This is a genomic window from Streptomyces sp. LUP30 (assembly GCF_001746365.1).
Taxonomy (GTDB): Bacteria; Actinomycetota; Actinomycetes; order Streptomycetales; family Streptomycetaceae; genus Streptomyces.
The window spans coordinates 1-54861 of record NZ_MJAJ01000052.1; the positions used below are offsets into that span (position 1 = coordinate 1).

The 54861-nt window shown below is 73.1% G+C and carries 56 protein-coding genes and 1 riboswitch (1 of these 57 only partly in view); of the genes, 25 read left to right on the plus strand and 31 right to left on the minus strand.

Annotated elements, in window-relative coordinates:
• Nucleotides 1–1768 (plus strand): helix-turn-helix transcriptional regulator (locus BG482_RS31985; protein WP_256096540.1); only part of this gene is annotated, 1768 nt, incomplete at its 5' end.
• A 75-nt stretch (nt 1769–1843) separates the two neighbouring features.
• Here the strand turns inward: BG482_RS31985 and bioD are convergent.
• From bioD to bioB, 3 genes are read right to left on the minus strand one after another with little or no spacing between them, the layout of a single operon-like run.
• The gene (gene bioD / locus BG482_RS31990) at nt 1844–2566 is read right to left on the minus strand and encodes a dethiobiotin synthase (RefSeq protein ID WP_069772742.1); all 723 of its coding nucleotides are present in this window, start codon (nt 2564–2566) and stop codon (nt 1844–1846) included.
• Nucleotides 2567–2568: 2 nt separating this feature from the next.
• Nucleotides 2569–3858, minus strand: a complete 1290-nt coding sequence (locus BG482_RS31995; RefSeq protein WP_069772693.1) for an adenosylmethionine--8-amino-7-oxononanoate transaminase — start codon at nt 3856–3858, stop codon at nt 2569–2571.
• On the minus strand, nt 3851–5104 hold the full coding sequence (gene bioB, locus BG482_RS32000; RefSeq protein ID WP_069772694.1) for a biotin synthase BioB: 1254 nt from the start codon (nt 5102–5104) through the stop codon (nt 3851–3853). The genes BG482_RS31995 and bioB overlap by 8 nt, the downstream gene beginning before the upstream one ends.
• A 148-nt stretch (nt 5105–5252) precedes the next feature.
• On the opposite strand from bioB, the gene BG482_RS32005 reads away from it, so the two are divergent.
• Nucleotides 5253–6380, plus strand: coding sequence for an 8-amino-7-oxononanoate synthase (locus tag BG482_RS32005; RefSeq protein WP_069772695.1), 1128 nt, complete (start codon nt 5253–5255; stop codon nt 6378–6380).
• A 57-nt stretch (nt 6381–6437) separates the two neighbouring features.
• Here the strand turns inward: BG482_RS32005 and BG482_RS32010 are convergent, their stop codons facing one another.
• The gene (locus BG482_RS32010; RefSeq protein WP_069772696.1) at nt 6438–6686 is read right to left on the minus strand and encodes a DUF397 domain-containing protein; all 249 of its coding nucleotides are present in this window, start codon (nt 6684–6686) and stop codon (nt 6438–6440) included.
• Nucleotides 6687–6695: 9 nt separating this feature from the next.
• Nucleotides 6696–7556 carry a helix-turn-helix transcriptional regulator gene (locus tag BG482_RS32015; RefSeq protein WP_069772697.1) on the minus strand — a complete coding sequence of 287 codons (861 nt, stop codon included), beginning with the start codon at nt 7554–7556 and terminating at the stop codon, nt 6696–6698.
• 213 nt (nt 7557–7769) lie between these two features.
• Between BG482_RS32015 and BG482_RS32020 the strand changes: the two genes are divergently transcribed.
• Complete coding sequence (locus BG482_RS32020; protein WP_069772698.1) at nt 7770–8252, plus strand: ATP-binding protein; 483 nt, start codon at nt 7770–7772, stop codon at nt 8250–8252.
• Nucleotides 8253–8304: 52 nt separating this feature from the next.
• On the opposite strand, the gene BG482_RS32025 is transcribed toward BG482_RS32020, so the two are convergent.
• The 3 genes from BG482_RS32025 to BG482_RS32035 all read right to left on the minus strand — a co-directional run bounded on the left by BG482_RS32025 (nt 8305) and on the right by BG482_RS32035 (nt 10290).
• Nucleotides 8305–8778, minus strand: a complete 474-nt coding sequence (locus BG482_RS32025; RefSeq protein ID WP_069772699.1) for a C40 family peptidase — start codon at nt 8776–8778, stop codon at nt 8305–8307.
• Between the two features lie 3 nt (nt 8779–8781).
• Nucleotides 8782–8972, minus strand: a riboswitch (cyclic di-AMP (ydaO/yuaA leader).
• Between the two features lie 369 nt (nt 8973–9341).
• On the minus strand, nt 9342–9647 hold the full coding sequence (locus tag BG482_RS32030) for a hypothetical protein (protein WP_069772700.1): 306 nt from the start codon (nt 9645–9647) through the stop codon (nt 9342–9344).
• Between the two features lie 7 nt (nt 9648–9654).
• On the minus strand, nt 9655–10290 hold the full coding sequence (locus tag BG482_RS32035) for an ATP-dependent Clp protease proteolytic subunit (protein WP_069772701.1): 636 nt from the start codon (nt 10288–10290) through the stop codon (nt 9655–9657).
• Between the two features lie 71 nt (nt 10291–10361).
• Here BG482_RS32035 and BG482_RS32040 point away from each other — a divergent pair, with 71 nt between their 5' ends.
• From BG482_RS32040 to BG482_RS32075, 8 genes are all read left to right on the plus strand, one after another.
• A complete protein-coding gene (locus BG482_RS32040) occupies nt 10362–10640 on the plus strand; it encodes a type II toxin-antitoxin system Phd/YefM family antitoxin (RefSeq protein ID WP_069772702.1) in 279 nt (92 codons plus the stop codon).
• A gap of 277 nt (nt 10641–10917) precedes the next feature.
• Nucleotides 10918–11220, plus strand: a complete 303-nt coding sequence (locus BG482_RS32045) for an urease subunit gamma (protein WP_028808600.1) — start codon at nt 10918–10920, stop codon at nt 11218–11220.
• A 14-nt stretch (nt 11221–11234) separates the two neighbouring features.
• Nucleotides 11235–11546: an urease subunit beta gene (locus BG482_RS32050; RefSeq protein ID WP_069772703.1), complete on the plus strand. Its 312-nt coding sequence runs from the start codon at nt 11235–11237 to the stop codon at nt 11544–11546.
• On the plus strand, nt 11539–13260 hold the full coding sequence (locus BG482_RS32055) for an urease subunit alpha (RefSeq protein WP_069772704.1): 1722 nt from the start codon (nt 11539–11541) through the stop codon (nt 13258–13260). The genes BG482_RS32050 and BG482_RS32055 overlap by 8 nt, the downstream gene beginning before the upstream one ends.
• Before the next feature lie 24 nt (nt 13261–13284).
• Complete coding sequence (locus tag BG482_RS32060) at nt 13285–13959, plus strand: urease accessory protein UreF (RefSeq protein WP_069772705.1); 675 nt, start codon at nt 13285–13287, stop codon at nt 13957–13959.
• Between the two features lie 165 nt (nt 13960–14124).
• The gene (gene ureG, locus BG482_RS32065; RefSeq protein WP_069772706.1) at nt 14125–14802 is read left to right on the plus strand and encodes an urease accessory protein UreG; all 678 of its coding nucleotides are present in this window, start codon (nt 14125–14127) and stop codon (nt 14800–14802) included.
• Between the two features lies 1 nt (nt 14803).
• Nucleotides 14804–15562 carry an urease accessory protein UreD gene (locus BG482_RS32070; RefSeq protein WP_069772707.1) on the plus strand — a complete coding sequence of 253 codons (759 nt, stop codon included), beginning with the start codon at nt 14804–14806 and terminating at the stop codon, nt 15560–15562.
• A 114-nt stretch (nt 15563–15676) separates the two neighbouring features.
• On the plus strand, nt 15677–17275 hold the full coding sequence (locus tag BG482_RS32075; protein ID WP_069772708.1) for an alpha/beta hydrolase: 1599 nt from the start codon (nt 15677–15679) through the stop codon (nt 17273–17275).
• An 81-nt stretch (nt 17276–17356) separates the two neighbouring features.
• Here the strand turns inward: BG482_RS32075 and BG482_RS32080 are convergent, their stop codons facing one another.
• The 6 genes from BG482_RS32080 to BG482_RS32110 form a co-directional block, all read right to left on the minus strand.
• Nucleotides 17357–18100 (minus strand): 1-acyl-sn-glycerol-3-phosphate acyltransferase, encoded by a 744-nt coding sequence (locus tag BG482_RS32080; RefSeq protein ID WP_069772709.1) that lies wholly within the window; start codon nt 18098–18100, stop codon nt 17357–17359.
• A gap of 139 nt (nt 18101–18239) precedes the next feature.
• Nucleotides 18240–19499, minus strand: a complete 1260-nt coding sequence (locus BG482_RS32085) for a PP2C family protein-serine/threonine phosphatase (protein WP_069772710.1) — start codon at nt 19497–19499, stop codon at nt 18240–18242.
• 90 nt (nt 19500–19589) lie between these two features.
• Nucleotides 19590–22169 carry a SpoIIE family protein phosphatase gene (locus tag BG482_RS45505; protein WP_256096541.1) on the minus strand — a complete coding sequence of 860 codons (2580 nt, stop codon included), beginning with the start codon at nt 22167–22169 and terminating at the stop codon, nt 19590–19592.
• Between the two features lie 110 nt (nt 22170–22279).
• On the minus strand, nt 22280–23509 hold the full coding sequence (gene rocD, locus BG482_RS32100) for an ornithine--oxo-acid transaminase (RefSeq protein WP_069772711.1): 1230 nt from the start codon (nt 23507–23509) through the stop codon (nt 22280–22282).
• A complete protein-coding gene (gene ddaH, locus BG482_RS32105) occupies nt 23506–24318 on the minus strand; it encodes a dimethylargininase (protein WP_069772712.1) in 813 nt (270 codons plus the stop codon). The genes rocD and ddaH overlap by 4 nt, the downstream gene beginning before the upstream one ends.
• 156 nt (nt 24319–24474) lie before the next feature.
• Nucleotides 24475–24960, minus strand: coding sequence for an Lrp/AsnC family transcriptional regulator (locus tag BG482_RS32110; RefSeq protein ID WP_069772743.1), 486 nt, complete (start codon nt 24958–24960; stop codon nt 24475–24477).
• A gap of 79 nt (nt 24961–25039) precedes the next feature.
• Here BG482_RS32110 and BG482_RS32115 point away from each other — a divergent pair, with 79 nt between their 5' ends.
• From BG482_RS32115 to BG482_RS32130, 4 genes are read left to right on the plus strand one after another with little or no spacing between them, the layout of a single operon-like run.
• The gene (locus tag BG482_RS32115; RefSeq protein WP_069772713.1) at nt 25040–25804 is read left to right on the plus strand and encodes a LytTR family DNA-binding domain-containing protein; all 765 of its coding nucleotides are present in this window, start codon (nt 25040–25042) and stop codon (nt 25802–25804) included.
• Nucleotide 25805: 1 nt separating this feature from the next.
• Complete coding sequence (locus BG482_RS32120; RefSeq protein WP_069772714.1) at nt 25806–26204, plus strand: hypothetical protein; 399 nt, start codon at nt 25806–25808, stop codon at nt 26202–26204.
• Nucleotides 26201–27931 (plus strand): cation acetate symporter, encoded by a 1731-nt coding sequence (locus tag BG482_RS32125; RefSeq protein WP_069772715.1) that lies wholly within the window; start codon nt 26201–26203, stop codon nt 27929–27931. The genes BG482_RS32120 and BG482_RS32125 overlap by 4 nt, the downstream gene beginning before the upstream one ends.
• Nucleotides 27928–29133 carry a sensor histidine kinase gene (locus BG482_RS32130; RefSeq protein ID WP_069772716.1) on the plus strand — a complete coding sequence of 402 codons (1206 nt, stop codon included), beginning with the start codon at nt 27928–27930 and terminating at the stop codon, nt 29131–29133. The genes BG482_RS32125 and BG482_RS32130 overlap by 4 nt, the downstream gene beginning before the upstream one ends.
• Here BG482_RS32130 and BG482_RS42975 read toward each other — a convergent pair whose 3' ends face one another.
• The 5 genes from BG482_RS42975 to BG482_RS32150 form a co-directional block, all read right to left on the minus strand.
• A complete protein-coding gene (locus BG482_RS42975; protein WP_107450830.1) occupies nt 29134–29304 on the minus strand; it encodes a hypothetical protein in 171 nt (56 codons plus the stop codon).
• A 61-nt stretch (nt 29305–29365) separates the two neighbouring features.
• A complete protein-coding gene (locus BG482_RS32135) occupies nt 29366–30316 on the minus strand; it encodes a cytochrome c oxidase assembly protein (protein WP_069772717.1) in 951 nt (316 codons plus the stop codon).
• A gap of 114 nt (nt 30317–30430) precedes the next feature.
• Nucleotides 30431–31456 carry a 6-phosphofructokinase gene (locus BG482_RS32140; protein ID WP_069772718.1) on the minus strand — a complete coding sequence of 342 codons (1026 nt, stop codon included), beginning with the start codon at nt 31454–31456 and terminating at the stop codon, nt 30431–30433.
• Between the two features lie 190 nt (nt 31457–31646).
• On the minus strand, nt 31647–32375 hold the full coding sequence (locus tag BG482_RS32145) for a type 1 glutamine amidotransferase (protein ID WP_069772719.1): 729 nt from the start codon (nt 32373–32375) through the stop codon (nt 31647–31649).
• Nucleotides 32376–32397: 22 nt separating this feature from the next.
• On the minus strand, nt 32398–33636 hold the full coding sequence (locus BG482_RS32150) for a MurT ligase domain-containing protein (RefSeq protein ID WP_069772720.1): 1239 nt from the start codon (nt 33634–33636) through the stop codon (nt 32398–32400).
• Between the two features lie 158 nt (nt 33637–33794).
• Here BG482_RS32150 and def point away from each other — a divergent pair, with 158 nt between their 5' ends.
• A complete protein-coding gene (gene def, locus BG482_RS32155; RefSeq protein WP_069772721.1) occupies nt 33795–34334 on the plus strand; it encodes a peptide deformylase in 540 nt (179 codons plus the stop codon).
• Between the two features lie 34 nt (nt 34335–34368).
• Here def and BG482_RS32160 read toward each other — a convergent pair whose 3' ends face one another.
• Complete coding sequence (locus BG482_RS32160) at nt 34369–35010, minus strand: TetR family transcriptional regulator (protein ID WP_069772722.1); 642 nt, start codon at nt 35008–35010, stop codon at nt 34369–34371.
• Nucleotides 35011–35186: 176 nt separating this feature from the next.
• Between BG482_RS32160 and BG482_RS32165 the strand changes: the two genes are divergently transcribed.
• Nucleotides 35187–36413, plus strand: coding sequence for an acyl-CoA dehydrogenase family protein (locus BG482_RS32165; RefSeq protein ID WP_069772723.1), 1227 nt, complete (start codon nt 35187–35189; stop codon nt 36411–36413).
• 80 nt (nt 36414–36493) lie between these two features.
• Here the strand turns inward: BG482_RS32165 and BG482_RS32170 are convergent, their stop codons facing one another.
• The 5 genes from BG482_RS32170 to BG482_RS32190 form a co-directional block, all read right to left on the minus strand.
• Entirely contained in the window at nt 36494–36730 is a 237-nt protein-coding gene (locus BG482_RS32170; protein ID WP_028807142.1) for a DUF6213 family protein, read from the minus strand.
• A 24-nt stretch (nt 36731–36754) separates the two neighbouring features.
• Nucleotides 36755–38140 (minus strand): NADP-dependent succinic semialdehyde dehydrogenase, encoded by a 1386-nt coding sequence (locus BG482_RS32175; RefSeq protein WP_069772724.1) that lies wholly within the window; start codon nt 38138–38140, stop codon nt 36755–36757.
• Between the two features lie 76 nt (nt 38141–38216).
• The gene (locus BG482_RS32180) at nt 38217–38690 is read right to left on the minus strand and encodes an NUDIX domain-containing protein (RefSeq protein WP_069772725.1); all 474 of its coding nucleotides are present in this window, start codon (nt 38688–38690) and stop codon (nt 38217–38219) included.
• Nucleotides 38687–40225 carry an ATP-dependent DNA ligase gene (locus BG482_RS32185; RefSeq protein ID WP_069772726.1) on the minus strand — a complete coding sequence of 513 codons (1539 nt, stop codon included), beginning with the start codon at nt 40223–40225 and terminating at the stop codon, nt 38687–38689. The genes BG482_RS32180 and BG482_RS32185 overlap by 4 nt, the downstream gene beginning before the upstream one ends.
• A gap of 188 nt (nt 40226–40413) precedes the next feature.
• Nucleotides 40414–41430: an NAD(P)/FAD-dependent oxidoreductase gene (locus tag BG482_RS32190; RefSeq protein WP_069772744.1), complete on the minus strand. Its 1017-nt coding sequence runs from the start codon at nt 41428–41430 to the stop codon at nt 40414–40416.
• A 78-nt stretch (nt 41431–41508) separates the two neighbouring features.
• Here BG482_RS32190 and BG482_RS32195 point away from each other — a divergent pair, with 78 nt between their 5' ends.
• From BG482_RS32195 to BG482_RS32220, 6 genes are all read left to right on the plus strand, one after another.
• Entirely contained in the window at nt 41509–42081 is a 573-nt protein-coding gene (locus BG482_RS32195) for a helix-turn-helix domain-containing protein (protein WP_069772727.1), read from the plus strand.
• An 86-nt stretch (nt 42082–42167) separates the two neighbouring features.
• On the plus strand, nt 42168–43139 hold the full coding sequence (locus tag BG482_RS32200) for an NADPH:quinone oxidoreductase family protein (RefSeq protein WP_069772728.1): 972 nt from the start codon (nt 42168–42170) through the stop codon (nt 43137–43139).
• A complete protein-coding gene (locus BG482_RS32205) occupies nt 43136–44320 on the plus strand; it encodes an acyl-CoA dehydrogenase family protein (protein WP_069772729.1) in 1185 nt (394 codons plus the stop codon). The genes BG482_RS32200 and BG482_RS32205 overlap by 4 nt, the downstream gene beginning before the upstream one ends.
• On the plus strand, nt 44299–45408 hold the full coding sequence (locus BG482_RS32210) for an acyl-CoA dehydrogenase family protein (protein ID WP_176741524.1): 1110 nt from the start codon (nt 44299–44301) through the stop codon (nt 45406–45408). Before BG482_RS32205 ends, BG482_RS32210 begins: the two co-directional genes overlap by 22 nt.
• A 172-nt stretch (nt 45409–45580) precedes the next feature.
• A complete protein-coding gene (locus tag BG482_RS32215) occupies nt 45581–46441 on the plus strand; it encodes a phosphatidylinositol-specific phospholipase C/glycerophosphodiester phosphodiesterase family protein (protein ID WP_069772731.1) in 861 nt (286 codons plus the stop codon).
• Nucleotides 46442–46555: 114 nt separating this feature from the next.
• Nucleotides 46556–46750, plus strand: a complete 195-nt coding sequence (locus BG482_RS32220; RefSeq protein ID WP_069772732.1) for a hypothetical protein — start codon at nt 46556–46558, stop codon at nt 46748–46750.
• Nucleotides 46751–46771: 21 nt separating this feature from the next.
• Here the strand turns inward: BG482_RS32220 and BG482_RS32225 are convergent, their stop codons facing one another.
• From BG482_RS32225 to BG482_RS32245, 5 genes are all read right to left on the minus strand, one after another.
• Complete coding sequence (locus tag BG482_RS32225) at nt 46772–48013, minus strand: phosphodiester glycosidase family protein (protein ID WP_069772733.1); 1242 nt, start codon at nt 48011–48013, stop codon at nt 46772–46774.
• Nucleotides 48014–48212: 199 nt separating this feature from the next.
• Nucleotides 48213–48755 carry a GNAT family N-acetyltransferase gene (locus BG482_RS32230; RefSeq protein ID WP_069772734.1) on the minus strand — a complete coding sequence of 181 codons (543 nt, stop codon included), beginning with the start codon at nt 48753–48755 and terminating at the stop codon, nt 48213–48215.
• Nucleotides 48745–49938 carry a bifunctional class I SAM-dependent methyltransferase/NUDIX hydrolase gene (locus BG482_RS45830; protein ID WP_069772735.1) on the minus strand — a complete coding sequence of 398 codons (1194 nt, stop codon included), beginning with the start codon at nt 49936–49938 and terminating at the stop codon, nt 48745–48747. The genes BG482_RS32230 and BG482_RS45830 overlap by 11 nt, the downstream gene beginning before the upstream one ends.
• Before the next feature lie 124 nt (nt 49939–50062).
• Nucleotides 50063–50512: a carboxymuconolactone decarboxylase family protein gene (locus tag BG482_RS32240; protein ID WP_069772736.1), complete on the minus strand. Its 450-nt coding sequence runs from the start codon at nt 50510–50512 to the stop codon at nt 50063–50065.
• A 49-nt stretch (nt 50513–50561) separates the two neighbouring features.
• Entirely contained in the window at nt 50562–51773 is a 1212-nt protein-coding gene (locus BG482_RS32245; protein ID WP_069772737.1) for a globin domain-containing protein, read from the minus strand.
• A 269-nt stretch (nt 51774–52042) separates the two neighbouring features.
• Here BG482_RS32245 and BG482_RS32250 point away from each other — a divergent pair, with 269 nt between their 5' ends.
• Entirely contained in the window at nt 52043–52969 is a 927-nt protein-coding gene (locus BG482_RS32250; RefSeq protein WP_069772745.1) for a UTP--glucose-1-phosphate uridylyltransferase, read from the plus strand.
• A 22-nt stretch (nt 52970–52991) separates the two neighbouring features.
• On the opposite strand, the gene BG482_RS32255 is transcribed toward BG482_RS32250, so the two are convergent.
• The gene (locus BG482_RS32255) at nt 52992–53459 is read right to left on the minus strand and encodes an Rrf2 family transcriptional regulator (protein WP_256096542.1); all 468 of its coding nucleotides are present in this window, start codon (nt 53457–53459) and stop codon (nt 52992–52994) included.
• A gap of 232 nt (nt 53460–53691) precedes the next feature.
• Between BG482_RS32255 and BG482_RS32260 the strand changes: the two genes are divergently transcribed.
• Nucleotides 53692–54861: the 5' portion of an NAD(P)/FAD-dependent oxidoreductase gene (locus tag BG482_RS32260; RefSeq protein ID WP_079142404.1), read on the plus strand. Its footprint extends 36 nt past the window's final position; only the first 1170 of its 1206 coding nucleotides appear in the window; it begins with the start codon at nt 53692–53694; the stop codon falls past the right edge of the window.

Below are 54861 nucleotides of genomic sequence, written 5' to 3' on the forward strand. Positions count from 1 at the left end.
CCCCGGCGAACGGCGCCGTCTCCTCGCCCGTGCGGCAGCCGACGCCTGGCTGGCCGGCGAGAGCGACCGGGCCCGGACCCTGGCCGCCCGCACGGACGCCGACGCCGTCACCGGCGTCCTGGCCCTGCGCACGGGCCACGCGGGGGAGGCGTTCGACGCCCTGCTGGCCGGAGCCGCCCGGGCCGCCGGCCGTCGCCCCGCGCCGACCACCCTCCGCCCGGCCCCCACCACCCTCCACCCGGCCCCCACCGCCCCGACGGCGAACGAGCTCGAGCGCGCGACATGCCCGGAGAGCGTGGCGAGCCCTGAGAGCCCGGAGAGCGGTGAAGGCGTGGTCCGCGGTGGGGGAGGTGCGCCGACCGTTCTCGGCGAGCCGGCGAGGGGTGCGGCGGGGGCCGTCGAGGGCGCCGGGGGGCGGGCCGGCGGCCGTGTCCGCGCCGGCCGGGCCGCCGTCGCTCCGACCGAGTCAGCGGCCCCTCTCCTCGCGTGGGCCGCCGAAGCCGCCGTCTACACCGGTGATCTGCGTCGATGTCGGGAAGCGGTGCTGGCGGCGCGGGAGTCGGGCATCGACCCGCCCGGTGTGCTGGGCGGGCTCGCCGCAGCCGTCGACGCACGGTACGAGGACGCGCGCGACCTGCTGGAGGCGACCGCCGGCCGGTGCGGCCCGGGCGGCGACCCCACTCTGCTCGTCCACGCGGCCGTCGCCGCCCTGATGCTCGGCGACCACACCCGGGCCGCCACCGCCGCCGTCCGGGCGGCGGCCGCCGCCCGCGCCCGGGGCGTCACCGTCCTCGTGTCCCAGGCCATGGAGTTCCGCGCCTACGCCGACTTCTGGACCGGCCGCCCGCACGCAGCCGAGGCCGCCGCCCTGGACGCCCTGCACCAGGCGTACGCCACCGGACAGGACAACGGCGCCTGTCATCTGCAGGCGGCCCTCGCGATGTTCGCCGCCCTCACCGGCGACGACGAGCTGTGCCGGGAGCGGGCCGCGGCCGCCCGCTCGTACGCCCTCGCCCACGGTCTGGGCCTGCCCGCCGCGCTGGCGCAGTGGGCGCTGGCCTTCCTCGACCTCGGCAACGGCCGCTACGCCGCCGCCGCGGCCCGGCTGCGGGCCCTCGCCGCCTCCGGTCCCGGCCACGGCCACCGGGCCGTCCGCCACCTCGCCACCCCGCACTACGTGGAGGCGGCCGCCCGCACCGGCGACACCCGTGTCGCCCGCGCCGCGCACGCCGACTACGACCGCTGGGCCCGCGCCGTGGGCAGCCCCGACGACCTGGCCCTCAGCGCGAGGTGCCGGGCGCTGCTCACCCCCGGCGCCGACGCCCTCCCGCACTACGCCGAGGCCCTCGACCTGCACGCGGGCGGCGACCGCGCCTTCGAACGCGCCCGCACGGAACTGCTGTTCGGCAGTGCGCTGCGCAGACTGCGCCGCCGCACGGAGGCACGCGACCGGCTGCACAGCGCCCTTCAGGCGTTCGAGTCCTTCGACGCCCCGCACTGCGCGGAGGGCGCCCGCGCCGAACTGCGCGCGCTGGGCGCCCCGGCCGCCTCGACGCGCGCGGGCGCCCGACTGACGACGCACCTGACCGCTCAGCAGCTGCTCATCGCCCGCATGGCCGCCGACGGCGCCACCAACCGCGAGATCGCCGCCAGGCTGGCCCTCAGCCCGCGCACCATCGACCATCATCTGCGGGGCGTCTTCACCCGGCTGGGCATCCGCTCCCGCATCGACCTGGTGCGCCTCCTGGCTGACGCCGACGGGCCCTGAGAGCGGCCCGGCGACCACCCGCCCGCAGCCGCCCGGAGGGGCCCCGGCGGCCCGGACGCACCGGAAAGGACGGCCCTAGGCCTCCGAGCCCGCCCGGTTGCGGAAGGCCTCCGCCTCCCACGTCCCGTCCAGCCGCGGAGCCAGCCAACCGCGGGCCGCGACACGGAAGTCGGCGGGTGCCAGCGCTCCCGACCCCGCGGGCAGCGCTCCCAGCAGCGGGGCGCCGGCCACCTCCGGCAGGTCCGTGACGTTGCAACGAGACGCCAGGTCCGGGGAGTCGGGCCAGCTGCCGATGACCACGCCCAGCAACTCCAGCCCCCGGGAACGTAGTTCACGGGCCGTCAGTTCCGTCGTGTTCAGCGTGCCCAGTCCGGCCGAGGCCACGACGAGCACCGGCGCGCGCAGCGACTGCGCCGCGTCGGCCAGCGTGCCGCCCGCCTCGTCGAACCGCACGAGCAATCCGCCCGCCCCCTCGACGAGCACCAGGTCGTGCTCCACGGCCAGCTTCTGCGCCGCCTCCGCCACGTCCTGCGGCCGCACCGGCGGCAGTCCCGCCCGCCGCGCCGCCGTACCGGGCGCCAACGGCTCCGGGTAGCGGGCGAGTTCGGCCGTGGTGAGCGGTCCCGCGAGCCGCGCGACCTCGTCGGCGTCCCCGCGCTCGTCGGGCCGTACGCCGGTCTGGGCGGCCTTCAGCACGGCCACCGACCGGCCCACCGCCAGCGCGGAAGCGGCGACCGCGGCGGTGGTGACGGTCTTGCCGACCTCCGTGCCCGTCCCCGTGATCACCAGGATCGGCATGGTCATCCCTCCCGCGCCGCGGCGCACACCGCGCGCGCGATCCGTGCCACGTCCGCGTCGCCGGTGACGTACGGGGGCATCGTGTAGATCAGGTCGCGGAACGGCCGCAGCCAGACGCCCTCGCGCACGGCGGCGTCCGTGGCGGCCTTCATGTCCACGGCGTGGTCGAGCTGGACGACGCCGACGGCGCCGAGGACGCGGACGTCGCTCACCCCCGGAAGCTCCCGTGCCGGCGCCAGCCCGTCGTGCAGTCCGGTCTCGATGCGCTTCACCTCCGCGAACCAGTCCTGGCCGAGCAGCAGCTCGATCGAGGCGCAGGCCACGGCCGCGGCGAGCGGATTGCCCATGAACGTCGGCCCGTGCGCCAGCACCGGCACCTCGCCCCGTGAGATCCCGTCGGCCACCCGGGAGGTGCACAGGGCCGCCGCCATCGTCAGATAGCCGCCGGTCAGGGCCTTGCCGACGCACATCACGTCCGGTGTCACGGCGGCGTGCTCCGCCGCGAACAGCGCGCCCGTGCGCCCGAAGCCGGTGGCGATCTCGTCGAACACCAGCAGCACGCCGTGCGCGTCGCAGGCCTCGCGCAGGACCCGCAGATACCCAGGGGAGTGGAAGCGCATCCCGCCCGCGCCCTGGACGACCGGCTCCACGACGACCGCGGCCAGTTCGTCGGCGTGCCGCTCGATCGCCGTTCGCAGCGTCTCGGCGTACGCCTCGTCGTACTCGGTCGGCGGTGCGTCGACGAAGACCTGCCGGGGGAGCACACCGGTCCACAGGTCGTGCATCCCGCCGTCCGGGTCGCACACGGACATCGGCTGCCAGGTGTCGCCGTGGTAGCCGCCGCGCCAGGTCAGCAGCCGCTGCTTGCCCGGGCGGCCCAGCGAACGCCAGTACTGCAGGCACATCTTCACCGCGACCTCGACCGACACCGAGCCCGAGTCGGCGAGGAACACATGCTCCAGACCGTCGGGCGACATGTCGACAAGGAGTTTCGCCAGCCGCACGGCGGGCTCATGGGTGAGCCCGCCGAACATCACGTGACTCATCCGCCCCAGCTGCTCGCGCACGGCCTCGTTGAGCACCGGGTGGTTGTAGCCGTGGATCGCCGACCACCAGGACGCCATGCCGTCGACCAGCTCACCCGAGCCGTCCGCCATCCGCAGCCGGACCCCGCTCGCCGACTCCACGACGAGCGGATCGACCCGGCCGGGCATCGGACCGTACGGATGCCACACATGCCGCCGGTCGAGGTCGAGCAGCTCCGGCACGCCGAGCGGCGACGGCTCAGGCATTGGGCGCGAGATCGGTGCCGGCGCCTCGGCGGCGCACGGCGACCAGATCGGTACGGGCCTCGCCTGCCGCCGACGCGACGACCGCCGCAGCGGGGGCGGACGTGGCGGCCGGAGCCGAACCGCAGACGCCGCCGCCCTCGTGCGAGCCGCACCCGGAGCCCTCGTGCGCACCGCATCCGGCGGCCTCCTGCGAGCCGCAGCCGCCGCCCTCGTGCGATGCGCAGCCGGCGCCCGCCGTCGCCGCCCGGTGCTCGGGCAGGGTGACCTGCTCCGCGCCCTCCACCTCGAACCCGGCGTCCGCGATCATCTCCAGGTCGGCCTTGCCGGCCTGGCCCTCGGTGGTGAGGTAGTCGCCGAGGAAGATCGAGTTGGCCAGGTTCAGGGCCAGCGGCTGCATGGTGCGCAGATGCACCTCGCGGCCGCCCGCGATGCGCACCTCGACGTCCGGGCACACGAACCGGACCATGGCCAGGATCCGCAGACAGCGCTGCGGGGTGAGGTTCCACTCCTTGGCCAGCGGGGTGCCCTCCACCGGGATGAGGAAGTTGACCGGGACCGAGTCCGGGTCCAGCTCGCGCAGCGAGTAGACGACGTCCACCAGGTCCTCGTCCGACTCGCCCATGCCGGCGATCAGACCCGAGCAGGCGGACAGGCCCGCCGCGTGCGCCTTGGTGACCGTGTCCACCCGGTCGGCGTAGGTGTGGGTGGTGGTGATGTCCCCGTACGTCGACTCGGACGTGTTGAGGTTGTGGTTGTAGGCGTCGGCTCCCGCGTCACGCAGCCGCTCGGCCTGGCCGTCGGAGAGCAGGCCCAGACAGGCGCACACCTCGACGCCCTCGTTCTGCTCCTTGATGGCCTTGATGGTGCCGGCCACCCGTTCGACGTCCCGGTCCGTAGGGCCGCGTCCGGACGCCACCAGGCAGACGCGCTTGGCGCCGCCCGCGAGGCCGGCCGCCGCTGCCCGGGAGGCCTCGTCGGGCTTGAGCCACGTGTACTTCAGGATCCCGGCCGTGGAGCCGAGCCGCTGCGAACAGTAGGAGCAGTCCTCGGGGCACAGCCCCGACTTCAGGTTGACCAGGTAGTTGAGCTTCACGCGACGCCCGAACCAGTGCCGGCGCACCTTCCCGGCCGCGGCCACCACGTCCAGCACGTCGTCGTCGGAGGTGGCCAGGACGGCCAGAGCTTCCTCGCGGGTCGGCAGTTCGCGCCGAAGCCCCTTGTCCACCAGCGTGTTCAGCAGGTCCATGAGAGCCGATCCTGTCTTACGGACCCGCTCCGGGCCAAGGTAGGGATCGCACAACACACCCGGTTCGACGTGTGGGTATTGCCACACCGAAGTCAGCGATTGCTGCCGCTAGTGTCTGTCCGCTACCTACAAAAGCCCCGGAGGACCCATGGCGTTCGGCTGGATCGACGAACAGGCGGAGCTGCGCCGCCGGGCCGGACTCGTGCGCACGCTTCGGCCCCGTCCGGCCGACTCGCCGCTCCTGGACCTGGCGAGCAACGACTACCTGGGGCTGGCCCGGCACGGCGAGGTCGTGGAGGGCGCCGCCGCGGCGGCGCGGACCTGGGGCGGCGGGGCGACCGGCTCCCGGCTCGTCACCGGCACCACCGAGCTGCACGCCGAGCTGGAACGGGAGCTCGCGGAGCACTGCGGCTTCGAGGCGGCCCTCGTCTTCTCCTCCGGTTACGCGGCCAACCTCGCCGCGGTGACCGCGCTGGCGCCGCACGGTTCGCTGATCGTCTCCGACGCGGGCAACCACGCCTCGCTCATCGACGGGTGCCGCCTGGCCCGCGGCGCCGCCCAGGTCGTCGCGCACGCCGACCCGGACGCCGTCCGCAAGGCGCTCGGCACCCACGACGGGCCCGCCGTGGCGGTCTCCGACACGGTCTTCTCGGTCGACGGCGACGCCGCCCCGCTGGCCGCCCTCGCGGCCGCCTGCCGCGATCACGGTGCGGGCCTGGTGGTGGACGACGCCCATGGGCTCGGCGTGCTCGGGGAGGGCGGACAGGGCGCACCGTACGCGGCGGGGCTGGCGGGCGCGGACGACGTGGTCGTCACGGTCACGCTGTCCAAGTCCCTCGGCAGCCAGGGCGGCGCCGTGCTGGGGCCCGCGCGGGTGATCGAGCACCTGGTGAACGCGGCCCGCACGTTCATCTTCGACACGGGTCTGGCCCCGGCCGCGGTGGGCGCGGCGCTGGCCGCCCTGCGACTGCTGCGGCGGGAGCCGGAGCGCGCGCGGCGCGCGCGTGCGGTGGCGGGCGAACTGTACGCACGCCTGACGACCGCGGGTCTGGAGGCGGTACGCCCCGACGCCGCGGTCGTCTCCGTGCGTGCGCCGTCCCCGGAACAGGCCGTGCGGTGGGCGGCGGACTGCCGCTCGGCAGGTCTGGCCGTGGGGTGCTTCCGTCCTCCCTCCGTGCCCGACGGCATCTCACGACTGAGGCTGACCGCCCGGGCGGACCTCTCCGGGGCGGAGCTCGAACGCGCTGTTCGGGTGATCGGCGAGACACGACCATGAGTCGGCGTGGCATGGCCGTGGGCCGCCGCTGACGGGTGGCCGACTACGTTGTCGCGGTCAGCGGCGGCGCGGTCGGCGCAACGCAGCCGTGAAGCCCGTCCAGCTCTCGGGGGAGAAGAGCAGGGCGGGGCCGGCCGGGTCCTTGGAGTCGCGTACGGCGAGCAGGCCGGCCCAGGGGCCGGAGGCCGGCCGGGCCGTCTCCACGCAGTTGTTGGCTCCCGTGCTGTAGCTGCTGCGCAGCCACCGCGCCTGTGGGAAATGGTAGGAATCGGTACTGGAAGGTACGTTCCGCGGTACTGCGGACATGGTGCCTCCTTACGCGCCGTCGGCAATCGCGGCGATGTAATCCGATGAGTCCCCGGGCGAAAGGGCGTGCGCCCGAAGGGCGTTGAAGGCCTCGGTGTAGGCCTGGAGGTCTTCTTTCCGTTCGAGATAGAGGCTACTCGTCAAGTGGTCGAGAACGACCACATCCAGATCAGAAGTGCGCGAAAACGAGAAGATAACGAAAGGGCCGGTTACCCCGATATGCGCCCCGGCCGAGAACGGCAGAACCTGCAGCCGCACCTGGGGCAGCCGCGCGGCCTCCACGAGCCGGCCGAGCTGGCGCGCCATCACCTCCCGCCCGCCGACCTCACGCCGCAGCACCGCCTCGTCCAGCACCGCGTTGAGCTCCAGCGGCGGCTGCGCGCGCAGCACGTCCTGCCGGGCCATCCGCACCTCCACCAAGGTGTCGAGCTGTTCCTCCTCGACCCCCTCCACGGCCGCGCTGGTCACCGCACGCGCGTACTCGGGCGTCTGCAGCAGACCCGGCACCACGCTCGTCTCCAGCGTGCGCATCGCGCTCGCCTGCGCCTCCAGGCTGATGAAGTCCCGGTACGCGGGCGGCAGCACCCCGCGGTAGGCGTGCCACCAGTGGTCCCGGCCGCCGCCGTCGCCCGCGCCGGCCAGGGCCAGCATCAGGTCCCGCAGGCGCTGATCGCTCACGCCGTAGACGTCGAGGAGTAACCGCACATCGGCCGGTTTCGATCCACTGGTGCCGGTCTCGATGCGGCTCACCTTGGACTGGTGCCAGCCCGCGAGCCGGGCCGCCTCACCACTGGTGAGGCCCGCCTGGGCGCGTAGAGTGCGCAGTTCCGCGCCGAGTTTCCGGCGGCGCACCGCGGGACCGTGCTGCACAGGCTCCTCCTTACTCCCTACGGGCCGACCAAATACGCTCTGCCGTCGCAGAGTTCACCGCATCGGGCGACAGATATATGCACATCTTGGTGGATCGCCACCCGTGACCGACGCGGTAATGGCACTCTGGCGAAGAAGCACCAGTCCGGGACCGTACTCGAACCACACGCACCGTGTCGGACTCCGGTCCCGTGGGAAAGGGACGACGTCGCCATGGCAGATCACCTGGAAGCATCCGTCACTCTGCCGAGCGATCCCGCCTCGGTCTCCACGGCCCGCGGATTCGTCGTCGACACCCTCGCCGAATGGGGTCTGCCGGCGGACACGGAGGCGGCCGACACCGTCCGGCTGATCGTCTCGGAACTCGCCACCAACGCCGTACAGCACACCTTCGGGCAGTCACCCACCTTCACGGTGGGTCTCGTCCTCGACCGTGACGAACATCTGCGCGTCGGTGTCACCGACAGCCACCCGCGCTTCCCCAAACGACTGCCGGCCGCCGTCCAGCAGGACAACGGCCGAGGCATGGTGATCATTCGCTGGCTGACCGCGGAGTGCGGCGGCAAGCTCAGAGTGCGGCCCACCCGGGAGGGCGGCAAGACGGTCACCGTCGAGCTGCCGTGGGCCGTCGCGGCGGCGGAGCCGGTGGCCGGAGCGCTGGCGGTCCCGGCCGAGGGTGAGATCCCGGGGCGATGACGGCGTGTCAGGACGTCGTGTGCCGCCCCGGGAGGCTCAGTGGACCGGCGGCTCAGCGCACCCGGCCGTACCAGACGCTCTTGGTCCAGATCTTCTGCAGTTTCACCACGTCGCCGGTCTTCGGCGAGTGCCAGATCTTGCCCTTACCCGCGTAGATCCCGACGTGGTACACGTTCGACCCCGAGTGGAAGAAGACCAGGTCGCCCGCCTTGCGGCTGGACGCCGAGACGTGCTTGGTCTTGTTGTACTGCTGGGCCGCCGTCCGCGGCAGGCTCTTGCCGGCCTTCTTGTACGAGTACAGCGTGAGCCCCGAGCAGTCGAACCTCTTCGGCCCGGTGGCCCCGTACCGGTACGGGGCGCCCTTCTTGGAGGCTGCGATCTGGAGCGCCTTCGCCGCCGGTGTGGCGGCCGCGGCGTCGGAGGCGAGCCCCGGAACCACGATCGAGCCGCCCACAGCGGCGATGGCGAACGCCGAGGCCGTACCGGCCCGGACCATGAGCGACGGGACACGATTGAGCGCAGTCATGCGCAACCCTTCGTCAGCCGCCTGTGAAGGATGACCTGTCGGATTCGGGCTGGCGAAGTTGCCCGGCCGCGGATGCGGCTTCACCCCAAGGGCTGCTCGGCCCGACGGCTCCTCGCGGAGCCGACCGTGCCGGCGACCCGTCGTGCTTGGGTCCTCCACTCCTGCCGATGCACTTCTGTCGACCGGTCATCCGAGCGGCGGCAGGACTCGGCGTCCGCCCGGACCGCCCCGCCTCTTGTGGCGGGGGCTTGTCGTCAGTCAGGGATCTTGGCTCACCGATGTCCGAAAATCCCAATGGAACCGGGGATTTGTGGGGTTACTCACCACTCACCCGTTCGGGTGAACACTCTGATGGGTGATCAGGTGCCGAGCCACGTCAGAGCCTCCCACCAGCCACGACGCCGCTTGTTCCGCTCGATGAGCGTCCTTTCGCGCAACTTTTCGGTGGGCGGGGGAACGGTAGACGCTGTGCCGAACGGGGGTACGCCTTCTGGGCCGTTTCGTCTCCGGTCCGGTCGTCACGTGCGCACCACGAGCCGTCCGGAGCCCAGGGTGCTCCGCGGTCAACTCTCGGAGAGCGGGGGCAGCGTGACGCGCGCCGTGCGGCGCTCCCCGTCCAGGACGCGCAGCGCCCGCGCGAGCGTCGGCGCGTGCAGCTCGGTCTCGCCCCTCTGGTGCATCAGCGTCAGCGCGTCGCGCAGCGCCGTCGCCTTGGCCACCAGCGCCTGTGCGGCGCGCAGTCCGCGGTAGGTGTCGCCGTGGTGGGCGGGGTTGATGCGGCCGAGCAGGTCGACGACGTCCAGGTAACCGTCGATCAGCTCGGCCTCGGCGCGGGTCAGGGCGGGCAGCGGCGGCAGCTCGGGCACCATCGGCGGCTCACCCCCGGCCCTGGGAGCCGGCGGACGCCTTGCGGCTGGGGATGATCCCGTCCACCAGGCCGTACTCCACGGCCTCCTGGGCGGTCAGGAACAGATCCCGCTCGATGTCCGCGGCGACCTGCTCCGGCGTCCGCCCGGTGTGCCGGGCGAGCATCCCCTCCAGGGCGGCCCGGGTGCGCGCCAGCTCCTCGGCCTGGATGGCCAGGTCGCTCGCCTGTCCCTCGACGGGCTCGGGCAGGACCGGCTGGCGGATCGTCATCCGCGCGCCCGGCAGCGCGAACCGCTTGCCCGGCGCGCCCGCCGCCAGCAGCACCGCGGCGGACGAGTCCGCCCGGCCCGGACAGGTCGTGGACACGTCGCAGGTGACGAAGCGGATCGTGTCGTAGAGCGCCGTCATCGCGCTGAACGAGCCGCCGGGGGAGTTGATGTACAGCGCGATGTCCCGGTCCGGGTCCTTGTGCTCCAGGTACATGAACTGGGCGGTCACGTCGTTGGCCGAGACGTCGTCGATCGGCGTCCCCAGGAAGACGATCCGTTCCTCCAGCAGTTTCGCGTACGGATCCAGCGTCCGATGACCGGAGCTCGTGCGTTCGGTGAACTCGGGCAGGACGTGACGGGCGGACGGTCGGTGCATGGTGCCCCTCCTTCTGCGTCTGGCGCATCTGTAAAAAATGTACAGGACGTACGTGACGTTAGAATGGGGGAATGGCCTACGAGATTCCGGTGACGCAAGCCAGGGCTGAGCTCGCCGACCTGATCAACCGCGTGGTGTACGGCGGTGAGCGCGTGGTCGTGACCCGGCACGGCAAACCCCTCGTCGCCCTCGTCTCCGCCGCCGACCTGGAGCGACTCGACGAACTCGACCAGCCGGCGGAGCAGCCGGTGATCAGTTCGGTCACCGCCGTGCGCGAGGTCGCGTCCGCTCCCCGCGAACAGCACCGGTTCGGCGTCACGGCGGAGTACCGGGGCCCGAACCCCTCCTGACCGCGCCACGGACGCGCTGTATACGGCCCCACCCCCCACGGCGTCCGCGGCGCGTCCCGAGCGCGTCCGGACGGCCTTCCGGGACGTCTCGGGCCGTCACGACGGAAGGTTCCGCCGGAGCGGCGGAGGGCTGGACGAGGGCCGAACGATCACAGCTCGGTTAACTTGCTCGAAATGCGGTCCCACTAGCCTGCCGATCCATGCCACCAGGGGCTTTCCCCCCGTGGCCGCGGCAACCGGGCCCCGCACGGTCCGGAGCGAGGATGTGAGGTGGGACGTGCAACTGACCCCGCACGAGCAGGAGAGGCTGCTGATCCACGTGGCGGCCGACGTCGCCGAGAAACGGCGGGCCCGCGGCCTGAGGCTCAACCACCCGGAGGCGGTGGCCCTGATCACGTCGCACATCCTGGAGGGCGCGCGGGACGGCCGCACCGTCGCCGAGCTCATGTCCTCCGGTCGCAAGCTGCTGACCCGCGACGACGTCATGGAGGGCATCCCCGAGATGATCCACGACGTCCAGGTCGAGGCCACGTTCCCCGACGGCACCAAGCTCGTCACCGTCCACGACCCGATCGTCTGACGGGGGAGGCCGCCGTGATTCCCGGAGAGATCCTCTTCGCCGAGGGCGCGATCGTCTACAACGAGGGCCGGGCGGTCACCCGGCTCACCGTCCTCAACGCCGCCGACCGGCCGGTCCAGGTCGGCTCCCACTACCACTTCGCCGAGGCCAACCCCGGCCTGGAGTTCGACCGCGCGGCCGCCCGCGGCAAACGGCTGAACGTCGCCGCCGGCACCGCCGTGCGCTTCGAGCCCGGGATCCCCGTCGACGTCGAACTCGTCGCCCTCGCCGGGGCCCGTGTCGTGCCCGGCCTGCGCGGGGAGACCGGAGGTGCCCTCGATGCCTGAGATCTCGCGTCCCGCCTACGCCGACCTGTTCGGTCCCACGACCGGCGACCGCATCCGGCTCGCCGACACCGACCTGCTGATCGAGATCGAGGAGGACCGCTGCGGCGGCCCCGGACTCGCCGGCGAGGAGGCGGTCTTCGGCGGCGGCAAGGTCGTCCGCGAGTCGATGGGGCAGTCCCGTGCCACGCGCGCGGAGGGCACGCCCGACACCGTCGTCACGGGGGCCGTGGTCGTCGACCACTGGGGGGTGGTCAAGGCCGACGTCGGCATCCGCGACGGGCGGATCACCGGCATCGGCAAGGCCGGCAACCCCGACACGATGGACGGGGTCCACCCGGACCTGGTGATCGGCCCGGAGACCGAGATCATCGCCGGCAACGGGCGGATCCTGACGGCCGGCGCGGTCGACGCGCACGTCCACTTCATCTGCCCCCAGATCGCGGACGAGGCGCTGTCCTCCGGCGTCACCACCCTGGTCGGCGGCGGCACGGGTCCCGCCGAGGGCTCCAAGGCGACCACCGTGACCCCCGGTCCGTGGCACCTCGCCCGGATGCTGGAGGCGATGGAGCGGTACCCGCTGAACATCGGCTTCCTCGGCAAGGGCAACACCGTCTCGCAGGACGCGATGCTGTCGCAGATCCGGGGCGGGGCGCTGGGCCTGAAGCTGCACGAGGACTGGGGCTCGACCCCGGCCGTCATCGACGCGTCGCTGACCGTCGCCGACCGGACCGGCATCCAGGTGGCCATCCACACGGACACCCTCAACGAGGCCGGGTTCGTGGGCGACACGCTCGCCGCGATCGCCGGACGCGGCATCCACGCCTACCACACCGAGGGCGCGGGGGGCGGGCACGCGCCCGACATCATGACCGTCGTCTCCGAGTCATACGTGCTGCCCAGCTCGACGAACCCGACGCGCCCCTACACGGTGAACACCGCCGAGGAACACCTCGACATGCTGATGGTGTGTCACCACCTCAACCCGGCGGTCCCGGAGGACCTGGCGTTCGCCGAGTCCCGGATCCGGCCCTCCACGATCGGGGCCGAGGACGTCCTGCACGACCTCGGAGCCATTTCGATCATCTCCTCCGACGCCCAGGCCATGGGCCGCGTCGGCGAGGTCATCCTGCGGACCTGGCAGACGGCGCACGTCATGAAGCGCCGCAGGGGCGCGCTGCCGGGCGACGGCCGCGCCGACAACCACCGCGTCCGGCGCTATGTGGCCAAGTACACGATCAACCCCGCGCTCGCCCAGGGCCTGGCCCGCGAGATCGGCTCCGTCGAGAGCGGCAAGCTCGCCGACCTGGTGCTGTGGGAGCCGGCGTTCTTCGGGGTCAAGCCACACCTCGTCCTCAAGGGCGGGCAGATCGCCTACGCCCAGATGGGCGATGCCAACGCCTCCATCCCGACCCCGCAGCCGATCCTGCCGCGTCCGATGTTCGGCGCGATCGGCCGGGCCCCGGCATCGAACTCGTTCAACTTCGTGGCCCCGCTGGCGATCGAGGACGGACTGCCGGAGCGGTTGCAGCTCGGCAAGAAGTTCGTCGCCATCGACTCCACGCGCGGGGTGACCAAGGCGGACATGCGGGAGAACGACGCCCGGCCGCGCGTCCAGGTCGACCCGGACAGCTTCGCCGTGCACATCGACGGCGAGCTCGTCGAGGCGACTCCGGCCGCCGAACTGCCCATGGCCCAGCGTTACTTCCTGTTCTGACTTCCCGGCTCCGAGGACAACGACGTGACAAGGGCAGCACTTCTCGTCCTGGCCGACGGCCGTTTCCCCGCCGGAGGGCACGCGCACTCCGGCGGGGCGGAGGCCGCGGTGAAGGCCGGCCGGATCACCGGCGCGGAGAGCCTGGAGGCCTTCTGCCGGGGGCGGTTGCACACGGCGGGACTGGTCGCCGCGGCGCTGGCCGCAGCGGCGGCCGCCGGGGCGGACCCGGCCCTGCTCGATGCGGCGGCGGACGCCCGGACGCCCTCCCCCGCACTGCGGGCCACGGCCCGCAGACTGGGCCGGCAGCTGATGCGGGCCGCCCGCGCCACCTGGCCGAGCGACGAACTGGACGCCGTGGCGCGGCAGTTCCCCAAGGGCGCGCACCAGCCGGTGGTGCTGGGGCTGACGGCGCGGGCGGCCGGTCTCGGACCGGCGGACGCCGCGTACTGCGCGGTGTACGAGAGCGTGAGCGGACCGGCCACCGCCGTGGTGCGGCTGCTGAGCCTCGACCCCTTCGAGGCGACGGCGGCCCTGGCCCGGCTGGCGCCGGAACTGGACCGGGTGGCCGACCGGGCGGTGACGTCCGCGGCGGCGGTGCCGGCCGAGGGCGTCGACGCGCTGCCCGCCGCGTCCGCGCCGCTGCTGGAGATCGGGGCGGAGGTGCATGCGGCGTGGCAGGTACGGCTGTTCGCCTCGTGAGGCTCCCCGTCCCCGCCGTGCCATCCCGACCCGACCCCGGGGACCTCCCTCCCGGGCCCCCGCCCGGCCCTGGAACGGACCTCCTCGTCACCCTCCCCCCGAGGGGACCGCGGACAGGACCCCGGACGGGCTGAATCGAACCACCCTGGCTGACTAGGAGCCGTTGTGCATCTTGACCACTCCCCGCACGGTCCCGCCGCCGTCAGCGCCGACGCCCGCCGCCCCGACGGCTCGCGCCGCGCCCTGCGCATCGGACTCGGCGGGCCCGTCGGCTCCGGGAAGACGGCCACCGTCGCCGCCCTCTGCCGGGCCCTGCGCGACCAACTGTCCCTGGCCGTCGTCACCAACGACATCTACACCCGCGAGGACGCCGAGTTCCTGCTCCGTGAAGCCGTGCTGCCGCCCGAGCGGATCACGGCCGTGGAGACGGGCGCCTGCCCGCACACCGCCATCCGCGACGACATCTCCGCCAACCTCGAAGCCGTGGAGGATCTGGAGGACGAGGTCGGGCCGCTGGACCTGATCCTCGTCGAGTCCGGCGGGGACAACCTCACCGCCACCTTCTCCAAGGGGCTCGTGGACGCGCAGATCTTCGTCATCGACGTCGCCGGCGGGGACGACATCCCCCGCAAGGGCGGCCCCGGCGTCACCACCGCGGACCTGCTGGTCGTCAACAAGACCGACCTCGCGCCGTACGTCGGCTCCGACCTCGCCCGGATGGCGGCCGACGCGAAGGCCCAGCGGGCCGAACTGCCCGTCGTCTTCCAGTCCTTGCGGAGCGAGAGCGGTGTCGGCGACGTCGCCGCCTGGGTGCGGGCGCGGCTCGCCGCCTGGACGGCGTGACATGGGTGGTGTGCACGCCACCGCCCGGATCGAAGCGCGCGGCGACGGGCGCGGGGGAACCGCGCTGCCCGTCCTGGAGAGCGACGGACCGCTCGCCCTGCGGCGTACCCGGGGGACCGGGGCCGAGGCGCGGGTCATGCTGGTCGGGGCGATGAGCGGCCCTCTCGGCGGTGACCGCTTCGCCGTCGAGGCCGATGTGGGCGGCGGCGCCCGGCTGCGGGTGGGTTCGGCCGCGGCGACCATCGCGCTCCCCGGGCAGACGAAGGACGACGCTCGCTACGAGGTGCGCCTCACCGTCGCCGACGACGGTGAACTGCACTGGCTGCCCGAGCCGTTGATCTCCGCGAAGGGCAGCGACCTGTCCGTCGTCACCCGCGTCGGCCTCGACGCCGGGGCACGGCTCGTGCTGCGTGAGGAGCAGGTGCTCGGACGGGCGGGGGAGGAGCCCGGCCTGCTCCGCAGCCGACTGGCCCTGCGGATCGCCGGCCGGGTCGTCCTGGACCAGGAACTGGCCTGCGGGCCCGGCGCGCCCGGCGGCTGGGACGGCCCCGCCGTGCTCGCGGGGCACCGGGCGGTCGGCCAACTCGTCCTGGCCCGGCCGGAGTTCGCGCAGCGGCCGATGGAGGCCAGGATTCTCGCGGAGCACGCCTGCGTCATGCCGCTGGCCGGGCCCGCCGTCCTGGTCACCGCCGTGGCGCCCGACGGGCTGCGGTTGCGGCGCGCGCTGGACGAGGCGCTCGCCGAGCTGGACAACCGGTGAGCGGTACTTGTCTTTCCGGTTATCGGATTGGCAAAGAAGGTCAACGACACCTTTTCTCAGGCGCCTCACAGCCGCAAGGATCCTCCTGCCGCCATAAACCAGGGGAGTTCCCACTTGAAGGACATACGACCGAACAAGCGCACCGCCGCGCTGGGCTCGGCGGGCGTACTCGTCACCGCGACCCTGATCGCCGGTGCCGTCGCGGCGCCGACGGCCGGCGCGGCCGGCGGCCGTCCGGGCCAGGACCGTGAGGCCCGGGGCGCGGCGATCGCCGCCGAGCGCGCCGCCAAGGCCGGCATCGACTGGCAGGCGTGCTCGGCCGACTGGGGCCTCGAGAAGCCGATCCAGTGCGGCTGGGTCACCGTCCCGCTCGACTACGCCAGGCCGAACGGCAAGAAGATCAAGCTGGCCGTGGACCGCATCGGCAACACGGGCACGGCGAAGGAGCGCCAGGGCGCGCTCGTGTACAACCCCGGCGGGCCCGGCAGCTCCGGTCTGCGCTTCCCGCGCCGCGTCACCACCAAGGCGCCCGTGTGGGCCAACGTGGCCAAGGCCTACGACTTCGTGGGCTTCGACCCGCGCGGCGTCGGCCACTCCGCGCCCATCTCCTGCATCGACCCGCAGGCGTTCGTCAAGGCGCCCAAGGCCGATCCGGTCCCGGGCAGCGAGGCCGACAAGCTCGCCCAGATCAAGCTCGCCCGCGAGTACGCCGACGGCTGCTACGAGCGCAGCGGCGAGATGCTGCCGTACATGACCACGCCGAACACCGTGCGCGACCTGGACGTCATCCGGGCCGCCCTCGGCGAGAAGAAGCTCAACTACCTGGGCGTCTCCTACGGCACCTACATCGGCGCCGTCTACGGCACCCTCTTCCCGGGGCACGTGCGCCGGATGGTCGTCGACAGCGTCGTCAACCCGTCCCGCGAGAAGATCTGGTACGGGGCCAACCTCGACCAGGACGTGGCCTTCGAGGGCCGCTGGAAGGACTGGGAGGACTGGGTCGCCAAGAACGACGCCACCTTCCACCTCGGCGCGACCCGCGCCGCCGTCCAGACCAAGTGGCTCCAGCTGCGCGCCACCGCGAAGAAGAACCCCATCGGCGGCCTGGTCGGTCCGGCGGAGCTGATCTCCTTCTTCCAGAGCGCCCCGTACTACGACTCCTCGTGGGTGCCGGTCGCCACCGTCTTCAGCAAGTACTTCGCGGGAGACACCCAGGCGCTCGTCGACGCGGCCGCGCCGGACATGACCGACACGGCCGGCAACATCACCGCGGAGAACGGCAACGCCGTCTACACGTCCGTGGAGTGCACCGACGCCAAGTGGCCCACCAGCTGGCGGAAGTGGAACGACGACAACACGCGCCTCAACAAGGACTACCCGTTCATGACCTGGGCCAACGCGTGGATGAACCTCCCGTGCGCCTACTGGCCGGTCAAGCAGCAGTCCCCGGTGAACGTCACCACCCACAAGGGGCTGCCGCCGGTGATGATCGTGCAGTCGACCAATGACGCCGCCACCCCGTACGACGGCGCCGTCCAGCTGCACCAGCGCTTCAAGGGCTCGCGTCTGATCACCGAGAAGGGCGCCGGCTCCCACGGCGTGACCGGGCTGGTCAACGCCTGCATCAACCCCCGGGTGGACTCCTACCTCCTCACCGGGAAGCTGGACCGGACGGACGTGACCTGCACGCCGCACGCCACGCCCACGCCGTAGCACCGTCGGCAAGCAGTGAGGGGCGGCCGGATCGATCCGGCCGCCCCTTCGGCGTTCTCGCCCGCGTCCTGTGACGCGCCGTCAACCCCGCGGCGTGCGACGGAACGTGCGGGACCGCTCCGGCTTCGCGGTCTTGAGGGCCTTCGCCTCGGCCTCCTCCGCCTTGGCGACCGCCGCGTACTGGTCCACGTACTCCTGCCCCGACAGCGTGAGGATCGCGTACATGATCTCGTCGGTGATCGCCCGCAGCACCGCCTTCTCGTTCTCCATGCCGAGGTAGCGGGAGAAGTCGAGCGGCTCGCCGAAGCGGATCGCCACCGGGTGCAGGGTCGGGAGCTTCTTGCCGGGCGGCTGCGCCTCGAAGGTGCCGATCATCGCGCAGGGGATCACCGGTGCGCGGGACTTCAGGGCCATCACCGCGACGCCGACCTTGCCCTTGTACAGGCGGCCGTCGTGCGAGCGGGTGCCCTCCGGGTAGATGCCCAGCAACTCGTCCTTGCCGAGCACCCCCAGACCCTCGCGGATCGCCGCCTGACCGGCCTCCTTGCCGGAACGGTCGACCGGGATCTGACCGGCACTGCGGAAGAAGGCGGCGGTCAGTCTCCCCTTGAGGCCCGGACCCGTGAAGTACTCGGCCTTGGCGAGGAAGGTGATGCGGCGTTTGAGGATCGCGGGCATCAGGAAGTGGTCCGAGAACGACAGGTGGTTGCCCGCGATGATGGCGGCCCCCGAGTCCGGCACATGTTCCAGGCCCTCTATGCGCGGCCGGAAGAGCAGCCTCAGCAGCGGCCCCAACACCACGTATTTCAGGAGGTAGTAGAACAAGGGAGTCGCTCCTCGTGTCCGGCGGATCGGCTCGCCGCCGTGTTCCAGCAGGTCAACCGGCATGGCGTGGGCTGTCAGTGTAGGGGCAGGCGACGACGGCCGGAACCGTGCCGATCCGGCCCCCGCCGGGCTGGTCCCGTCACAGCCGTACGACGACGAGAGCCGTGTCGTCGGTGGCGCCGCCGGCCGGCAGGAGCTCCCACAGGACCGCGTCGGCAAGGGACTCGGGGTCGGCGGCGCGATGGCGGGCCAGGGCGTCGGCGAGGCGGTTCAGGCCGGTGTCGATGTCCTCGCGTCGCCGTTCCACCAGTCCGTCGGTGTACAGGGCGAGGGTGGCGCCGTCGTCGTAGGTGGTGCACGCCTGGGGCCGGGCGACCGGGTCGGGGAGGGCGTCGAGCGGCGGGTCGGTGGCCCGGTCGAGGAACTCCACCCGGCCGTCGGCGTGGACGAGCACGGGTGGCGGGTGTCCGGCGCTGCTGTAGGCGATGGTGTGATGGTCGAAGTCGATGAACGTGGTGACCGCGGTGGCCGACTCGGCGCCGTCCACGACGTGCGCGTACCGGCCGAGGACGTTGAGGGCCTCGGCCGGGCCCGCCGCCACCCGGGAGGCGGCGCTCAGCGCGCTGCGCAGCTGGCCCATCACCCCGGCGGCCCCCAGACCGTGTCCGACGACGTCGCCGACGGACACGCCGATGCGGTGGCCGCCGACCAGGTCGACCAGGTCGTACCAGTCCCCGCACACGTTGAGCGCGCCGACCGCCGGCCGGTAGCGCACGGCCGCCCGGTGGTGACCGACCTGACGACGGGCGGGCAGCATCGCCTCCTGCAGCGCGAGCGCCACCTCGCGTTCCCGGGCGTGCGCCAGCCGCAACCGCTCGTTGAGCTCCTGCAGCTCACGGGCCCGGGTGTACAGCTCGGCCTCCAGGACCCGGCCCCGGCTGCCGGCCCCCGCCCCGCTCCCGTGTCCGTCCGCCGCGCGTCCGCCGCGCGCCCGGATCAGCTCGGTGACCTCCTCGACGCGGTGCACCAGCAACACCACCGACCCGTCCGGGCCGTGGACCGGCGCGTTGACCGGGCTCCAGTAGCGCTCGTCCCACTCGCCGGGGCGCTCGGCCGACTCCACGTCGTAGCGCTGCAGCGCCATGGCGTCCCGCTCGCCGCTGGCCAGCACCCGGCGCAGCGAGGCCTCCAGGTTGCGCATGCCGCTCGCGCGCGCGTCGTGCGGGTTGTCGGGGAAGACCTCGAAGACGTGCCGGCCGACCAGCTGCTCGCGACTACGGCCCGTCACCCGAAGGAACTCGGCGTTGGCGTCCGCGTACACCAGCTCGGGCGTCAGCAGGGCCACCATGCCGGGGAGGGCCTGGAACACCGCCGCGTAGTCGATCGCCGTGTCGTTCATGGCTCACGCCCCATCCGCCGGTTTCGCGCCATTTTCTCACGAGTTGCGGCGTATCGGCTCACCGCTCACCTGCCGGACCACGCGCCGGAATCACCCGCCGGGATCGGTGAGCGACTGCTCCGCCCAGATGACCTTGCCCTCGGGGAGGAACCGGGTGCCCCACCGCCGGCTCACCTGGGAGACCAGCAGCAGGCCGCGTCCGCCCTCGTCGGTGGCGCGGGGATGGCGCAGGTGGGGTGCGGTGGCGCCGCCGTCGAAGACCTCGCAGATCAGGGTGCGCTCGCGGATGAGCCGCAGCCGGATCGGCCCGGTCGCGTACCGGATGGCGTTGGTGACCAGCTCGCTGACGACCAGTTCGGTGGTGAACGACAGCTCCGGGAGCCCCCACTCGGCCAGCCGCCGGCTCGCGGTCTTGCGGGCCTCGGCGACCGCCGCCGGCTCGGCGGGCAGCACCCAGTCGGCGACCCGGTCCGCACTCAGCCGGCGGGTGCGGGCCATCAGCAGGGCGACGTCGTCGTGGGGGCGGGCCGGCACGAGGGCGTCGATCACGGTCCGGCAGCGCAGGTCGAGGGCGCCCGCGGACTGTTCCAGGGCCCGCCGCAGCCGCTCCCGGTCGCTGTCCGCCGTCCACTGCTCGCCACGGGCCAGCAGCCCGTCCGTGTGCAGCGCCAGGGTGCTGCCCTCCGGCAGGATCACCTCGGTCGACTCGAACGGGGGTCCGCCCGCGCCGAGCGGCGGCCCCTGGGGCAGCTCGACGAACGTGACGTCGCCGTCGGGCCCGACGACGGCCGGGGCGGGATGTCCCGCCGCGGCCATCACACAGCGCCCGTCGACGGGGTCGTAGACGACGTACACGCACGCGGACCCCGCCGCCTGGGCGCCCTCGGCCCGGGGCCGGACCCCGGCCGTCACGTCCTCCTCGTGGTCCATGCGGGCGACCTGGTCGTCGAGGTGGGCGAGGATCTCCTCGGGCCGCAGATCGAGGGCGGCGAGGGTGCGTACGGCGGTGCGCACCCTGCCCATCGCCGCGGCGGCGTCGATGCCGAATCCGGGCACCTCGCCGACCACGAGGGCGACCCTGGCCCCGGACAGCGGGATCAGGTCGTACCAGTCGCCGCCGAGTCCGGTCAGCTCGTCGGCCGGCCGGTAGCAGGCGGACACCTCGACCGCGTCCTGCTCCGGCAGCCGGCGGGGGAGCAGGTTGCGCTGGAGCACCAGGGCCGCGTCCCGCTCGCGGGTGTAGCGGCGGGCGTTGTCCACGCAGACGGCCGCCCGCGAGACGAGGTCCTCGGCCAGGGCCAGGTCGTCCTCGTCGAACGGCTCACGCCGGCCGTCCCGCAGGAAGACGGTGACGCCCAGGGTCGTGCCGCGGGCCCGGACCGGCACGATGAGGGCGCTGGGCCGCTCGGACCCGGCGGGCAGAGAGGGCAGCCACTCCTCGACGGCCCCGTCCAGCCGGTCGGCCCGCCAGGGCCGCCCGGTGACCAGACAGCGCACCGGGGGCGAGTCGCCCCGGTAGACGACCGCGGGCGGCCCGCCCCGCTCCCCTTCCCCACCCCAGTCCCCACCCCAGTCCCGTTCCCCGGACCGGTCAGGAACCCGTCCCGCATCTCCGTCCCGGTTCCGGTCACGGTCCTGCTCCTGGTGCGGGTCGCCGCTCCCGTCCCGGTCCCCGGCCCCGCCGGCCTCGCTGCCCCCGGCCGTGCGGTGGCCTGCTCTGATCAGACGGACCGGGGCACGGGTCTCGTCCGCCGTCGGGCCGGGCATGGGCTCGGCGCCCCGCAGCACCCGCTCGGGCAGGTCGACGGTGACGACGTCGGCGAACCCCGGCACGGCCACGTCGGCGAGCTCCTGCGCCGTCCGGGCGATGTCCAGACTGCTGCCGATGCGCCGGCCGGCCCTGTCGAGCAGCGCGAGCCGCTGCCGGGCGCGATGGCGGTCGGTGATGTCGACGACCGTGTAGTAGACGCCCATCGGACGGCCGTGGTCGTCGTCCAGCCGGGTGAACGACAGCATGTGCGCGGTCTCCCGGTGCGGCGCGGCCCGGACATGGCCCAGGTGCTCGTAGCCGACGACAGGCTCCCCGCTCTCCAGCACCCGTCGCATCTGCGCCTCGATGGCCTCGGAGTCGAGGCCGGGCTGGACGTCGGCCATCCGCAGCCCCAGCCGTCGCTCCGGCGGGCCCCCGCCGAACCTGGCGAGGGCCGCGTTGGACCACACGTAGCGCAGGTCGGTGTCCACGATCGCTATGCCGATCGGGGCGCCCCCGACCATCTGCTCCAGGACCGAGCGGCTCATGTTCCAGCCGGGCGCGTCGCCCATCTCGTTCAGCATCACCAGCCAGCGCGCCAGACCGCCGGGCTCGTGCGCCGAGGTGATCCGGGCCATGACCGGGACCGGCCGGCCGTCCCCGCGGCGGGCGGACAGCAACCCGGCCCACCCGCCCTCGCGGCGGCACCGCTCCAGGATGTCGGGGACCCGTCGCGCGTCGCCGTGCGCGAGCAGGTCGGACATGTCCATGCCCACCGCCTCGACGGCCCGATAGCCCAGCAGGCGCTCGGCGTCCCTGGTCCAGCTCGTGACCACTCCCCGCGTGTCCAGGAGCAGGGGGGCGGTGTCCGCCACGTCGAACCGCCGACGGGCAACGTCGTCCTCATCGTGTGTGCCCACGGTCGACCTCTCTGTCGCTGTGAGTGGTCTACCACCTCCTGACTCAATCCTCACCCTGCCCGCACGACAACGGCCGGGCCACCCGAGCGCCGGCCGCGCCACGCGGTCCGTCAGGTCCCCTGCGTCAGCACCCTCTCCAACGAGGCCAGCGCCGAGAGCAGTTCGTCGGCGGTGATCGTCAGCGGCGGCGCCAGCCGGACGGTCGAGCCGTGGGTGTCCTTGACGAGCACGCCCTCCCGCATGAGGCGCTCGCTCACCTCGCGGCCGGTGCCGAGCGCCGGGTCGACGTCGACGCCCGCCCACAGCCCCCTGGCCCGGAAGCCGACGACGCCCCTGCCGACCAGTCCGGACAGCCCGTCCCGCAGGACGACGCCCAGCTCGGCCGCCCGGCGCTGGAACTCGCCGGTCTCGAGCAGCTCCACCACCGCCGTGCCCACGGCCGCGGCCAGCGGGTTTCCGCCGAAGGTCGAGCCGTGCTCCCCGGGCCGCAGCACCGACAGCACGTCCCGTCGCGCCACCACCGCCGACACCGGCACGATGCCGCCGCCCAGCGCCTTGCCGAGCAGCAGCACGTCGGGCATCACCCCCTCGTGCTCCACGGCCAGCGTCCGGCCGGTGCGTCCGAGGCCGGACTGGATCTCGTCCGCGACGAACAGGCAGTTCCTGCGCCTGGTCAGCTCCCGCACCCCGGTGAGGTAGCCGTCGTCGGGCACGATGACGCCCGCCTCGCCCTGGATGGGCTCGATCAGCACCGCCGCCGTCGTCTCGTCGACCGCCGCCTCCAGTGCGGCCAGGTCGTTGTACGGGACGACCCGGAAGCCCGGCGTGAACGGTCCGAAGCCCGTGCGGGCCGTCTCGTCCGTCGAGAAGCTCACGATGGTCGTGGTGCGGCCGTGGAAGTTGTCCGCGGCGACGACGATCGTCGCCCGGTCGGCGGGCACGCCCTTCACCTCGTACGCCCACTTGCGCACCACCTTGACGGCGCTCTCGACCGCCTCCGCGCCCGTGTTCATCGGCAGGACCATGTCCAGGCCGGTCAGCTTCGCGAGCCGCTCGGCGAACTCGGCCAGGCGGTCGTTGTGGAAGGCGCGGGAGGTGAGCGTGAGCCGGTCCAGCTGACGGTGGGCCGCCTCGATCAGCGCCGGGTGACGGTGGCCGAAGTTGAGGGCCGAGTAGCCGGCCAGCATGTCGAGGTAGCGTCGGCCCTCGACGTCCTTCACCCACGCGCCCTCGGCGCTCGCGACGACCACGGGCAGCGGATGGTAGTTGTGCGCGAGCACGGGCTCCTCGGCGCGGATCAGATCGGCGGAGGAGCGGGCGGGGACGACGGGTGCGGTCATGAACGGATCTCCTGGGTGCAGCACTTGATGCCGCCGCCGGCCTTCCGGAACTCCGAGAGGTCGACGGGGACGGGAACGTATCCGCGCTCGCCGAGCCGCGCGGCGAGGGCCTCGGCCTGCGGCGCGATGAAGACATGGCGACCGTCGGAGACCGAGTTCAGACCGAACGCCATGGCATCGTCGCGGGTGGCGAGCACCGCGTCCGGGTACAGCCGGGCGAGCACCGCGCGGCTGCCGGCGGAGAACGCCTGCGGGTAGTACGCGATGTTGTCGTCGTCGAGGACGAACAGCGCCGTGTCCAGATGGTAGAAGTGCGGGTCCACCAGCGTCAGGCTGATCACCGGGTGGCCGAAGAACTCCTGCACCTCCCGGTGCGCCTCACGCGTCGTGCGGAACCCGGTGCCGGCCAGCACGTAGCGGCCGGTCCACACCAGGTCGCCCTCACCCTCGCAGACCGACTCGGGCCGGTGGACGTCGTAGCCCGCCGCCCGGAACCAGGTGTCGTAGTGGTCGGACTCGGGCCGCCGCTCGGGCGCGTGGAAGAGGGAGCCGAAGACCCGGCCCGCCACGACGACCGCCGAGTTGGCCGCGAAGACCATGTCGGGCAGTCCGGGGGCCGGCTCCACGGCGTCCACGGTGTGGCCGTGCGACCGGTAGGCGCGGATCAGCGTCTGCCACTGCTCCTGGGCGAGGTCGACGTCGACGGGGCTGTCGGGATGCATCCAGGGGTTGATCGCGTACTGCACGGCGAAGTGCCGGGGTTCGCAGACGAGGAAGCGCCGGGGGCGACGCACACGGCTTTCGGTCACAGAGGGATTCCTCCGTTTCCCTGCGGGTGTCGACTGAGGGTTGACACCACGGTAGGAACTGACAGGCACGCACGACAAGGAACGAGCATTGCGTGTCCGCGCAGTAATGCTGCGTGATGATCCCGTGGAACGCAGGCTTACTGCGTGCGCGCAGGTTTATTCGGGAGCCGGCTGGGTCGCGCCCGCCTCGGGGCTGTCCGGCAGCAGGTGGGACAGCACCATCACGCTGATCGTCTTGCGGATGAAGGGCTCGGCCCGGATCCGTTCCAGCACGTTCTCGAAGTGCTCCACGTCCCGTGCCCGCACGTGCAGCAGCGCGTCCGCCCCGCCCGTCACGGTCATCGCCGCGGTGATCTCGGGATGGTTGCGCACCACCTCCGCCAGACGCCGGGGCGGAGCCGCGCCCTCGCAGTACACCTCCACGTACGCCTCCGTGCGCCAGCCCAGCGCCGACGGCTCCACGGTCGCCGTGAACCCCGTGATCACCCCGGTGTCCCGCAGCCGGTCCACCCGGCGCTTGACGGCCGTCGAGGAGAGGCCGATCGCCGTGCCGATCTCGGCGAAGCTCGTCCTGGCGTTCGCCATCAGAGCGGTGATGATCTTCCGGTCGAGCTCGTCGAACGGGGCGGGCGCGCTGTTCATGCGGGCACTGTAGGACAGCACGTGCGCCGGCACCCCCGTACGTGTCCCGCGGTGCGGATCGCCCTTACACTCCACCTTCATGCTGCGCGCCCTCGCCGTCGACGACGAACGCCCCTCGCTGGAAGAGCTGCTCTACCTGCTCACCGCGGATCCCCGCATCGGCAGTGTGGAAGGCGCCGGCGACGCGACCGAGGCGCTGCGCCGCATCAACCGGGCACTGGAGTCCGGACCGCAGGGCCCCGAGGCCATCGACGTCGTCTTCCTCGACATCCAGATGCCCGGTCTCGACGGACTCGACCTCGCCCGCCTCCTCACCGGCTTCGCGCGACCGCCCCTGGTCGTCTTCGTCACCGCCCACGAGGACTTCGCCGTCCAGGCCTTCGACCTCAAGGCCGTCGACTACGTCCTCAAGCCCGTGCGCACGGAACGCCTCGCCGAGGCGGTCCGTCGTGTCGTCGAACGCAGAGCCGCCGAAGTGCGCGGCGCCGCCCCACCCATCCCCGTGCACGAGCCGGACCCGGACCACATACCCGTAGAACTCGGCGGTGTCACCCGCTTCGTCGCCGTCGACGACATCACCCACGTCGAGGCCCGGGGCGACTACGCCCGCCTGCACACCGACCGCGGCAGCCACCTCGTGCGGATCCCGCTGTCCACCCTGGAGGAGCGCTGGCGCGCCCGGGGCTTCGTCCGCATCCACCGCCGTCATCTCGTAGCCCTGCGCCACATAGGCGAACTGCGCCTGGACGCGGGCACGGTGAGCGTCCTGGTCGGCGGCGCGGAACTCCAGGTCAGCCGTCGTCACGCCCGCGAACTGCGCGACCTGCTGATGAGGAGGCCCTAGCGTGCCCAGTCAGGACCCCGCGGAACGCCGCGTCGTCGTCACCGGTCCCGCGCGCCGCACCCTCCCGCACGCGCGGCAGCGCTCACGCGGCCGGTACCCCCACGCCTCCGGCTACTACCGCCCACGCACCGAGATCGACGAGCAGACCACCCTCGGCCACACCTACGTCCGCACCCTCATGCGCTCCCAACTGCGCGCCGCCCTCACGGTGTTCGCCGTCCTCGCGCTTCTCATGGGCCCGCTGCCCCTGCTGTTCGCGGCGATGCCCGACGCCCACCGCCTGGAATGGGCGGTCCTCGGCTTCTGTCTCTACGCCCCGCTCGTCCTGCTCGCTCGCTGGTACGTGCGCCGCGCCGAGCGCAACGAGCGGGACTTCGTGCGGCTGGTCGAGGACCGGTGAACCCGGCGTTCGCTGTCCCGGCCGTCGCCCTCGTCGTGGTGGCGACCGTGCTCGTCGGCGCGTTCGGTCTGCGCATCTCCCGCACCACCTCCGACTTCTACGTCGCCTCCCGCACCGTCGGCCCGCGCCTCAACGCGGCCGCCATCAGCGGCGAGTACCTCTCCGCCGCCTCCTTCCTCGGGATCGCCGGACTCGTCCTGGTCCAGGGGCCGGACATGCTCTGGTACCCGGTCGGCTACACCGCCGGCTATCTGGTGCTGCTGCTGTTCGTCGCGGCCCCGCTGCGGCGCTCGGGCGCCTACACCCTCCCCGACTTCGCCGAGGCGCGCCTCGCCTCGCAGGCGGTCAGACGGCTCGCGGGCGCCTTCGTCGTCGGCGTGGGATGGCTCTACCTGATCCCTCAACTCCAGGGCGCCGGGCTGACGTTGACCGTGCTGACGGGCGCGCCCGACTCGCTCGGCGGAGTCATCGTCGCCGTCGTCGTCACGGCGACCGTCGCCGCGGGCGGCATGCGCAGCATCACCTTCGTGCAGGCCTTCCAGTACTGGCTCAAGCTCACCGCCCTCCTCGTCCCCGCCCTCTTCCTGGCGCTCGCCTGGCAGGGCGACGGCGCTCCCCGCGACGCCTTCGAGGAACCGCCCGCCTTCCGCGACCAGCGGGTCGTCCGGGTCGACGCCACCCTCGACCTCGAGCTGGACCGCCCGCTGACCGTCACGGTGGACGGCACGGTCGACGGCCGCCCCTACGAGGGCGCCGTCCTGCGGCTGGCCGCCGGCTCCCACCACATCGAGCGCGGCGCCCGCCTCACCTTCGCCCGCGGCGCCGCGGTGCCCACCGCCGAGCGCGGCAGCAACGGCGGCATGTCGACCTCCCTGGCCGCCGGCCGCGAGGAACGCCCGCTGTACGCCACTTACGGGCTGATCCTCGCCACGTTCCTCGGCACCATGGGCCTGCCGCACGTCGTCGTCCGCTTCTACACCAGCCCGCACGGGGTGGCCGCCCGCCGCACCACGGTCGCCGTCCTCGCGCTGATCGGCGCGTTCTACCTGCTGCCGCCGCTCTACGGCGCCCTCGGCCGCCTCTACACCCCCGAGCTCGCCCTCAGCGGCGACGCCGACGCCGCCGTCCTGCTGCTGCCCGACCGGGTGATCGGCGGCCTCGGCGGCGACCTGCTGGGCGCGCTGGTCGCCGGGGGCGCGTTCGCCGCGTTCCTGTCCACCGCGTCCGGGCTGACGATGGCCGTGGCCGGCGTCCTCACCCAGGACGTGCTGCCGACCCGCGGCGTACGGCACTTCCGCCTGGGCACCGGGCTCGCCATGGCCGCGCCCCTCGCGGCGAGTTTCCTGGTCGGCGGCCTGCCGGTGGCCGACGCCGTCGGACTGGCCTTCGCGGTGTCGGCGTCCTCCTTCTGCCCGCTCCTCGTCCTGGGCATCTGGTGGCGACGGCTGACCCCGCCCGGCGCGGCCGCCGGGATGCTGGTGGGCGGCGGGTCGGCGTTCGTCGCCGTCGCCGCGACCATGGCGGGCCTGCCGGGCACGGGCGCCGTGCACGCCCTGCTCGCCTGGCCCGCGCTGTGGTCCGTGCCGCTCGGCTTCCTCACCATGATCCTGGTGTCCCTGGCCACCCCCGGGCGCGTCCCGGCCGGCACGGCGGCGATCCTGGCCCGCTTCCACCTGCCGGAGGAACTGCGCACGGAAGAGCTGCGGGCCGCGGAGGCGAGGGCATGAGCGGCTTCCTCGCGGGGGTGTGCATCGCGATCCTGCCGTTCCTCGCCGCCGGCTTTTGGCTGGGCCGCCGCACCGCCCGCCCGGAGAGCCTGGGCGGCCTGGGCACCCCCGTCGAGCACGCCACCTTCCAGACCCTGCACACCGCGTCCCTCGCCACGCCCCCGCTGCGGGCCGGCCTCACGGAGGAGACGGCCCGCAGATCCGCCCGCAGACTGCGCACCCTGCTCGGCACGGACGCGCTGTGCCTGACCGACCAGAAGGAGGTGCTGGCCTGGGACGGGGTGGGGTCGCATCACCGCACCGAGATCATGGAGCGACTGGCCGGACCTCTGGAGAGCGGCCGGGGCGAGGCCTTCCGTCTCACCTGTGAGCACGCCGACTGTCCCGTCCGCTGGGCCGTGGTGGCCCCCCTCACCGTCGACGACCGGGTGCACGGAGCCCTCGTCGCGTGCGCGCCCCGGGAGTCCGCCGTCCTGGTCCGGGCAGCGGGGGAGGTGGCCCGCTGGGTGAGCGTCCAGCTGGAGCTGGCCGACCTCGACCAGTCCCGCACCAGACTCATCGAGGCCGAGATCAAGGCTCTGCGCGCCCAGATCTCCCCGCACTTCGTGTTCAACTCGCTCGCCGTGATCGCCTCGTTCGTGCGCACAGACCCCGAGCGCGCCCGTGAACTGCTCCTGGAGTTCGCCGACTTCACCCGCTACTCGTTCCGCCGGCACGGCGACTTCACCACCCTCGCCGACGAGCTGCACGCCATCGACCACTACCTGGCCCTGGTCCGCGCCCGTTTCGGCGACCGTCTCGCCGTCACCCTCCAGATAGCACCGGAGGTGCTGCCGGTGGCCCTGCCCTTCCTCTGCCTGCAGCCGCTCGTGGAGAACGCCGTCAAGCACGGACTGGAGGGCAAGGCGGACAAATGCCACATCCGGATCACGGCGCAGGACGCGGGAGCCGAGGCCCTGGTCGTCATCGAGGACGACGGCGCGGGCATGGACCCGGTGCTGCTGCGTCGCATCCTGGCCGGCGAGGTCAGTCCGTCCGGCGGCATCGGCCTGTCCAACGTGGACGACCGGCTGCGCCAGGTCTACGGCGACGACCACGGCCTCGTGATCGAGACCGCCCTCGGAGCGGGCATGAAGATCACCGCCCGGCTGCCGAAGTACCAGCCGGGCGTGCACTCGGCGGGCCGCCTCGCCCCCGGCTGATCAGCCGGTCCGCATCACGACCAGGGCGAGCGTGATCAGGCCCAGCACGACCCAGCCGAACCACAGCCAGCCGTTGCTGCCGAGCGCCACCGTGTAGGCGGTCACCATGACGAGCCCGCCGACGGTGAGCACCCCCATGGTCTTCGTGGAACTGTCCGTGGTACCGGCCATCGAGACACCCTCCTCGGGGCCGCCCTGCGCAGGGCGCGTCCCCCTCCATGGTGCCCCGGGTTCAGCGCCCGCGTGCGTCGAGTGACGCAAGATAGGCGTTGTACGCCTCCAGCTCCTGGTCCCCGTCGCGGTCCGCGGCCCGGTCCTTGCGCTTGGCCTGCCGCTGTTCGGAGCCGTACCACTGGAACAGCAGCGCTATCAGCACCAGTACGGACGGGACCTCGCTGAACGCCCAGGCGATGCCGCCCGCCGCGTTCTGGTCGGCCAGCGCGTCGATGCCGAGGGAGGCGGGCGGGTTCTTGAACGTCTCCACCATGGGCTGCGAGGCCATCATCAGCGCGATGCCGAAGAACGCGTGGAACGGCATGCCCGCGAACAGCTCCAGCATCCGCATCAGGTAGCCCGGCCGGTTCGGCCCCGGGTCGACGCCGATGATCGGCCAGAAGAACACCACGCCGACGGCCAGGAAGTGCACCATCATCGCGAGGTGCCCGGTCTTCGACCCCATCAGGAAGTCGAACAGCGGCGTGAAGTACAGCGCGTAGAGACTCGCGATGAACAGCGGGATGGTGAACGCGGGATGGGTGATGATCCGCATGTACCGGCTGTGCAGGAGCATCAGCAGCAGTTCGCGCGGCCCCTTGCGGCCCCGGCCGGCGGCCGGCAGCGCGCGCAGCGCGAGCGTCATGGGCGCGCCGAGCAGGAGCAGGATCGGCGACAGCATGCTGATCACCATGTGCTGCACCATGTGCACGCTGAACATGACCATGCCGTAGTCGTTCAGCCCGGTGCACATCACCAGCGCGACGGTCAGCACGCCGACGACGAACGACACGGTCCGCCCCGCCGACCACGCGTCGCCGCGCCGCCGCAGCCGCACCACGCCCCACGCGTACAGGCCGAGTCCCACCGCACAGGCGACGAGGAAGAACGGGTCCGCCGACCACTGAAGACCGCGTCCCAGCGTGAACGGCGGCAGATCCATGGTCATGCCGTGCCCGCCGTGATCCATTGCGCCGGCTCCTGATTCGTGGGGGGTTGTACGTTTCCTGCCGCCCCAAGAGTAGAGCCGCCCCCGGCGCTCGCTGTCACCGGGGGCGGCCGCAGTCGTGGCCCTTCTGCAGGACTACAGGACGGTCTCGGCTTCGTCGTACCGCTGCGCGGGAACCGTCTTCAGCGTCTCGACGGCCTCCGCCAGCGGCACCATGACGATGTCCGTGCCGCGCAGGGCCGTCATGTGACCGAACTCGCCCCGGTGCACGGCCTCCACCGCGTGCCAGCCGAACCGGGTGGCCAGCACCCGGTCGTAGGCGGTCGGCGTGCCGCCGCGCTGCACATGGCCCAGGATGACCGGCCGGGCCTCCTTCCCGAGCCGGGACTCCAGCTCGATGGAGAGCTGGCGGGCGATCCCGGCGAACCGCTCGTGCCCGTAGACGTCCTTGCCGCCCTCGTCGAAGGCCATGCCACCCGGCGCGGGCTTCGCGCCCTCCGCCGCGACGACGATCGCGAACCGCTTGCCCGCCTCGAACCGCGCGCCGACCCGACGGGCCAGCTCCTCGATGTCGAAGGGCCGCTCCGGCACGACGATGGCGTGCGCGCCCGCCGCCATGCCGGAGTGCAGCGCTATCCAGCCGGTGTGGCGCCCCATGACCTCGACGACCAGCACCCGCTGGTGCGACTCGGCGGTCGTCTTCAGCCGGTCGAGGGCCTCGGTCGCCACGCCGACGGCCGTGTCGAAGCCGAAGGTCACGTCGGTGACGGCGATGTCGTTGTCGATGGTCTTGGGCACTCCCACGATGGGCAGCCCGCTGTCGGACATCAGCCGGGCGGCCTTGAGGGTGCCTTCACCGCCGATCGGGATGATCGCGTCGAGGCCGAGCTCCTCCACGTGGCCCCGGGCGCGCTCCACCCCGTCCCGCAGATGCGAGGGCTGGACGCGGGAGGAACCGAGGATCGTGCCGCCGCGGGCGAGGATGCCGTTCACCGCGTCGAGGTCGAGCTTGAGGTAGTCGCACTCCAGGAGGCCCTTCCAGCCGTCCCGGAAGCCGATGACCTCGTCGCCGTGGTCGGCGACGGCACGGTGCACGACGGACCGGATGACGGCGTTCAGGCCGGGGCAGTCGCCGCCGGACGTGAGGACACCAATGCGCATAGCCCGAAACAACCTTCTTCACGAGGGCCGGTCCGGACCACGCTGTCCGGCTCGAATCCCCGCCACCCTAGCGTCAGGAGGGGGCGGGGCCGAAGCACGCGTCCGCCTGCTGGACGTGCCTGCTCACCTGTGCGGACGCAGCGTCATACGGGCTGCTGACGGCGGCCCGAAGATCGGGTGAACATACAGGTCACGCAGGCTGCTGGGCGGCCGCGATGCGCTCGCTGCGGAGCGCCTCGTACCAGTGGTCGTCGATCGGCGGCAGCGCGTTGACGTCGAGCGCCAGCTTCAGCAGCAGGTCGGCGATCAGCGGGTTGCGCGCCAGCACCGGGCCGTGCATGTACGTGCCGAACACGGTGTCGTTGTACGCGCCCTCGGTGCCGTCGCCGGTGCCGTTGCCCTTGCCGAGCGAGACGCGGGCCAGGGGGCGGGCGGTCGGGCCGAGGTGGGTGATGCCCTGGTGGTTCTCGAACCCGGTCAGCGGGGGCAGACCGAGCCTCGGGTCGATGTCCCCGAGGACGTCGCCGACGCAGCGCTCGCCCTCGCCGCGCGTCGTCGTCACGTCCAGCAGGCCGAGGCCCGGCTCGCGCTGGCCGAGGTCGTTGACGAACTCGTGGCCCAGGATCTGGTAGCCGGCGCAGACCGCGAAGACGATCGCGCCGTTGTTCACCGCCTGGTACAGGTGCCCGTCACGGCGCAGCCGTTCCGCCGCGAGCCGCTGCGGCCGGTCCTCGCCGCCGCCGATGAGGTAGATGTCGCCGGAGGTCGGGATCGGCTGGTCGCTGCGCACGTCGAGCCGGGCCACGTCCAGCCCGCGCTGCCGGGCGCGTCGTTCGACGACGAGGGCGTTGCCCTGGTCGCCGTAGGTGCTCAGCAGGTCGGGGTAGATCCACACCAGCCGCAGTTGGTTGTCGCTCATGGGAATGGGATCGTCCTTAGGGTCAGTTGCCGACGCGGCGGCGGAGGTCCTGGAACGCGGTGTAGTTCGCGATGACCTCGATCCGGCCCGGCGGCGCCTGCTGCACGGCCTGGTCGAGGTTCTCGCACACCTGGAAGTGCTGGTTGGCGACTTCGAGGCGCACCGCCAGGTCCAGCTTGCGGTCGCCGACGACGAAGATCGGGTGACCGGTCAGCCGGGTGTAGTCGACGTCCCACAGCCAGGAGGTGTCGGTGCCGTCGGCGCCGCGCGCGTTCACCGAGAGGATCACCGGGGTGGGCGGCGGATCGATCAGGCTGAACGTTTCGAGCCAGCCCGCGGGGTTCTTGGCGAGCAGCAGTCGGAGGTCGCGGCCCTGGAACTGGACGACGTCGTAGCGTCCGGCGACGGCCTGCACCGCGTACATCCGCTCCAGCGCCACCTGCGGCGGCACTCCGAAGACGGCGGCCACGGCGGCCGAGGAGGCGGCGTTGGCCTTGTTGGCGCGACCCGGCAGCTGCAGGTGGATGGGCCAGGCGGACCCGTGCGGGTCGAGGACGTGGTCGCCGCTGAGCGCCCAGCTGGGCGTCGGCCGCCGGAAGCCGCACTCGCCGCAGAACCAGTCGTCCCCGGGCCGCTGCATGACGCCGCCGCAGGACGGGCACGACCAGGCGTCGTCCTTCCACATCTGCCCGGCGGCGACCCAGACGACGTTGGGGGACGAGGAGGCCGCCCACACCACCAGCGGGTCGTCGGCGTTGGCGACGACGACCGCCTTGGAGCCGGCGAGCCCCTCGCGCCAGTTCTCCGCGAGCATGCGCGTCTCGGCGGCGCGGTCCAGCTGGTCGCGGGAGAGGTTGAGCAGCGCGATGCACTTGGGGGCGGTGTCCCGGGCCACGCCCGCGAGGTACTTCTCGTCGACCTCGATCACGCCGTAGCGGGCCTCGGAACCGCCCGCGAGGGCAGAGGTGATGCCGGCCGGCATGTTGGCGCCGAGCGCGTTGGACACGACCGGCCCGGCGGCGCGCAGCGCCTCGGCGATCAGCCGGGTGGTGGTGGTCTTGCCGTTGGTCGCCGAGACGAGGACGACGTCCAGGTTCTGGGCGAGCCGGGCGAGGAGGTCGGGGTCGAGCTTGAGCGCCACCCGGCCGCCGATCACCGAACCGCTGCCGCGCCCCGCCGCGCGCGACGCCGCCGCGACCGCCTTGCCGGCGGTCACGGCGATCTTGGCCCGCGGCGTGAGCGGGTCCGAGTTGCCTGCCATCAGTTCTCGATCCTCCTTGCGTACGCGCCGCGCCTCTGCCGTACGGCAACGTGGTAGGTGGTCAGCCTATCGAGATCCCCCCGCACTCCCGAATCCCGGGACCGCCTCCCGCCCGTGGACGGCATGCGCGTGTCACGAAGGACCGTACCCTTGCCGGCATGCGACACCGCTCCATCCCGGGCGCCCACGGGCGCGTCCGGCCCCTCACCCTGCTCGGCGACCCCGTCCTGCACACCCGTTGCGAGAACGTCACCGACTTCGGCCCCGAACTCGCCCGGCTCGTCGAGGACATGTTCGCGACGATGTACGCGGCCCGCGGGGTCGGCCTGGCGGCCAACCAGGTCGGCGAGCCCCTGCGGGTGTTCGTCTACGACTGCCCGGACGACGACGACGTCCGCCACCTGGGCCATGTGGTCAACCCGCGGCTGGTCCGGACGGACGGCATCGTGATGCGCGGCCCGGAGGGCTGTCTGTCCCTGCCGGGCCTGGAGGCGGGGACGGAGCGGTACGACGAGGCGGTGGTCGAGGGCTTCACGGCGGCGGGGGAGCCGGTCACCGTGCGCGGCACCGGGTTCTTCGCCCGATGCCTGCAGCACGAGGCCGACCATCTGGACGGCCGGGTGTACGCGGACCGGGTGACGGGCCTGCGCGGGCGCAGACTGGCCCGTCAGGTGCGCAGGGCCGAGTGGAGCGGCTGAGCCCACGGGCCCCGCGGCGCGAGTCCCGGCCCCCTCAGAAGCCGGGACCGCCGACCTTGTCGCCGGCCGCCGCGAGGCGGCCCCACAGCAGGTCGGCCAGGCTGCGCACCAGCTCCGCGCGGGAACAGGGCCGTTCGCCCAGCCACCAGTCGCCCGCCGCGTGCATCATCCCGACGATCCCGTGGCCCCAGACCCGCGCGAGCTGCTGGCTGCCGGGCCCGAGGTCCAGACGTTCCTCGATGACCTGGGCGAGCTCCTCGCCCATCCGGCGCAGCAGAGGAGCCGAGTGCTTGCCGACGTCGAACCCCTGCTCGCCCACCGACCCGTCGGACGGGTGCATGAGGAACCGGTACACCTGCGGCCGGGCCTCGATGGCTGCCAGGTAGGTGTCGAGGGTCGCCTCGACCCGCTCCCGTCGTTCCGCCGGAGCGTCCAGCGCGGCGCGCAGCGAGTCGAGCAGCGCGTCGGTGTGCCGCTTGGCGAGGGCGGCGTACAGGCCTCCCTTGTCACCGAAGTGGCGGTAGAGGATGGGCTTGGTGATGCCGGCCTCGGCGGCGATGGCGTTCATCGAGGCCTGTGGGCCGTCGCGCAGCACCACCCGGTCGGCGGCCTCCAGCAGTTCGCGCCGTCGGCGGTCGGCGGACCGCTGTTGCTCGGTCCGCTGCGTGGTGTCCATGTGCTCTCCCCACCCGTGCTTGTTCGGTGACGCCTGCGCAAACTAACACCTGACAGCAGCCTGACAGCGAACGGGCCGCAGGGCTCCGGCCCGTCATCAGGAGTTGACTTTCCTACCGACGAGTAACAGACTCTCGGGTTACCGCTAGTAACACACGTTCCGCCGCTGGAGGGGACATGGCCGAGTTCACCATGGAGCTCAACGACGAACAGAAGGAGGTCCGGGACTGGCTGCACGGCTTCGCCGCCGACGTCATCCGCCCCGCGGCCGCCGAATGGGACGAGCGTGAGGAGACTCCCTGGCCGGTCATCCAGGAGGCCGCGAAGGTCGGCATCTACTCCCTCGATTTCTATGCGCAGCAGTACTTCGACCCCACCGGTCTCGGCATCCCGATGGCCATGGAGGAGCTCTTCTGGGGCGACGCGGGCATCGCCCTGTCCATTGTGGGCACCGGACTGGCCGCCGTGGGCGTTCTCGCCAACGGAACCGAGGAACAGATCGGCACCTGGATCCCGCAGATGTACGGGGACGCGAACGACGTCAAGGTGGCCGCGTTCTGCTCCTCCGAACCCGACGCCGGCTCCGACGTCGCCTCCCTGCGCACCCGCGCCGTGTACGACGAGGCCAAGGACGAGTGGGTGCTCAACGGCACCAAGACCTGGGCGACCAACGGCGGCATCGCCAACGTCCACGTCGTCGTCGCGGCGGTGGACACCGAGCTGGGCTCCAAGGGGCACGCCTCCTTCATCGTCCCGCCGGGCACGCCGGGCCTGGCCCAGGGCCAGAAGTTCAAGAAGCACGGCATCCGCGCCTCGCACACCGCCGAGGTCATCCTCGACAACGTGCGCGTCCCCGGCTCGTGCCTCCTCGGCGGCAAGGAGAAGCTGGACGAGCGGCTGGCGCGGGCGCGCGAGCGGGCGAAGTCGGGCGGCGAGCGGGTGAAGAACGCGGCGATGGCCACGTTCGAGGCCTCGCGCCCCGCCGTCGGCGCCATGGCGGTCGGCACGGCCCGCGCCGCCTACGAGGTGGCCCTCGACTACGCCAAGACCCGTGAGCAGTTCGGCCGCCCGATCATCGACAACCAGGGCGTCGCCTTCCAGCTCGCGGACATGCGCACCCAGATCGACGCGGCGCGGCTGCTGGTCTGGCGCGCCTCGTGGATGGCGGTCAACGGCAAGCCCTTCACGGCGGCCGAGGGCTCGATGTCGAAGCTGTACGCCAGCGAGACCGCGAAGCAGGTCACCGCGCAGGCGATCCAGATCCTCGGCGGCAACGGCTACACCCGCGAGTACCCGGTGGAGCGCATGCACCGCGATGCCGCGATCTACACGATCTTCGAAGGCACCAGCGAGATCCAGCGCCTGGTCATCGCCCGGACCCTGTCGGGGATGCCCATCCGGTAGCACGGCGGGCGCGGTGCGCGGGGGCCGATCGTGCGGTCCCCGCAACCCCCTCGACCCGCACGCGGGGACGAACCGGACCTCTACGGGGCGCCCCCGCTGCTGTGCGCGATGCACGCCACGTCGATGCGGTCGGCCAGCTTGGCCAGTTCGATGGTCAGAGCGGCCACCGTGTCCTCGTCCAGCCCGTCCGCTCCGGCCTCGACGAGGTGCAGCCACCGCCCTCCCAGCGTGCGGAGCAGCTTGCTCACGTCGGCCGCGGCCACCTGCAAGGTCCCGCGGTCATCGACGATCAGAGGCAGAGTCACTTCGCGGTTCACACCGGGATCGTAGCCGCGCGGCACTCACGCACCGTGCCAAACCGTGGTGATGTTGCAGAACTCCCGGATTCCGTGCCCCGACAGCTCACGGCCGTACCCGGACCGCTTCACCCCGCCGAACGGGAAGCCCGGATGCGACGCCGTCATCCCGTTGACGAACACTCCGCCGGCCTCCAGATCCCGGACGAAACGATCGACCTCGGCCTCGTCGCGCGTCCACACGTTGGAACTCAGACCGAACGGCGAGTCGTTGGCGATGAGCACCGCCTCGTCCAGGTCGGTCGCCCGGTACAGCGTCGCCACCGGCCCGAACGCCTCCTCCCGGTGGATGCGCATCTCGCGCGTGACCCCGGCCAGGACGGTCGGCGGGTAGTACCAGCCGGGCCCGTCGGGGCGCTCGCCCCCGCACAGCACCGCGGCCCCGCTGCGCCGGGCGTCGTCCACCAGTTTCTCGAGGTCCGCACGGCCCTGTTCGCTCGCCAGCGGCCCGACCTCCGTGTCCTCCTCCAGCGGGTCGCCGACCTTCAGGGCCGCCATGCCCGCCACGAACCGTTCGGCGAACGCGTCGTACACGTCCGTGTGAACGATGAACCGTTTGGCCGCGATGCACGACTGCCCGTTGTTCTGCACGCGCGCGGTCACCGCGACCCGCGCGGCCCGGTCGACGTCCGCCGAGGGCATGACCACGTAGGGGTCGCTGCCGCCCAGCTCCAGCACCGTCTTCTTGATCATCTCGCCTGCGGTGGAGGCGACCGCCCGGCCGGCCGGCTCGCTGCCCGTCAGGGTCGCCGCCTTCACCCGCTCGTCGCGCAGGACGGCGTCGACCGCGCCGGAGCCGACCAGCAGCGTCTGGAAACAGCCCTCGGTGAAGCCCGCCCGGTGGAACAGGTCCTCCAGGTAGAGGGCGGTCTGCGGGACGTTCGAGGCGTGCTTGAGCAGGCCCACGTTGCCCGCCATCAGCGCCGGCGCGGCGAACCGGACCACCTGCCACAGCGGGAAGTTCCACGGCATCACCGCGAGCACGGGCCCCAGCGGCCGGTAGCGGACCAGGGCGCGCGAGCCGCCGGAGTCCTTCACGTCGGCGGCGGCCGGCTCCTCGTCGGCGAGCAGCTCCTGCGCGTGCTCGGCGTACCAGCGCATCGCCTTGGCGCACTTCGCGGCCTCCGCGCGCGCCTGCTTCACCGGCTTGCCCATCTCGGTGGTCATGATCCGGCCGATGTCGTCCTGGTCCTCGTCGAGCAGGTCGGCGGCCCGGTTCAGCAGCCGGGCGCGTTCCGCGAACGTCGTCGTCCGGTACGTACGGAACGTGGCCTGCGCGAGCTGGAGCCGGCGCTCCAGCTCCTGCTCGTCCATGGCCTCGTACGTCTTGAGCGTCTCGCCGTTCGCCGGGTTCACCGTCGCGATGGGCATGACCGACCTCCAAAAGAGCTGGCTGTGCTTCGACCTTCCCGCGCCGGGCCCGGGGCCGCAACGCGTGCGCATCCGCTCAGACCGAGTGCTCCGCCAGCCGGTCGAGAAACGCGGCCTGTGCCGTGACGATCACCTCGCGCGCCCGGTCGAGCCCGAGCCAGGCCACCCGGTCCAGCTCCGGGAACTCCTGGACGCGCCCCGACCTCGGCGGCCACTCCATGGTGAACGTGCCGGGTTCGACGGACGCCGGGTCGAGGTCCGCCTCGATGGCCCAGGCGGTGACGATCTTGCCGTTGGTCTGCCGGACCTCGCCCAGCTCGATCGCCTCGCCGTCGGGCGGCGGCAGCCCCAGCTCCTCCCGGAACTCGCGGCGAGCGGCCTCCCAGGCAGGTTCGTCGGGCTCGTACTCGCCCTTCGGGACGGTCCAGGCCCCGGCGTCCTTCTTCGCGAAGTAGGGTCCGCCCATGTGGCCCAGCAGCACCTGCGGCCCGTCGCCCGTGCGCCGGAACAGCAGCAGCCCCGCGCTGCGCCGGGGAGCCGCCGGCGTCACGGGCGCACCTCCGGGTGGGCGGCGAGCAGGGTCTCCACCGTGTCCGCCTCCTCGGGGCGTTTGTCCTCCCGGTAGCGCAGCACGCGGGCGAAGCGGAGGGTGACGCCGGCCGGGTAGCGGGTCGAGCGCTGCAGGCCGTCGTAGGCGATCTCGACGACCAGTTCGGGCCGCACGGTCACGACGTACCCGTTCTCGTCCACGGCCAGCTCCCGCAGACGTTCCGTCTGCCAGGCGAGCATCGCGTCGGTCATGCCCTTGAACGTCTTGCCGAGCATCACGAAGCCGCCGTCCGCCGTGCGCGCGCCGAGGTGCAGATTGGAGAGCCTGCCGGTGCGCCGCCCATGGCCCCACTCGGCGGCCAGCACCACCAGGTCGAGGGTGTGCACGGGCTTCACCTTCAGCCAGGACGCACCCCGCCGCCCGGCGCTGTAGGGCGCGTCCAGGGCTTTGACGACCACTCCCTCGTGCCCGCGCAGCAGGGTCTGCCGGGAGAACTCCTCCGCCGTCCCGACGTCGTCGGGGCCGGACACGAGCGTGCGGCGCACCCGCATCGGCTCGGGCGTCAGCCGGGCCAGCTCCGCGTGCCGTTCGGCGAAGGGCAGATCGAGCAGGTCGCGGCCGTCCACGGACAGCGCGTCGAAGAACACCGGGGAGACGGGCATCGCCTCGGCGGCCGCCGCCACGTCCACCCGGGAGCCGACGCGGCCGGCCGTCTCCTGGAAGGACCGGGGGCGTCCCGCCTCGTCGAAGGCGATGACCTCCCCGTCCAGGACGAAGCGCGAACCCGCCAACCGCCGTGCCGCCTCGGTCACTTCGGGCAACCGGTCGGTGATGTCGTCCAGCGTGCGGGTGTAGAGGCGGACCTCGTCCCCGTCGCGGTGCACCTGGACGCGGATGCCGTCGAGTTTCTCCTCCACCGCGCAGACGCCGAGCCTGCCGACCGCCTCGGCGACGGAGGACGCGGTATGGGCGAGCATCGGCAGCACCGGGCGGCCGACGGTGAGCCGGAACGCCTCCAGCGCCCCCGGCCCCTCGCCGAGCAGCGCCTGCGCCACCGTCTGCAGCGACCCGGCCAGCATCACCGCCCGCCGCACGTCCGTCGCGGGCGCGCCGGTGGCCTGCGCCAGACCCTCCACGGCGACGGCGTCCAGCGCGCCCTGACGGACCTCGCCCGTGAGCAGACCGAGCAGGAAGCGCTGTTCCTCGGCGGTGGCCGCGCCCATCAGCTGCTCGACCAGCCGCACCCGTTCGGCCTGGGAGCCGGGGCCGGCCACCTTGCCGAGCTCGCCGAGGAGGGCGTCGACCTCGCGCACCGTCAGAGTCGGGGTCCCGGCCGGGGCGACCGGACGGCCCAGCACCTTCCAGCCGACGCCCAGGCGGCCCTGGGGCAGCCGTCCGGCCAGGTAGGGGATCACGATCGGCACGTCCGCGGGCTCCGCGTCCCGGAACAGTTCGGCGAGCAGGGCGATCTTGCGGGAGCGCGCCGAGGTGGCGGCGACCTCCCGGGACACGTCGGCGAGCCGGGTCAACAACATGCAGCCATGGTGCAACGAGCCACTGACAACGACACCCGGACAACCCCCGAGGCCCCGAGGCCGGCAGGGCCCCGAGGCCTGCGGGAGCCTGCCGGCCCGTGGAGCCCGTGGAGTTCATGGAGTCCGCGGAGCCCGTCGTCGGGGCCGGGGGCCGCGCCGCGTCCCCGCAGGGCCGCCTCGCGCCGACGTCACCGTCGGCCCGCCGCGTCGAGATCCGCCATCAGCAGTTCGACGTTGATCGCCGCCCCCGCCCGGTAGCCGCGGCTGGCCGCGTTCACGATCTGTTCGGCGAAGCCGGCGGCGTTGCCGGCCGCCCACAGGCCGGGGACGGTCGTCAGGCCGCGTTCGTCGGTCAGCGGATACGCGCCGAACGGCGTCCGGCTCGTCTCGGCGCCCAGCCGGGCCGCGAGCTCGGTCCTCGGCACGGGCCGGGGCGCGACGAAGAGCACCTCGCGCGCGTACTCCCCGCCTCCGGCGGCGAGCCGGATCCCGGTGAGCCGGTCCTGCTCGACGACCAGTCCGGCCACCTCGCCCCGCACGACGTCCACTCCGGCCGTGTCCAGCCTGCGGCGGTCGTCGTCCGTCAGCTCCTCCTCGCCGAGCGTGTGCAGGAACAGAGTGACGTCCTTGGACCACTGGGAGACGATCAGCGCCTGGTGGACGCTCATCGGGCTCGTGGCGAGCACGCCGAAAGCCCGGTCGCGGACCTCCCAGCCGTGGCAGTAGGGGCAGTGGAGCACGTCCCGGCCGAACCGCTCGGCCAGGCCCGGCACGGGCGGCAGTTCGTCCGCCAGGCCGGTCGCGAGGACGAGCTGCCGGGCGCGCACGGTCCGGCCTTTCCCCGAGGAGGCGTCCCCGGCGAGGAGGACCGCGAAGCCGTCGTCGCTCCCGGTCACGTCCACCGCGCGGTCGCGGACCAGCTCCACGCCGTACCGTGCGATCTCCTCGCGGCCGACGGCGAGGAAGTCGGCCGGGGACATGCCGTCCCGGGACAGGTAACCGTGCAGGTGGGCGGCGGGCGCGTTGCGCGGGCGGCCCGCGTCGACGACCAGGGTCCGGCGCCGGGCCCGGCCCAGGACGAGCGCGGCGGACAGCCCCGCCGCACCGCCGCCCACGACGATCACTTCGTACTTCCCCGTGTTCCCCGTGTTGCCGGGGTTGCCGGTGCGCTTGGCGTTCTCGGTCCGGTCGGTCCGCTCGGTCATGGTGACCACCTCCGCCGTCACGGTCGCCGGACAGTGCGGGATCGACAAACCTCTTTGCCGGTTCGGCAAAATGGGGGAATGACTACGGATGACGTGCTCGCGGAGGTCGGACCGAGGCTCCGGCGGCTCAGGAAGGAGCGGGAGGTGACGCTCGCGGCGCTGTCGGAGACGACCGGCATCTCCGTCAGCACCCTCTCCCGGCTGGAGTCCGGGCTGCGCAAGCCCAGCCTGGAGCTGCTCCTGCCGATCGCCCGCGCCCACCAGGTCCCGTTGGACGAGCTGGTCGGGGCGCCGCCGGTGGGCGACCCCCGGGTACGGGCCAGGCCGCTGGTGCGGCACGGGCGCACCTTCTGGCCGCTGTCCCGGCAGCCCGGCGGGCTGCAGGCCTTCAAGGTGCTCGTGCCGCAGAGCGACGAGCAGCCGGAGCCGCGCACTCACGAGGGATACGAGTGGCTGTACGTGATGTCCGGTCGGCTGCGGGTGGTGCTCGCGGAGCACGATGTGGTGATGACGGCGGGAGAGGCCGCCGAGTTCGATACGCGCGTGCCGCACTGGTTCGGGTCGACGGGGGAGGGGCCGGCCGAGTTCCTCAGTCTCTTCGGGCCGCAGGGCGAGCGGATGCACGTGCGGGCGCGGCCGTCGCAGGGGTGACGAGCGCAACGGTTCCCCCGAGGGCAAGCGACCGCTTAGTATGCACTCGACCAGGGTTCGACGACGCAGTCCCGTGGAGGCTCCGCATGCAGGCATGGCAGGTGCACGAGAACGGCGAGCCGAGCGAGGTGATGCGGCTCCGGGAAGTGGAGCGGCCCACTCCCGGCGACGGCCAGGTCCTGCTCAGGGTGCGTGCCGCGAACGTCAACTTCCCGGACGCGCTGATGGTCCGCGGCCAGTACCAGGTACGGCCCCCGCTGCCGTTCACCCCGGGCGTGGAGATCTGCGGCGAGACCGAGGACGGCCGCCGGGTCATCGCCAACCCGGCCCTGCCGTACGGCGGCTTCGCCGAGTACGCCGTCGCGGACGCCGCGGCCCTGCTGCCCGCCCCCGAGTCGCTCGACGACGCCGAGGCCGCCGCGCTGCACATCGGCTACCAGACCGGGTGGTTCGCGCTGCACCGAAGGGCACGGCTGGAGGCCGGCGAGACGCTCCTCGTGCACGCCGCGGCGGGCGGCGTCGGCAGTGCGGCCGTCCAGCTCGGCAAGGCGGCGGGCGCGACCGTCGTCGGCGTCGTGGGCGGCGCCGAGAAGGCCGCCGTCGCCCGGGAACTGGGCTGCGACGTGGTGATCGACCGACGGGCCGAGGACGTCGTCGGCGCCGTGAAGGAGGCCACCGGCGGCCGGGGCGCCGACGTGATCTTCGACCCCGTCGGCGGCGAGGCCTACACGCAGTCCGCGAAGACCGTCGCCTTCGAGGGCCGCATCGTGGTCGTCGGCTTCGCGAGCGGGACCATCCCGAGTCCCGCGCTGAACCACGCCCTGGTCAAGAACTACTCGATCCTCGGCCTGCACTGGGGCCTGTACGGAACCAAGAACCCGAAGCTGGTCCTGCACTGCCACGAACAGCTCACCGAGCTCGCCGCCCGGGGCGCGATCCGGCCGCTGGTCAGCGAGCGCGTGCCGCTCGACGGAGCCGCGGCCGCCGTGCAGCGGGTCGCCGACGGCGTCACCACGGGCCGGGTCGCCGTCGTACCGCAGAACGGAGCCGCCGCATGACCGACGCAGCCGAACTCAAGCGCCGTACCGCGCAGTTGCTGGCCGCGCACCCACCCGCCACGACCGAGCGGTCGGCCTTCCTGCAGGCCCGCTTCGACGCGGGACTGGCCTGGGTGCACTACCCCGAGGGCCTCGGCGGCCTCGGCGCGCCCCGCTCCCTGCAGGCCGTCGTGGACGCCGAGCTGGAGGCCGCGGGCGCCCCCGACAACGACCCCCGGCGCATCGGCATCGGCCTCGGCATGGCCGCGCCGACGATCCTGAAGTACGGCACCGAGGAGCAGAAGCAGCGCTTCCTGCGGCCCCTGTGGACGGGTGAGGAGGTCTGGTGCCAGCTGTTCAGCGAGCCCGGCGCCGGCTCCGACCTGGCCGCCCTCGGCACCCGCGCCGTCCGGCAGGACGGGGGAGACTGGGTCGTCAACGGTCAGAAGGTGTGGACGTCCAGCGCCCATGTGGCCCGCTGGGCCATCCTCATCGCCCGCACCGACCCGGACGTGCCCAAGCACGCGGGCATCACCTACTTCCTCTGCGACATGACCGACCCCGGCGTCGAGGTCCGGCCGCTGCGCCAGATCACCGGCGAGGCCGAGTTCAACGAGGTCTTCCTCACCGGCGTCCGCATCCCCGACGCGCGCCGGCTGGGCGCGATCGGCGACGGCTGGCGGGTCGCGCAGACCACGCTGAACAACGAGCGCGTCGCCATCGGCGGCATGCGGCTGCCCCGCGAGGGCGGCATGATCGGCCCGGTCGCGAAGACCTGGCGCGAGCGGCCCGAACTGCGCACCCACGACCTGCACCAGCGCCTGCTGAAGCTGTGGGTCGAGGCCGAGGTCGCCCGGCTCACCGGCGAACGCCTGCGCCAGCAGCTCGCCCAGGGCCAGCCCGGCCCCGAGGGCGCCGGCATGAAGCTCGCCTTCGCCCGCCTCAACCAGGAGATCAGCGGCCTGGAGGTGGAACTGCGCGGCGAGGAGGGCCTGTTGTACGACGACTGGACGATGCGCCGCCCGGAGCTCGTGGACTTCACGGGCCGGGACGCCGGGTACCGCTACCTGCGCTCCAAGGGCAACAGCATCGAGGGCGGGACCAGCGAGGTCCTGCTGAACATCGTCGCCGAGCGCGTCCTGGGCCTGCCCTCCGAACCGCGCACCGACAAGGACGTCGCATGGAAGGACCTGGCCCGGTGAACACACAGCCCGACCTGCTGTACTCGGAGGAGGAAGAGGCGCTGCGCGCCGCCGTCCGGGACCTGCTCGCCGACCACTGCGACGCGCCCGGCGTCATCGCCCGCACGGAGTCCGGCGCCCCGCACGACCTGTCGGCCTGGAAGGCGCTCGCCGACGGCATGGGCCTCGCCGGCCTGCTGGTGCCCGAGGCGCAGGGCGGCCAGGGCGCCACCCACCGCGAAGCCGCCGTCGTGCTGGAGGAGTTGGGCCGGGCGGTCGCCCCGGTGCCCTATCTGACCAGTGCCGTCGTCGCCACGGAGGCGCTGCTGGCCTGCGGGGACGACGAACTGCTCGGCCGGCTGGCGTCCGGGCGGACGATCGGCGCGCTGGCCGTCGGCCTGCACCTCGCACCGGGCGCCGCCCACCAGGTCGCGCGCGTCGACAACGGCGTCCTGAGCGGGGAGTTGACCGGAGTCGCGGACGCGGCCGTCGCCGACGTGCTGCTCGTGCCCGGCGACGACGGCGCCCTGTACGCCGTGCAGGCACAGGACGCGACCGTCACCCCGCAGACCTCCTTCGACCTCACCCGGCCCCTCGCCACGCTCACCCTGACCGACGCGCCCGGCCGTCGCCTCGGCGACGCCGGACCCGCCGTGCGCCGAGCGCTGCGGGCCGGAGCCGGACTGCTCGCCTCCGAACAACTCGGCCTCGCCGACTGGGCGTTGACCGAGACCGTGCGCTACCTGAAGGAGCGCAAACAGTTCAACCGGCCCGTCGGCGGCTTCCAGGCGCTCAAGCACCGGCTGGCCCAGCTCTGGCTGGAGGTCGTCAGCCTCCGCGCCGCCGCCCGGGGCGCGGCCGACGCGCTCGCCGCCGGGGAGCCCTCCGACGAGGCGTCCGTGGCCGTCGCCGTCGCCCAGGCCTACGCGGCGCCCGTGGCCGTCCGGGCCGCCGAGGAGGCCCTGCAACTGCACGCCGGCATCGGCATGACCTGGGAACACCCCGTCCACCTGTACCTGAAGCGGGCCAAGGCCGACTCGATCGCCTACGGCACGGCCGGCGCCCATCGTGCCGCGCTGGCCGAACTCGTCGACCTGCAGGCCCCCTGACCGTCACCCGGTGAAGCCCGCCCCCACCCGGGGCGGGCTTCTTCGTGCGCCCGCGCCGACGGCGTGAACGGGCGACGTCGGTCCGGCCAACTCCTCGCGGGCACGGGTCCGTTCGCACCGGGGCCGCCGCATACTCCCTGAGGTCCGCACCCGCCCCGCAGGGAGGCAGAACATGGCCCTCGTCACCCGCCGCGGCGCCCTCACCGCGTTCGGCGCCACGCTCGCGGCCGCCGTCGCTCCGACCGCCGGCAGCGCGTACGCCGACGAACGCCGCCGGCCCGCGCGCCCGTTGTGGTGCGCCCACGCCCACAACGACTACGAGCACCCCCGCCCCCTGCTCGACGCGCTCGACCACCGCTTCGGCAGCGTCGAGGCCGACGTCTTCCTCGTCGACGGCCGGCTCCTCGTCGCCCACGACCCGGTCGACCTCGACCCGTCCCGCACCCTGGAGTCCCTGTACCTCGCTCCGCTGGCCGCCCGGGTGCGGGCAGGCCGCGGCTCGGTGTACCGCGGTCACCGGAAGCCGCTGCAGCTCCTCATCGACATCAAGACCGAGGGCGCCGCCGCGTACCGCGAACTCGACCGCGAACTCCGGCGGTACGCGCCTCTGTTCACGACCTACGCGCACGGACGCGTCCACGCGGGCCCGGTCACCGCCGTCGTCTCCGGCGACCGAGCGGCCCGCGTCCCGATGGAGGCCCAGGGCGTCCGCCGGGCCTTCTACGACGGCCGGCTCGCCGACCTCGGCGATTCCGAGGCCTCGTTCGCCTCCCTGATCAGCGACAACTGGACGCTCCACTTCACCTGGCTCGGCGTCGGGGCCTTCCCCGAAGCGGAGCGGCAGCGGCTGCGCGGCATCGTGCGGGCGGCCCATGCGCGCGGGCAGAAGGTGCGGTTCTGGGCCACCCCCGACCTCGCCGGCCCCGCCCGGGACGCCCTGTGGGCCGCACTCCTCGCCGCAGGCGTGGACTATCTCAACACCGACGACCTGGCCGGCCTGGAAGCCTTCCTCGACGCCCGTCGCACGGCGTAGCGCCCATCGGACACCACTCGTTCGGCGGACAGGTTCGCAGCACGGAGGAACACTCCTTTACGCCACACTTACGGCCGAACCCCGTGAAAGCGGACGTGGCGGAGGAGGTTGACGGTGGCCATTTCGATTTCCGCGGTGCTGTTGCTGGCGGTCCTGGCGATGATCTTCACGCGCAACGGCGGTCTGAAGATCTCCCACGCGCTGGTCTGTCTGCTGCTCGGGTTCCTGCTGGCCGGCACCAGCATGGCGCCCACCATCCACAGCGGCCTCACGGCGACGGCCGACATCGTCGGCAGCCTTCGGCCGTGAGGCCCCGCAGGGGCGCCGGCGTCATCGGATGAAGACCCCGATGCCGTTCGGCACCGGGCGCTCCGCCCCGTCGGAGGGATGGTTGCGCACCGTGACCCGGGCCGCGCCCGGCCGGCGGGCCACCAGGGTCGACGAGCCGCCGCCGTCCAGGCTGAAGCCCTCGGTGGCGCCGAGACGCCGCAACGCCGCGGCGACCTCGGCGACCGTCAGGCCCCTGCGGTACGCGGCGGCTCCGTCCAGCGCCAGCAGGAACACCCGCCGCCCGTCGGCGGCGATGCCCACGGCGGTGCGCACGGCCGATACCGAGGTGTCCAGACCGGGCAGCGGCTCACCGCCCGACAGCACGGGGTAGCCCCCGACGGCGAAGCCGTACTTCACCCCCGAGGCGGACGCCAGTCCGTAACGGACCGTCACCCGCTCGCCCTCGACGAGCCGCCTCAGACGCTGCGCGCCCGCCTCCCGCCCGACGAGCACCGTGGTGCCGCCCGTGACGGTCCCGCTGCCGGGCGTGGCCGAGGCGGAGACGACCCTGCCCCTCCTGAGCGTCACTTCGTAGGTGCGCGCGCTGCACGCACCCGCCCGGTCGGAGTCCGTGCCGCAGGTGGCCCGCCGGCGTGAGACGCCGCCCCAGTCCGCGGTGTACGCGCCGACCGAGTTCTCCGGCAGCGCGAACTGGTTGACGCCGCCCAGCGCCGATCGCCGACCCCCGGCGGTGTACGACCCGGTGAGGGTGAGGCTGTCCGTCCGGGCTCTGCCGTCGGTCCCCACCCCGACCACGGCCTCGGTGTTCGTGCCCGGCGGCAGCGCGGGCCCGAACCGCTGCGCGTAGGGGACCGCGCCCTTCAGCGCCCTGCCGTTCGCGACGGCCGGGCCCACGCTCGACCCGGTCGCCGCGACCCCCGGGTGCTGTGCCTCGGAGATGTCGAAGAAGTCGCCGTTGACGCCGGCGACGGCCTGCTGCCGGTCGGCCATGGTGGAGACCGCGGCGCGGGCGGCGACCGCCCCGGGGTACAGGAGCCCCAGGCGCACACGGGGGTTGGCGAGATCGACGTCGAGCACATGCGCGTGCGCCGTCCCGGCGGCCGCCCGCAGGTCGTACTGTCGGTACGACACACCCGCCGCCACGACGGCCCCGGCCCCGGTGCCGCCGGCGGCCTCCGCCGAGGCCGTCCCCGCGAGCGTCGCACCGGCCGTGACGCCCAGCGCGACGAGCAGGACCAGAGCCTTTTCGCGCACCCTGGACCGTTGGTGACGTCGCGTCATGCGCCCCCCTGGGTTGATCGGGGCGCAACTCTCTCATGACCTGCGGGAACGACCGGCGGGGAGTCGACGGGAAGACCACGGATCGGGTGACGAAAGACACGATTCCGGGTGGCGTGCTCCGCCGTTCGGCCGCGCCGCGCGGCAGGCTGTGCTACTCCGTCCGTGAGGGGGGCGGGCGGCTCGACGGCGGCGGCAGGCCTCAGCCCGCGGCCGCCCGGTCCGGGGGCGCGGCGTAGCAGTTCAGGAGCACTCTGCGGGCCGGTCCCCACTGCTGGACGGCGGTGCCGAGGCGCTGCCAGCCCAGTCGCTCGTAGAACGCCGCGGCCGGGTCGGCGGCGACGACGTCCAGGACGGGATGCAGGCCGCGGTCCCGCGCCGCTCCCACGGCCCGGTCCAGCAGAGCCGCGCCGACCCCGTGGCCGCGGGCGGCGGGGGAGACGTACAGCCGGCTGATCACGGCGGGCCCCGGCCGGCCCGGACGGGCTCTCCACAACGTCGCCGCCGCGTCCCCCTCTTCGGCCGCGCACAGCGCGACGTGACCCACGACCCGTCCGTCCAGCTCGGCCGCCCACCCCGCGAGCAGCGCGGGCGGAGTCAGCCAGGCGGCGGGCCGCTCGGGCCAGTCGACCGGATAGCCGCTGTGGGCGTGTACGAGGGCCAGTGCGGCCACGCAGCCGTCGAGGTCGGCGGGACGGCGAGGCCGGACGAGGGCGGTCCGGGGGCCCGCGGGGTCAGTCGTCATCGCCGCCCGCCCCGGGAGCGAACGGCGTGAAACGGGCCGGGGCGTGGTCGATCGGCAGATCGGGACGCCACACGGTGAGGGACTGGGCACTGCACACGAACAGCGACGGCGGCAGCCGGTCCAGCGGGTACCAGCGCCAGTCGCCGACGCTCTCGCCGGGCTGGTCGGCCGGCTCGCCCTCCCAGGCCGTGACGACGGCGCCGACCGTCATCCGCACCACGCCGTCGACCTGGTCGAGGAGCGTGCCCAGCAGGCGGACGTCCGACGGCGCGGCGCGCAGTCCGGTCTCCTCGCGCAGCTCGCGCACGACCGTCTCCCGGAGCGACTCCCCGGGCTCCACCGTGCCGCCCGGCAGCTCCCAGGTGCCGCCGCGGTGCCGGCCCAGGAGCAGTCCACGGGGGCCGTGCAGGATGGCGCCGACGCCGAGCGTCGCATGCGCGACGGGCGGCCGGCCGGCGCGGGGGCGGGCTCGGACGCGTACCGGCCGCCGCGCCCGGTAGACGCGGTAGGCGGCCGCGTTGCCGGAGTCGGGCGAGGCCACCGTCACCACGTCCTCGACCAGCAGCCCGTGGTCGGCGAGCAGCGCCTCCCACACCTCGGGGGCGGGCACCCACATGCGGACGGTGGTCTCGCCGCCGCCCGCGAACCGCAGCGTCTCGGGCCGCGCCACCAGCTCCGCATCGGGCCCGTCTCCCTGGGAGTTGGTGTGCAGCGCGGAGAAGCAGAAGGTCCCGCCGGGCGCGAGCCCGGTCGCCAGGGCGGGGAACAGCCGGCGGGGGTCGACGAACGGCACGGCGTTCACGGAGCAGATCACGTCGTACGGCTGCGCCGCCCGCAGGTGCGCCACGGCGTCGGCGTGGATCAGACGCAGCCCGGGCAGGGAGCCGTAACGGGCCCGGGCCCGCTCGATCTGACCCGCCGCCGAGTCGACGGCGTCCACCGACGCGCCGTGTGCGCGCACCAGTCGGGCGGCGTGCCGGGCCGTGCCGCACCCGAGGTCCAGGACGCGCCGGCCCCTCAACTCGCCGAGGAAGGCGTCGTCCGGCCCCGTGTCGGGGAACCCCCAGTCGATCCGCTCCGCGTCGTCCAGGACGGTGCCGCGCCGCAGATGGTGCGTGGCATAGGCCTGCCAGGCCGCGGCGTTGGCCGACTCGGGTCCGTCGGGGGTGAGGGGACGGGACATGGGCGGAGGCCTCCAACAGAGCTGACACGACCGGGCGGACGGTCTGGACGGTGCTCGTCGGGCCGGGGGCTGCTGCACACCCGGCCCGGACGATTCTTACCGCAGCGGACGGACCCGCGTCGGCTCAGCGCACGGGATGCTTGCTGAGGATGGACACCCGGTTGAAGGCGTTGATGGTGACGGCCACCCAGATCACGGCCGAGATCTGGTCCTCGGTCAGCGTTCGGCGGGCGTCGGCGTACGCGGCCTCCTGCGCGGCCGCGTCGCAGGGCAGGGTGGTGGCCTCCGCGAGCGCCAGGGCGGCGCGCTCCAGCGGGGTGAAGAGGTCGGTGTCCCGCCAGGCCGCGAGGACGCCCAGCCGCCGGGTGTCCTCGCCTGCCCGCAGGGCGGCCCTGGTGTGCACGTCGAGGCAGTACGCGCAGCCGTTGAGCTGCGAGACACGGAGGTTGACCAGTTCCACCGCGGTGCGCTCCAGCCCGGCCTCGGCGGCGGTCGCCCGCACGGCCTCGGACGTCTGGAGCAGGGCGTGGTAGGCCTTGGGGCTCTGCTTGTCCAGGTAGATCCGTCGGGTCATGGGTGGACATCCAACCAGAGGCCTGACCACGACGGATGTGCGGGGCAGGTCACCTGCTGAGCCAGAGGTCGGGACCGAACACCTCGTAGTGGACGGCGGCCGGGCTCAGCCCCCGGGCGAGGAGGCCGCCGCGAACGGCCCGCATGAACGGCAGGGGCCCGCAGAGGTAGGCGGTGGTGTCCGGGGACAGGACGAGAGCGCTGACGTCGGCACGCCCCTCGCGCACCTGCACGCGGGGTCCCCCGACGCCCTGCGCCCCGGCCTCGTACCACAGGTGCACGGTGGAGTGCGGGAGGCGGGCGGCCAGTTCGGCCTGCTCCTCGCGGTGCGCGTGATGGGCGGGGGAGCGGTCGGCGTGGACCACGGTCACCCGACGGTGCGGGGAGACGTCGCCGAGGTGTTCCAGCATGGACAGCAGGGGCGTGACGCCGATGCCGGCGGACGCCAGCAGAAGGGGGCTGTCGTTCTGCGGGAGGACGAGGTCGCCGAACGGCAGGGAGACGCGCAGGACATGGCCGGGGCGGGCGTGGGCGTGCAGCCAGGTCGAGACCTCGCCCTCGGGGAGGCGGCCGTCGGCGGAGCGCTCGCGCTTGACGGTGATGCGCCAGGTCTTGTGGCCGGGGGCGGCCGAAAGGCTGTACTGGCGTATCTGCCGTGCTCCGTCGGGCAGTTCGACCTGGACGCTGACGTACTGTCCGGGCGCGAACGGCCCGGTGGGCAGACCGTCGGGGCGGCGCAGCACGAAGGAGGCGGCGTCCACCGACTCCTCGGTGCGCTCCGCGATCTCCATCTCGCGCCAGACCCGGCCGTCGTCGACCTGCGCCCGGGCGTACAGGCGTGCCTCCAGGGCGATGAGGGCGTTGGCCATCAGCCAGTACACCTCGTCCCACGCGGCCGCCACCTCCGGGGTCACGGCGTCCCCGAGGACCTCCGCGACGGCGCCCATCAGATGACGTCCGACGACGGTGTACTGGTCGGCGGTCACGCCGAGTGAGGCGTGCTTGTGGGCGATGCGGCCGAGCACCGCGTCGGGACGCTCGCCCGGTCGTTCCACCAGCACGGTGGCGAAGGCGGCCACGGCGCCGGCGAGGGCCTCGCGCTGCGAGCCGTTGGCCTGGTTCGCGCGGTTGAACAGGTTCCGCAGCAGGGCCGGGTGTTCCTCGAACAGACGGCGGTAGAACAGCTCGGTGATCGCGCCGAGGGAGGCCCCCACGGCCGGAAGGGTGGCTCGGACGATCGGGACGGCAGGCGCGGAGAGCATCGCGGTTCCTTCTCGGTATCAGGATGCACAGAGCGATCTGTGCGCGGCGGCGGGCGGCCCTGACTGCATCCTAGATAACTTGCATATGAGATACCAATTTAAAGGGGTGTCGTGGTCGTGTGCCGTACGTCACCGGGCCGCGGCCCCGAAGGCCGCCTCGCCCGTCGCCGCGCGCCCGTGCTCGGTCGGCGCAGGTGGGGGGAGCGTTGGTAGCGTCCGCCTGTGCTGTGCCGTCCGGCGCGGTGCGCCGCACGACCGAGGGAGACGTGATGTCCCCGACGATCCGCAGGGCCGTGATTCCCGCCGCCGGGCTCGGCTCCCGTCTGCTGCCCCTGACCAAGGCGACGCCCAAGGAGATGCTCCCGGTCGGCGACAAGCCGGTCATCGAGCACACCGTGCGGGAGCTGGTGGACTCCGGCATCACCGACATCACCATCGTCGTCTCCGGCGGCAAGTCCCTGATCCAGGATCACTTCCGCCCCAACCCGGCCCTGGTCGAGCAGTTGCGCGCCGACGGAAAGGCGAACCACGCGGACGCGGTGGAGGAGGTCGCCGAGCTGGCCCGCCGGGGCCACATCACCTATCTCGACCAGTACGGCCCCTACGGCAACGGCACCCCGGTGCTGAACGCGGCACGGGCCTTCGGCGACGAACCGGTGCTGGTGCTGTGGCCCGACGACGTCTTCGTCGCCGAGGCCCCCCGGGCCCAGCAGCTGATCCGCGCCTACGAGCAGACCGGCTGCCCGGTGCTGGCCCTGCTGCCGATGGACCCCACCGAGTCCCAGCGCTACGGCGTGCCCCTCGTCAAAGAGGATCTGGGCGGCGGCCAGCTGCGCATCACCGGTCTGGTCGAGAAGCCCGAGCCGGCCGCGGCCCCGTCGGCGTACGCGGCCATCGGCGGCTACGTCGTCACCCCCGGCATCATCGACGAACTGCGCGAGCAGACCCGCCGCTGGTACGAGCACCGGACCGGCGAGATCTACCTGACCGACGCGATCAACGCCTACGCCGCCACCCGTGCGGTGTACGGCCAGGTCATCGAGGGCCGCTGGTACGACACCGGCAACCCGGCCGACTATCTGGTCGCCCAGATGGCGTTCGCCCTCGCCCACCCCGAGTACGGCCCGGTGCTGCGCGGTCTGGTCGCCGAGCTCGACGCGGACCCCGCAGCCCGCCCGGGGAGAGCCGGCGCCTGAGCCGGCCCCCGGGGCGCTCGGCTCAGCTCAGCGCGGTGCGCACCACCTGACGGACCATCGGGGAGCTGTCCAGCTCTGTCCTGATGCCGGAGAGGTGCTGGGCGGCGAGCGCCTGCCGCCATGCCTCTTCCGCCCGGCGCATGGCCGCGTTGACGGCGCACGTGCCGGTCGGCGGCGGTGACAGTTCGCCGATCCTGCCGGAACAGCGGATCTCGGTGCACTGGAAGGCTTCGGCGCCTCCCTCGATGGCCTCCACCACGTCCAGCAGGCTGATCGCCTCCAGTGGTCTGGCCAGCCGGAATCCACCGCGCGGCCCGGGCACCGAGACCACGAGTCCGGCCCGGGCCAGCTGCTGCAGCTGCTTGTTCAGGTAGGAGGCCGACAGTCCGTGGGCCTCGGCGAGCTGGGCGCTGCCGACCGGGCCGCCGCCGATCATGTCGAGGTTCAGGAGTGTGTGCAGGGCCCACTCGACGCCTTTAGCCATTCGCATATTACGGACATTACCTGTCCAGGATCGAACCCGGGTAACGGCCGCTGACCTGGGCATCCCGTTCGTCGCAATGGTGGACGGCTCTCGAAAATCTTGATATTCAGTATCCAGGATAAGTAATGTCCAGAATTGGCGGTGCGGGTCCGCGGGTCCCCGGAGAGGACGTCGCGGCAGCCCTCCCCGGCGCAGGGCGCACCGGCTCATCACCTCGGGTTCGAGAACGGAGATCACCATGAAGGACGTCCTGATCATCGGCGGCGGCTTCGCCGGCGTGTGGAGCGCGGCGGGCGCCGTGCGGGTGGCGCGCGAGGCGGGCGGGCCCGGCGAGGACATTCGGGTGACGCTGGTCAGCGGCGGCGACGACCTGGTCGTCCGCCCCCGCCTGTACGAGGACGCCCCGGACGGCATGCGGGTCGCCCTGGACCGTGTCCTCGGCCCGATCGGCGTGCGCCGGATCGCGGCGACCGTCACCGGCGTCGACACCGGGGCACACACCGTGCGCGCCGTCGGCCGGGGCGGCGAGGAGCTGGACCTGGCCTACGACAAGCTGGTCCTGGCCGCGGGCAGTCAGCTCGTGCGGCCCGACTTCCCCGGCTCGCGGGAGCTCTTCGACGTGGACACCCTCGCCACCGCCGCGGCGCTCGACGGCCACCTGCGGCGACTGCCCGAACGGGCCTCGTCCCCGGGCCGCTACACCGCCGTCGTGGTGGGCGCGGGCTTCACCGGCCTGGAGACCGCCACCGCGCTGAGCGAACGGCTCCACGCGCTCGCCGCGGGCGACGACGCGGCGGAGGAGGTCCGGGTCGTGCTGGTCGACCGCGCCGACGTCGTGGGCCCCGAGCTCGGCCCGGGCCCCCGCCCGGTCATCGAGGAGGCCGTCGACGAGCTCAAGATCCAGCTGCGCCTGGGGCGCACCGTGACCTCGGCGACCCGCCACGACGTCACGCTCTCCGACGGCGAGGTGATCCCCGCGGCCACCGTGGTCTGGACGGCCGGCATGGCCGCGAGCCCCCTCACCGCCCAGATCTCCGACGAGCGCGACCGGTGGGGACGGCTGAGCGTGGACGCGTGGCTGAGGGTCGTCGGCGTGCCCGACGTCTACGCCGCCGGCGACACCGCGCTCGCCCCCGCGGACGACGGCCGTTCCACGACGCAGTCCTGCCAGCACGCCCTGCCCATGGGCAAGTTCGCCGGTCACAACGTGGCGGCCGAACTCCTGGGCCGTGACCTGCTGCCCTTCACCCCGGACCCCTACGTCACCTGCCTCGACCTCGGCCCCGCCGGCGCGGTCTACACCGAGGGCTGGGACCGCCGCGTCGCGCTGACCGGGGCGGAGGCCAAGAAGCTCAAGCACGACATCAACGGGCTCTGGATCTACCCCCCGACCGACGACGCGGAGCAG

Bases quoted from the DNA above. Each gene is read 5' to 3' on its own strand.
- bioD (WP_069772742.1), bottom strand. From the start codon at position 2,566: ATGCCGATCCTGGTGATCACGGGGACGGGCACGGAGGTCGGCAAGACC.
- BG482_RS31995 (WP_069772693.1), bottom strand. From the start codon at position 3,858: ATGCCTGAGCCGTCGCCGCTCGGCGTGCCGGAGCTGCTCGACCTCGAC.
- bioB (WP_069772694.1), bottom strand. From the start codon at position 5,104: ATGGACCTGCTGAACACGCTGGTGGACAAGGGGCTTCGGCGCGAACTG.
- BG482_RS32005 (WP_069772695.1), top strand. From the start codon at position 5,253: ATGGCGTTCGGCTGGATCGACGAACAGGCGGAGCTGCGCCGCCGGGCC.
- BG482_RS32010 (WP_069772696.1), bottom strand. From the start codon at position 6,686: ATGTCCGCAGTACCGCGGAACGTACCTTCCAGTACCGATTCCTACCAT.
- BG482_RS32020 (WP_069772698.1), top strand. From the start codon at position 7,770: ATGGCAGATCACCTGGAAGCATCCGTCACTCTGCCGAGCGATCCCGCC.
- BG482_RS32025 (WP_069772699.1), bottom strand. From the start codon at position 8,778: ATGACTGCGCTCAATCGTGTCCCGTCGCTCATGGTCCGGGCCGGTACG.
- BG482_RS32030 (WP_069772700.1), bottom strand. From the start codon at position 9,647: ATGGTGCCCGAGCTGCCGCCGCTGCCCGCCCTGACCCGCGCCGAGGCC.
- BG482_RS32035 (WP_069772701.1), bottom strand. From the start codon at position 10,290: ATGCACCGACCGTCCGCCCGTCACGTCCTGCCCGAGTTCACCGAACGC.
- BG482_RS32040 (WP_069772702.1), top strand. From the start codon at position 10,362: ATGGCCTACGAGATTCCGGTGACGCAAGCCAGGGCTGAGCTCGCCGAC.
- BG482_RS32055 (WP_069772704.1), top strand. From the start codon at position 11,539: ATGCCTGAGATCTCGCGTCCCGCCTACGCCGACCTGTTCGGTCCCACG.
- BG482_RS32070 (WP_069772707.1), top strand. From the start codon at position 14,804: ATGGGTGGTGTGCACGCCACCGCCCGGATCGAAGCGCGCGGCGACGGG.
- BG482_RS32085 (WP_069772710.1), bottom strand. From the start codon at position 19,499: ATGAACGACACGGCGATCGACTACGCGGCGGTGTTCCAGGCCCTCCCC.
- rocD (WP_069772711.1), bottom strand. From the start codon at position 23,509: ATGACCGCACCCGTCGTCCCCGCCCGCTCCTCCGCCGATCTGATCCGC.
- BG482_RS32110 (WP_069772743.1), bottom strand. From the start codon at position 24,960: ATGAACAGCGCGCCCGCCCCGTTCGACGAGCTCGACCGGAAGATCATC.
- BG482_RS32115 (WP_069772713.1), top strand. From the start codon at position 25,040: ATGCTGCGCGCCCTCGCCGTCGACGACGAACGCCCCTCGCTGGAAGAG.
- BG482_RS32130 (WP_069772716.1), top strand. From the start codon at position 27,928: ATGAGCGGCTTCCTCGCGGGGGTGTGCATCGCGATCCTGCCGTTCCTC.
- BG482_RS42975 (WP_107450830.1), bottom strand. From the start codon at position 29,304: ATGGCCGGTACCACGGACAGTTCCACGAAGACCATGGGGGTGCTCACC.
- BG482_RS32135 (WP_069772717.1), bottom strand. From the start codon at position 30,316: ATGGATCACGGCGGGCACGGCATGACCATGGATCTGCCGCCGTTCACG.
- BG482_RS32140 (WP_069772718.1), bottom strand. From the start codon at position 31,456: ATGCGCATTGGTGTCCTCACGTCCGGCGGCGACTGCCCCGGCCTGAAC.
- BG482_RS32145 (WP_069772719.1), bottom strand. From the start codon at position 32,375: ATGAGCGACAACCAACTGCGGCTGGTGTGGATCTACCCCGACCTGCTG.
- BG482_RS32150 (WP_069772720.1), bottom strand. From the start codon at position 33,636: ATGGCAGGCAACTCGGACCCGCTCACGCCGCGGGCCAAGATCGCCGTG.
- def (WP_069772721.1), top strand. From the start codon at position 33,795: ATGCGACACCGCTCCATCCCGGGCGCCCACGGGCGCGTCCGGCCCCTC.
- BG482_RS32160 (WP_069772722.1), bottom strand. From the start codon at position 35,010: ATGGACACCACGCAGCGGACCGAGCAACAGCGGTCCGCCGACCGCCGA.
- BG482_RS32165 (WP_069772723.1), top strand. From the start codon at position 35,187: ATGGCCGAGTTCACCATGGAGCTCAACGACGAACAGAAGGAGGTCCGG.
- BG482_RS32175 (WP_069772724.1), bottom strand. From the start codon at position 38,140: ATGCCCATCGCGACGGTGAACCCGGCGAACGGCGAGACGCTCAAGACG.
- BG482_RS32185 (WP_069772726.1), bottom strand. From the start codon at position 40,225: ATGTTGTTGACCCGGCTCGCCGACGTGTCCCGGGAGGTCGCCGCCACC.
- BG482_RS32190 (WP_069772744.1), bottom strand. From the start codon at position 41,430: ATGACCGAGCGGACCGACCGGACCGAGAACGCCAAGCGCACCGGCAAC.
- BG482_RS32195 (WP_069772727.1), top strand. From the start codon at position 41,509: ATGACTACGGATGACGTGCTCGCGGAGGTCGGACCGAGGCTCCGGCGG.
- BG482_RS32200 (WP_069772728.1), top strand. From the start codon at position 42,168: ATGCAGGCATGGCAGGTGCACGAGAACGGCGAGCCGAGCGAGGTGATG.
- BG482_RS32205 (WP_069772729.1), top strand. From the start codon at position 43,136: ATGACCGACGCAGCCGAACTCAAGCGCCGTACCGCGCAGTTGCTGGCC.
- BG482_RS32210 (WP_176741524.1), top strand. From the start codon at position 44,299: ATGGAAGGACCTGGCCCGGTGAACACACAGCCCGACCTGCTGTACTCG.
- BG482_RS32215 (WP_069772731.1), top strand. From the start codon at position 45,581: ATGGCCCTCGTCACCCGCCGCGGCGCCCTCACCGCGTTCGGCGCCACG.
- BG482_RS32225 (WP_069772733.1), bottom strand. From the start codon at position 48,013: ATGACGCGACGTCACCAACGGTCCAGGGTGCGCGAAAAGGCTCTGGTC.
- BG482_RS32230 (WP_069772734.1), bottom strand. From the start codon at position 48,755: ATGACGACTGACCCCGCGGGCCCCCGGACCGCCCTCGTCCGGCCTCGC.
- BG482_RS45830 (WP_069772735.1), bottom strand. From the start codon at position 49,938: ATGTCCCGTCCCCTCACCCCCGACGGACCCGAGTCGGCCAACGCCGCG.
- BG482_RS32240 (WP_069772736.1), bottom strand. From the start codon at position 50,512: ATGACCCGACGGATCTACCTGGACAAGCAGAGCCCCAAGGCCTACCAC.
- BG482_RS32245 (WP_069772737.1), bottom strand. From the start codon at position 51,773: ATGCTCTCCGCGCCTGCCGTCCCGATCGTCCGAGCCACCCTTCCGGCC.
- BG482_RS32250 (WP_069772745.1), top strand. From the start codon at position 52,043: ATGTCCCCGACGATCCGCAGGGCCGTGATTCCCGCCGCCGGGCTCGGC.
- BG482_RS32255 (WP_256096542.1), bottom strand. From the start codon at position 53,459: ATGCGAATGGCTAAAGGCGTCGAGTGGGCCCTGCACACACTCCTGAAC.